This is a genomic window from Muricoccus vinaceus, from assembly GCF_042433125.1.
In the GTDB taxonomy this organism is placed as follows: domain Bacteria; phylum Pseudomonadota; class Alphaproteobacteria; order Acetobacterales; family Acetobacteraceae; genus Roseomonas; species Roseomonas vinacea.
Window position 1 is genome coordinate 57,672 of the sequence record NZ_JBHLVZ010000084.1, and the last position, 57,337, is coordinate 115,008.

At 70.8% G+C, this 57,337-nt stretch carries 48 protein-coding genes and 1 riboswitch (2 of these 49 only partly in view); of the genes, 17 read left to right on the plus strand and 31 right to left on the minus strand.

Annotation, left to right across the window (positions count from 1 at the left end; all coding sequences use genetic code 11):
- Together ACFFIC_RS23410 and mhpA (ACFFIC_RS23415) are read right to left on the minus strand one after the other, a co-directional pair.
- Positions 1-32 carry the beginning of an amidohydrolase family protein gene (locus tag ACFFIC_RS23410; RefSeq protein ID WP_377054902.1) on the minus strand. The gene continues 982 nt to the left of window position 1, outside the view, so the window shows 32 of its 1,014 coding nt (coding positions 1-32); the start codon lies at positions 30-32; its stop codon lies off the left edge, out of view.
- A 51-nt stretch (positions 33-83) separates the two neighbouring features.
- Positions 84-1,640, minus strand: coding sequence for a bifunctional 3-(3-hydroxy-phenyl)propionate/3-hydroxycinnamic acid hydroxylase MhpA (mhpA, locus tag ACFFIC_RS23415; RefSeq protein WP_377054904.1), 1,557 nt, complete (start codon positions 1,638-1,640; stop codon positions 84-86).
- Between the two features lie 133 nt (positions 1,641-1,773).
- On the opposite strand from mhpA (ACFFIC_RS23415), the gene ACFFIC_RS23420 reads away from it, so the two are divergent.
- A complete protein-coding gene (locus tag ACFFIC_RS23420) occupies positions 1,774-2,262 on the plus strand; it encodes a MarR family winged helix-turn-helix transcriptional regulator (protein WP_377054906.1) in 489 nt (162 codons plus the stop codon).
- Between the two features lie 115 nt (positions 2,263-2,377).
- Complete coding sequence (gene uxuA, locus ACFFIC_RS23425; RefSeq protein ID WP_377054908.1) at positions 2,378-3,574, plus strand: mannonate dehydratase; 1,197 nt, start codon at positions 2,378-2,380, stop codon at positions 3,572-3,574.
- A gap of 52 nt (positions 3,575-3,626) precedes the next feature.
- Here uxuA and ACFFIC_RS23430 read toward each other — a convergent pair whose 3' ends face one another.
- A complete protein-coding gene (locus tag ACFFIC_RS23430; protein ID WP_377054910.1) occupies positions 3,627-4,421 on the minus strand; it encodes an IclR family transcriptional regulator in 795 nt (264 codons plus the stop codon).
- A 100-nt stretch (positions 4,422-4,521) separates the two neighbouring features.
- Between ACFFIC_RS23430 and ACFFIC_RS23435 the strand changes: the two genes are divergently transcribed.
- From ACFFIC_RS23435 to ACFFIC_RS23460, 6 genes are all read left to right on the plus strand, one after another.
- Positions 4,522-5,286: an SDR family NAD(P)-dependent oxidoreductase gene (locus ACFFIC_RS23435; protein WP_377054912.1), complete on the plus strand. Its 765-nt coding sequence runs from the start codon at positions 4,522-4,524 to the stop codon at positions 5,284-5,286.
- On the plus strand, positions 5,279-6,058 hold the full coding sequence (locus ACFFIC_RS23440; protein ID WP_377054914.1) for an SDR family NAD(P)-dependent oxidoreductase: 780 nt from the start codon (positions 5,279-5,281) through the stop codon (positions 6,056-6,058). The genes ACFFIC_RS23435 and ACFFIC_RS23440 overlap by 8 nt, the downstream gene beginning before the upstream one ends.
- A 26-nt stretch (positions 6,059-6,084) precedes the next feature.
- Positions 6,085-6,915, plus strand: coding sequence for a polysaccharide deacetylase family protein (locus ACFFIC_RS23445; RefSeq protein ID WP_377054916.1), 831 nt, complete (start codon positions 6,085-6,087; stop codon positions 6,913-6,915).
- On the plus strand, positions 6,902-8,326 hold the full coding sequence (locus ACFFIC_RS23450) for an amidase family protein (protein WP_377054918.1): 1,425 nt from the start codon (positions 6,902-6,904) through the stop codon (positions 8,324-8,326). The genes ACFFIC_RS23445 and ACFFIC_RS23450 overlap by 14 nt, the downstream gene beginning before the upstream one ends.
- Positions 8,326-9,492, plus strand: coding sequence for an LLM class flavin-dependent oxidoreductase (locus ACFFIC_RS23455; protein ID WP_377054920.1), 1,167 nt, complete (start codon positions 8,326-8,328; stop codon positions 9,490-9,492). Before ACFFIC_RS23450 ends, ACFFIC_RS23455 begins: the two co-directional genes overlap by 1 nt.
- A gap of 77 nt (positions 9,493-9,569) precedes the next feature.
- The gene (locus tag ACFFIC_RS23460; protein WP_377054922.1) at positions 9,570-11,171 is read left to right on the plus strand and encodes an ABC transporter substrate-binding protein; all 1,602 of its coding nucleotides are present in this window, start codon (positions 9,570-9,572) and stop codon (positions 11,169-11,171) included.
- A gap of 66 nt (positions 11,172-11,237) precedes the next feature.
- On the opposite strand, the gene hisD is transcribed toward ACFFIC_RS23460, so the two are convergent.
- On the minus strand, positions 11,238-12,542 hold the full coding sequence (hisD, locus tag ACFFIC_RS23465) for a histidinol dehydrogenase (protein ID WP_377054924.1): 1,305 nt from the start codon (positions 12,540-12,542) through the stop codon (positions 11,238-11,240).
- Between the two features lie 175 nt (positions 12,543-12,717).
- Between hisD and ACFFIC_RS23470 the strand changes: the two genes are divergently transcribed.
- The 4 genes from ACFFIC_RS23470 (at position 12,718) to ACFFIC_RS23485 (ending at position 17,851) form a co-directional block, all read left to right on the plus strand.
- A complete protein-coding gene (locus ACFFIC_RS23470; protein ID WP_377054926.1) occupies positions 12,718-13,266 on the plus strand; it encodes a cupin domain-containing protein in 549 nt (182 codons plus the stop codon).
- Between the two features lie 91 nt (positions 13,267-13,357).
- Positions 13,358-14,848 (plus strand): M81 family metallopeptidase, encoded by a 1,491-nt coding sequence (locus tag ACFFIC_RS23475; protein ID WP_377054928.1) that lies wholly within the window; start codon positions 13,358-13,360, stop codon positions 14,846-14,848.
- 141 nt (positions 14,849-14,989) lie between these two features.
- On the plus strand, positions 14,990-16,570 hold the full coding sequence (locus ACFFIC_RS23480; RefSeq protein WP_377054930.1) for an ABC transporter substrate-binding protein: 1,581 nt from the start codon (positions 14,990-14,992) through the stop codon (positions 16,568-16,570).
- 258 nt (positions 16,571-16,828) lie between these two features.
- Positions 16,829-17,851, plus strand: coding sequence for an LLM class flavin-dependent oxidoreductase (locus ACFFIC_RS23485; protein WP_377054932.1), 1,023 nt, complete (start codon positions 16,829-16,831; stop codon positions 17,849-17,851).
- Between the two features lie 476 nt (positions 17,852-18,327).
- Here ACFFIC_RS23485 and ACFFIC_RS23490 read toward each other — a convergent pair whose 3' ends face one another.
- On the minus strand, positions 18,328-19,443 hold the full coding sequence (locus ACFFIC_RS23490; protein ID WP_377054934.1) for an FAD binding domain-containing protein: 1,116 nt from the start codon (positions 19,441-19,443) through the stop codon (positions 18,328-18,330).
- Complete coding sequence (locus ACFFIC_RS23495; RefSeq protein ID WP_377054936.1) at positions 19,440-20,678, minus strand: MFS transporter; 1,239 nt, start codon at positions 20,676-20,678, stop codon at positions 19,440-19,442. Before ACFFIC_RS23495 ends, ACFFIC_RS23490 begins: the two co-directional genes overlap by 4 nt.
- A 94-nt stretch (positions 20,679-20,772) precedes the next feature.
- Here ACFFIC_RS23495 and ACFFIC_RS23500 point away from each other — a divergent pair, with 94 nt between their 5' ends.
- Positions 20,773-21,654 carry a LysR family transcriptional regulator gene (locus ACFFIC_RS23500; RefSeq protein WP_377054938.1) on the plus strand — a complete coding sequence of 294 codons (882 nt, stop codon included), beginning with the start codon at positions 20,773-20,775 and terminating at the stop codon, positions 21,652-21,654.
- Positions 21,655-21,792: 138 nt separating this feature from the next.
- Here ACFFIC_RS23500 and ACFFIC_RS23505 read toward each other — a convergent pair whose 3' ends face one another.
- From ACFFIC_RS23505 to ACFFIC_RS23515, 3 genes are all read right to left on the minus strand, one after another.
- A complete protein-coding gene (locus ACFFIC_RS23505; RefSeq protein ID WP_377054940.1) occupies positions 21,793-22,188 on the minus strand; it encodes a (R)-mandelonitrile lyase in 396 nt (131 codons plus the stop codon).
- A gap of 599 nt (positions 22,189-22,787) precedes the next feature.
- Complete coding sequence (locus ACFFIC_RS23510; protein WP_377054942.1) at positions 22,788-25,958, minus strand: efflux RND transporter permease subunit; 3,171 nt, start codon at positions 25,956-25,958, stop codon at positions 22,788-22,790.
- A gap of 12 nt (positions 25,959-25,970) precedes the next feature.
- Complete coding sequence (locus tag ACFFIC_RS23515; RefSeq protein WP_377054944.1) at positions 25,971-27,098, minus strand: efflux RND transporter periplasmic adaptor subunit; 1,128 nt, start codon at positions 27,096-27,098, stop codon at positions 25,971-25,973.
- Positions 27,099-27,212: 114 nt separating this feature from the next.
- Between ACFFIC_RS23515 and ACFFIC_RS23520 the strand changes: the two genes are divergently transcribed.
- Positions 27,213-27,809 (plus strand): TetR/AcrR family transcriptional regulator, encoded by a 597-nt coding sequence (locus tag ACFFIC_RS23520; RefSeq protein WP_377054946.1) that lies wholly within the window; start codon positions 27,213-27,215, stop codon positions 27,807-27,809.
- Positions 27,810-28,358: 549 nt separating this feature from the next.
- On the opposite strand, the gene metE is transcribed toward ACFFIC_RS23520, so the two are convergent.
- Positions 28,359-30,677, minus strand: coding sequence for a 5-methyltetrahydropteroyltriglutamate--homocysteine S-methyltransferase (gene metE, locus ACFFIC_RS23525; protein WP_377054948.1), 2,319 nt, complete (start codon positions 30,675-30,677; stop codon positions 28,359-28,361).
- A gap of 118 nt (positions 30,678-30,795) precedes the next feature.
- Positions 30,796-31,025, minus strand: a riboswitch (cobalamin riboswitch).
- 896 nt (positions 31,026-31,921) lie between these two features.
- Here metE and ACFFIC_RS23530 point away from each other — a divergent pair.
- Positions 31,922-32,869, plus strand: a complete 948-nt coding sequence (locus tag ACFFIC_RS23530; RefSeq protein ID WP_377054950.1) for an acetamidase/formamidase family protein — start codon at positions 31,922-31,924, stop codon at positions 32,867-32,869.
- A 58-nt stretch (positions 32,870-32,927) separates the two neighbouring features.
- Here the strand turns inward: ACFFIC_RS23530 and ACFFIC_RS23535 are convergent, their stop codons facing one another.
- Positions 32,928-33,632, minus strand: coding sequence for a hypothetical protein (locus tag ACFFIC_RS23535; RefSeq protein WP_377054952.1), 705 nt, complete (start codon positions 33,630-33,632; stop codon positions 32,928-32,930).
- 331 nt (positions 33,633-33,963) lie between these two features.
- Between ACFFIC_RS23535 and ACFFIC_RS23540 the strand changes: the two genes are divergently transcribed.
- Positions 33,964-34,326 carry a hypothetical protein gene (locus ACFFIC_RS23540; protein WP_377054954.1) on the plus strand — a complete coding sequence of 121 codons (363 nt, stop codon included), beginning with the start codon at positions 33,964-33,966 and terminating at the stop codon, positions 34,324-34,326.
- Positions 34,327-34,669: 343 nt separating this feature from the next.
- On the opposite strand, the gene ACFFIC_RS23545 is transcribed toward ACFFIC_RS23540, so the two are convergent.
- The 20 genes from ACFFIC_RS23545 to ACFFIC_RS23640 all read right to left on the minus strand — a co-directional run bounded on the left by ACFFIC_RS23545 (position 34,670) and on the right by ACFFIC_RS23640 (position 56,869).
- Positions 34,670-35,629, minus strand: coding sequence for a tripartite tricarboxylate transporter substrate binding protein (locus ACFFIC_RS23545; protein WP_377054956.1), 960 nt, complete (start codon positions 35,627-35,629; stop codon positions 34,670-34,672).
- A 44-nt stretch (positions 35,630-35,673) separates the two neighbouring features.
- On the minus strand, positions 35,674-36,621 hold the full coding sequence (locus ACFFIC_RS23550; RefSeq protein ID WP_377054958.1) for a tripartite tricarboxylate transporter substrate binding protein: 948 nt from the start codon (positions 36,619-36,621) through the stop codon (positions 35,674-35,676).
- 34 nt (positions 36,622-36,655) lie between these two features.
- Complete coding sequence (locus tag ACFFIC_RS23555) at positions 36,656-37,639, minus strand: VOC family protein (RefSeq protein WP_377054960.1); 984 nt, start codon at positions 37,637-37,639, stop codon at positions 36,656-36,658.
- Positions 37,636-37,800, minus strand: coding sequence for a hypothetical protein (locus ACFFIC_RS23560; RefSeq protein ID WP_377054962.1), 165 nt, complete (start codon positions 37,798-37,800; stop codon positions 37,636-37,638). The genes ACFFIC_RS23555 and ACFFIC_RS23560 overlap by 4 nt, the downstream gene beginning before the upstream one ends.
- Positions 37,801-37,824: 24 nt before the next feature.
- Positions 37,825-39,300 carry a bifunctional 3-(3-hydroxy-phenyl)propionate/3-hydroxycinnamic acid hydroxylase MhpA gene (gene mhpA / locus ACFFIC_RS23565; protein WP_377054964.1) on the minus strand — a complete coding sequence of 492 codons (1,476 nt, stop codon included), beginning with the start codon at positions 39,298-39,300 and terminating at the stop codon, positions 37,825-37,827.
- Entirely contained in the window at positions 39,297-39,929 is a 633-nt protein-coding gene (locus tag ACFFIC_RS23570) for a nuclear transport factor 2 family protein (protein WP_377054966.1), read from the minus strand. The genes mhpA (ACFFIC_RS23565) and ACFFIC_RS23570 overlap by 4 nt, the downstream gene beginning before the upstream one ends.
- Positions 39,926-40,915 (minus strand): Bug family tripartite tricarboxylate transporter substrate binding protein, encoded by a 990-nt coding sequence (locus ACFFIC_RS23575; protein ID WP_377054968.1) that lies wholly within the window; start codon positions 40,913-40,915, stop codon positions 39,926-39,928. Before ACFFIC_RS23575 ends, ACFFIC_RS23570 begins: the two co-directional genes overlap by 4 nt.
- Positions 40,916-41,011: 96 nt before the next feature.
- Positions 41,012-41,785 carry a helix-turn-helix domain-containing protein gene (locus ACFFIC_RS23580; protein ID WP_377054970.1) on the minus strand — a complete coding sequence of 258 codons (774 nt, stop codon included), beginning with the start codon at positions 41,783-41,785 and terminating at the stop codon, positions 41,012-41,014.
- A 164-nt stretch (positions 41,786-41,949) separates the two neighbouring features.
- Positions 41,950-43,572, minus strand: coding sequence for an MBL fold metallo-hydrolase RNA specificity domain-containing protein (locus tag ACFFIC_RS23585; RefSeq protein ID WP_377054972.1), 1,623 nt, complete (start codon positions 43,570-43,572; stop codon positions 41,950-41,952).
- 564 nt (positions 43,573-44,136) lie between these two features.
- Complete coding sequence (locus ACFFIC_RS23590) at positions 44,137-45,102, minus strand: Bug family tripartite tricarboxylate transporter substrate binding protein (RefSeq protein WP_377054974.1); 966 nt, start codon at positions 45,100-45,102, stop codon at positions 44,137-44,139.
- Positions 45,103-45,106: 4 nt separating this feature from the next.
- The gene (locus tag ACFFIC_RS23595) at positions 45,107-46,078 is read right to left on the minus strand and encodes a Bug family tripartite tricarboxylate transporter substrate binding protein (RefSeq protein ID WP_377054976.1); all 972 of its coding nucleotides are present in this window, start codon (positions 46,076-46,078) and stop codon (positions 45,107-45,109) included.
- Positions 46,079-46,258: 180 nt separating this feature from the next.
- Entirely contained in the window at positions 46,259-47,239 is a 981-nt protein-coding gene (locus ACFFIC_RS23600; RefSeq protein ID WP_377055720.1) for a substrate-binding domain-containing protein, read from the minus strand.
- 2 nt (positions 47,240-47,241) lie between these two features.
- On the minus strand, positions 47,242-48,516 hold the full coding sequence (locus ACFFIC_RS23605; RefSeq protein ID WP_377054978.1) for an amidase: 1,275 nt from the start codon (positions 48,514-48,516) through the stop codon (positions 47,242-47,244).
- The gene (locus ACFFIC_RS23610) at positions 48,513-50,870 is read right to left on the minus strand and encodes a xanthine dehydrogenase family protein molybdopterin-binding subunit (RefSeq protein WP_377054980.1); all 2,358 of its coding nucleotides are present in this window, start codon (positions 50,868-50,870) and stop codon (positions 48,513-48,515) included. Before ACFFIC_RS23610 ends, ACFFIC_RS23605 begins: the two co-directional genes overlap by 4 nt.
- On the minus strand, positions 50,867-51,352 hold the full coding sequence (locus ACFFIC_RS23615; protein WP_377054982.1) for a (2Fe-2S)-binding protein: 486 nt from the start codon (positions 51,350-51,352) through the stop codon (positions 50,867-50,869). The genes ACFFIC_RS23610 and ACFFIC_RS23615 overlap by 4 nt, the downstream gene beginning before the upstream one ends.
- Positions 51,349-52,215, minus strand: a complete 867-nt coding sequence (locus ACFFIC_RS23620) for an FAD binding domain-containing protein (protein WP_377054984.1) — start codon at positions 52,213-52,215, stop codon at positions 51,349-51,351. Before ACFFIC_RS23620 ends, ACFFIC_RS23615 begins: the two co-directional genes overlap by 4 nt.
- Positions 52,212-54,557, minus strand: coding sequence for a xanthine dehydrogenase family protein molybdopterin-binding subunit (locus ACFFIC_RS23625; RefSeq protein ID WP_377054986.1), 2,346 nt, complete (start codon positions 54,555-54,557; stop codon positions 52,212-52,214). The genes ACFFIC_RS23620 and ACFFIC_RS23625 overlap by 4 nt, the downstream gene beginning before the upstream one ends.
- On the minus strand, positions 54,557-55,057 hold the full coding sequence (locus ACFFIC_RS23630; protein WP_377054988.1) for a (2Fe-2S)-binding protein: 501 nt from the start codon (positions 55,055-55,057) through the stop codon (positions 54,557-54,559). The genes ACFFIC_RS23625 and ACFFIC_RS23630 overlap by 1 nt, the downstream gene beginning before the upstream one ends.
- Positions 55,054-55,908 carry an FAD binding domain-containing protein gene (locus tag ACFFIC_RS23635; RefSeq protein ID WP_377054990.1) on the minus strand — a complete coding sequence of 285 codons (855 nt, stop codon included), beginning with the start codon at positions 55,906-55,908 and terminating at the stop codon, positions 55,054-55,056. The genes ACFFIC_RS23630 and ACFFIC_RS23635 overlap by 4 nt, the downstream gene beginning before the upstream one ends.
- 130 nt (positions 55,909-56,038) lie before the next feature.
- On the minus strand, positions 56,039-56,869 hold the full coding sequence (locus tag ACFFIC_RS23640; RefSeq protein ID WP_377054992.1) for a GntR family transcriptional regulator: 831 nt from the start codon (positions 56,867-56,869) through the stop codon (positions 56,039-56,041).
- Positions 56,870-57,053: 184 nt separating this feature from the next.
- On the opposite strand from ACFFIC_RS23640, the gene ACFFIC_RS23645 reads away from it, so the two are divergent.
- Positions 57,054-57,337: the start of a class I adenylate-forming enzyme family protein gene (locus tag ACFFIC_RS23645; RefSeq protein ID WP_377054994.1), read on the plus strand. Its footprint extends 1,363 nt past the window's final position; the window shows 284 of its 1,647 coding nt (coding positions 1-284); the start codon lies at positions 57,054-57,056; the stop codon falls past the right edge of the window.

The window sequence follows — 57,337 nt, forward strand, 5'->3', positions numbered from 1 at the left end:
AAGTGTTCCTCCAGCGCGACCTTGCCCTGCATTTCTCTTTTCCTTCGTCTTGGTGGCGTCGATGATGCGTGCCGCGGCCGCGGTCACGAGGGAACGAGCACGTCACGCCCTTCCAGCGCCCGCGAAAGCCGGCCCAGAAGCGCCGTCAGCCCACCCCCGTCCGTCGCGGTGCCGAAGACATACCAGTCCGGCCGCACCACGGCGGCAGCGGCGCCATGGGCGGCGAACCATTCGGCATAGGTGCCGGAAAGATCCTCCAGCGCGCCCGGCACAGACACGTCCGGCGAAGAAGGCGACACCACAGCGACACGTCCGCCGATCCGCTCCCAGGCGGCGCGTTGCATGGGCGTCAGGAGGTCCAGCACCCCGGGCGTGGCCGCCACGATGCACCACCCGGCGCCCACCACATCGTCGAACAGGCCCGACCCGCTCTTGGCCCGCACCGCTGCCTGCGGAAACAGCCCGCCCCCGTTCACCACCAGGCCCCCGCTCAAGGGCGGGAAGCGCAGCTTCTCGGGTGCCTGGCTCCCCCGGCGCTGCGCCAGCAGCCTTGCGTCGCGCTCCCGGGCCCTGGCCGGATCGCGCATGGTCTGCACCCGCCCCAGCTCGATCGCCCGCTCCGTGATGAAGCGCACATGCGGCTCGCGCTCCTGCTGGTAGGTGTCGAGAATATCCGGATGAGCCTGTCCGGTGAGCACGAGGTCGAGCTTCCAGGCGATGTTGTGGCTGTCGCGGATGCCCGAGCACATGCCCTGCGCGAGAAAGGGCGGCATCTCATGTGCCGCGTCTCCGGCCAGCAGCACGCGGCCCTGGCGCCAGCGGCCGGCGATGCGCGAGCGGAACACATAGTTCACCGCGCGGATCAGCTCGGCATCGGCCGGGGTCAGATAGCGCGCCACCCTGTCCCAGACGCGCCCGGGACGCGTCGCCTCCTCCCGCGTTTCGCCGGGGTTCAGCATGAAGGAGAAGCGGTGGTGGTGCGGGCCGATCCGGACGATGGAGGTGGGCTGCGCGGGGTCGCAGACCTGCCGGAACATCGGCAATCCCGCGACGGCGCGGTGCATCCGGAAGTCGCAGACGAGCCAGTTCTCCTGGAAGCCGTAATCCTCCACCGCTTCGGACACGACGCGGCGGGCGAAGCCGCTGCCACCATCGGCCCCCACCACGAAGGCCGCGCGCACCGATATATCCCCCCCACCCTCGCTCGTGCCGCGCAACGTCACCCCGGCATCGTCCTGGATCAGCGCCGTGACGGTGACTCCCTGCCGCACGGAAACGGTCGGGAGAGCCTTGTCATGCCGGTCGAGCACGTCCTCCACATGCGGCTGGAACATCATGTAGAGCTGGGCCCAGCCGCATGGCGCAGGGTCGGCGTAGGTCAGCTCCACCAGCGTCTCGCCGTCGGCGTTGATCCAGTCGTAGTCGCGTTGCACCACCGCGCCCCGTCCGATCTCCTCGGACAAGCCCAGCTTCTGGAAGGTGCGCATGACCTCGTCATCGAAACACGCGGCGCGAGGAAGGTTGTAGAGGCCGGTATAACGCTCCAGCACCAGCACGCGGTGGCCGCGCTGGCCAAGCAGCGCGGCAAGGGTCATGCCCGTCGGCCCGTAGCCAATGACGGCAACGTCGTACTCTTCCATGGCGTTCCTCCCGCCCGGCCGGTCTTGGTTCCGGCACCGTTGAGGTCATCATGGCCGCCGCAGGTCACATTTGCAAATGAAAGAGTTGCATCAGCAAGTTTTTTCGGCTGCACCACCCCGCCGAGAGGATCTCATGGACGACTACCAGCTCACCAAGGCATTTCCCTACCTTCTGAACCGCGTGGGTGTCCGGATGGGGGAACTCTTCTCCCGCCACCTTGCACCCCATGGGCTTACCCTGCCGATGTACCGCGTCATGGCGGCGCTGCGGGAATGCACCGCCATGGGCCTGGGCGAGCTGGCCGCGACCACCACCGTCGAGCTGTCCACGCTGTCACGCCTCGTCGGCACGATGTCGCGTCAAGGGTTGGTCTCGCGCCAGAGGGTACCGGGGAATGCGCGGACGGTGGACATCAGCCTGACACCTTCGGGCCGTCGTCTCCTGGAGACGTTGATCCCCGTTGCGGTGATGCACGAGGACGAGGCGCTGCGCGGCTTTGCCGCAGAGGACGCGGCCCGGCTTCGCGGCGCCCTGTTGCGCGTCCACGAGAACCTCTCGGCCATGGCCGCCGACCCGGCCAGCGAAAGAACACCGGCACGCCCGGCGAGGCGAACACGGTGAGGTCTCATGCCTCCGGGTGCTGCGGTGCCCTCCGCCGCGGCGCGATCATCGTGGGGCAGCGCGCCCACACCCACGCCATCATGGGTGCCGACCCATTATTCAAGGATCCCTCTTGATGGAAGAAACCTGGCGCTGGTTCGGCCCCGACGATGCGGTCCGTCTCGACCACATCAGGCAGGCGGGTGCGCGCGGCATCGTCACCTCCCTTCACCAGGTCCCCTATGGCGAGGTCTGGACGGTGGAGGAGATCGAGCGGCGCAAGGCGGCCCTCGCGCGCGATCCCGCGCTGGGGCTGCAGTGGCGCGTGGTGGAAAGCCTGCCGGTGCACGAGAAGATCCGGCGCGGCGACGCCGACTGCGCCCCGCTCTTCGCCAGCTACCGCCAATCCATGCGCAACCTCGCGGCCTGCGGCGTGACGAACATCTGCTACAACTTCATGCCCGTTCTGGACTGGACGCGAACCGAGCTGCGCCACCCCCTCCCGGGCGGCGGCACCGCGCTCCGCTTCAACGCGCACGAGTATGTCGGCTTCGACGTCTTCATCCTCGGGCGCCCCGGCGCGGAGGAGGGCGTGTCACCCGGGCTGCTCGCCCGCGCCAGGGCCTGGGCCGAGGGCGCCAGCGAGCAGCAGAAGGAAACCCTGCTTGCCTCCATCATGGCCGGCCTGCCCGGTGCCTTCGAACGCTACGACGTCGCGGGCCTCCGCCGCATCCTCGCGGCCTATGGCGGGATGACCGCACAGGATCTGAAGAACAACCTGCGCCGCTTCCTGGCGGAGGTGATCCCCACCGCCGAGGAACTCGGCGTCAGCATGGGCATGCACCCCGACGATCCACCGCGCCCCCTCTTCGGCCTGCCCCGCATCGTCTCGACGGAGCAGGACATCGCCGACCTCCTCGCGATGGCCGACAGCCCCGCCAACGGGCTGACCCTCTGCACGGGCTCGCTCGGCGCGCATCCGGCCAACGACCTGCCGCGCATCGCCGCGCGCTTCGCCGACCGCATCCATTTCGCGCATCTGCGGAACGTCGCGAAGGAACCCGACGGCTCCTTCATGGAGGCCGACCATCTCGGCGGGGACACCGACATGGTGGCGGTGGTGGAGGCGCTGCTGACGGAGCAGAAGCGCCGCCTCGACGCCGGCCGGCCGGACTGGCGCATCCCCTTCCGGCCCGACCACGGGCATGAACTGGCGGACGACATCGGAAAGCCGACATTTCCCGGCTATCCCTTGATCGGCCGCCTGCGCGGCCTAGCGGAATTGCGCGGGGTCATGACCGCCGTCGCCCGGATCAAGGGCCTGCCGATCTAGGCCAAAACCTCATCCCGGCACTTCCGGTGGCGGCCTGCCCCAGGCAGGCCGCTCAGCCGCTCAGGGCACGCGCGGCTTCCATCGCCAGCGGCGCCATGCGTCGCCGGAACGGCTCCTCCTCCCATTCCGAAAGCGACGCGGCGATATGCACCGCGGCGACCGGCCGGCCTTCGGCGTCGGTCACCGCGGCCGCGAGCACGATCTCCCCCAGGAACCATTCTTCCAGCGCGAGCGCGTAGCCCAGCGCCCTCGCCTCGGCGATCCTGGCGCGGAGGCCGGGCAGGTCCGTCACCGTGCGGGGCGTCATGGGGCGCCGATCGGAGCGACGGAACACATCCTCGATCGCGTCGTCGCTCAACTGGGCCAGCATCGCGCGCCCGCCGGAGGAGCAGAAGGCGGGAAGGCGCCGCCCGACCAGCGTGGCCGCGAAGGTCTCCCGCTTGCTCTGCAGGCGCACGGCGTAAACGATCGAGAGATCGTCGAGCAGGCTCAGATCCACCCGCTCCTGCGTGGTCCGGCGCAGGTCCATCAGCGGTGTCGTGGCGCGCTGCACGAGGGGGTGCATGCGCAGGAAGTCGTAGGAGCGATCCATCAGCCGCAAGCCCGGAACATGGCCTCGCCCGTGTTCATCCAGCGCCAGGTAGCCGAGGCAGCGCAGCGTGTAGCACATCCGCTGCGCGCCGCTCTTGTCCAGCCCCGAGGCCTCGGCGATCTCCGCCAGGGAGAGCGGCCGCTGAAGCGAGCCGAAGACCTCCAGCACCCGGAACGCCTTCTCCACGGCCTGGACGTAGAGCCGCGGATCCACGTCGTCGCGCGTGGGCAACGAAGGCTGCTTTGCCTTTGACATGCGGCGCGATCCCTCCTTACCATCACTCTACAATTCGTTCGTATCGCTAGACAATACTCTCGCTTTCGTGGAGGGTCGATGTTCGGGCGCAGTGATCCACATGCGGGCTGACCGCTTCACCGGCCGCGTCGCCGTGGTAACGGGGGCAGCCTCCGGCCTGGGGCGCGCCACCGCACAGGGCCTCTCACGCGAAGGCGCGCGCGTCCTCCTGTTCGACCGGAACGCGGAGGGACTTGCCGTAACCCTGCGTGCCTGCCCTGGCGCCGTCGCGGTTCAGGGCGACGTGACCAGCGCGGCTGACCAGGCGCGCCTGGCGAGCGAGGCGCGCCGCATGGGACCAGTGACGCTGCTGGCCACCTCGGCCGGCACCATAGGCTCCACGGTGCCGCTGACCGAACTCGCGGAGGAGGACTGGGACCGCCTCTTCGACATCAACGTGAAGGGCACCTGGCTGACCCTTCGCGCGATCCTGCCACTGCTGAGGGAGGCAGGCGGCGGCGCCGTCGTCACCTTCGCCTCCGCCGCCGGCCTCACCGGCTCCCCCGCCCTGCCCGCCTATTCCGCCAGCAAGGCCGCCGTTGTCATGATGACCCGCAGCCTCGCGCGCGTTCATGCCGGCGAGGCCATCCGCCTGAACTGCGTCTGCCCGGGCTCCATCGACACGCCGATGCTGGAGGAAACCTTCGCATCCGCCACCAGCCCGGAGGCGCGCCTGCAGCGGGAGGCCGAGTTCCGCGCGCGCCACCCGCTGGGCCGCTTCGGCGAGGCGGGCGAGGTGGCCGCCTCCGTGCTTTTCCTTCTCAGCGACGATGCGGCCTTCACCACCGGCGTCGCCCTTCCCGTGGACGGAGGACGCCTTGCCTGACCCGCGACGTCTGGGAGGCCGCGTGGCCATCGTCACCGGCGCGGCGCGCGGCATCGGGGCGGCCACGGCGCGCCGCCTCGCCGCGGAGGGGGCGCAGGTCCTGCTCGCGGACCGCAGCCCGGACGTCACCGCCACGGCCCGAAGCCTCGGCGCCCGGTCGATGGAACTGGACATCACGTCCGGGAATGCGGGCACGGCGCTGGCCCGCACCGCGATGGACGTCTTCGGCCGCATCGACATCCTCGTGAACAATGCCGGCATCGGCGGCTCCAGGCCGCTCGCGGAATCGGACGACGATCTGATCGACCGCTTCATCGACACCAACCTGAAAGCCGTCCTGCGCGTGACCCGCGACGTGGCGCCGCACCTGTCGCGGCCAGGCGGGCGGGTCGTGAACGTCTCCTCCACCCTCGCCCTGGCGGGCTATCCCGGCACCACGGCCTACGCGGTCGCCAAGGCCGGCGTGGCGCAGTTCACGCGCCAGCTCGCATCCGAACTGGGGCCAGAGGGCATCCTGGTGAATGCCGTGGCGCCCGGCGTGATCGAGACGGCCATGACCGAGAAGCACCTGCTGAACGACTACTACCTCAAGGCGATTGTCGAGCCGACACCGCTGCGCCGGGCCGGCCGCCCGGAGGAGGTCGCCGCCGTGATCGCCTTCCTGGCTTCCGCCGACGCTTCCTTCGTGGCGGGACAGGTGATCGCCGTGGATGGCGGCTGGACAACCGCGCGCAACCCGCCGCGCGCACCCGGGCAGGCAACAACGGGATGACGGGCCGGGGGATGAAGGATCGAGGAATGATCGACAAGAGCGTGAACTGGCCCGGCGGCGCGCGCATCGCCGTGATGCTGACCTTCGACTTCGATGCCGAGACGCTGTGGACCTCGCGCGACCCAGGCAATGCCCGCCGGCCGGGCATCCTCAGCCAGGGCGTGTACGGCGCCAAGGTGGGCGTGCCGAAGATCCTGGAGACGCTGGAGGAGGAGGAGCTGAAGGCCACCTTCTTCGTCCCCGGCTGGACCGCGGAGCACCACCCTCAGCGCACCGAGATGATCGTCGCCGGCGGTCACGAGGTGGCCCACCACAGCTATTCGCACAACTGGATCGACCCCGACTTCCCGGACAAGGAAGTGGAGGAGATGGAGAAGGGGCTGGATGCGCTGAAGCGCGTGGTCGGCGTCGTGCCGCGCGGCTACCGCTCCCCCGCCGGGGAGTCGAGCGACAGCATGATCAGGCTGCTGCACCAGCACGGCTTTCTTTACGACAGTTCCCTGTTGGACGACGTGGTGCCCTACCGCCTCACGCTGCCCGGCGGCGGCAAGGGGCCGATCGAGCTGCCCTGGCACTGGAGCACGGACGACGCGCCGCACGCGCTCTTCTCCGTCAAGTCGCCCCGGCCGATCTTTCCCAACAGCCACATGCTGGAAATCTTCCAGGACGAGTTCCGCGAGATCTATCGCTGGGGCGGGCTGTTCAACCTGGTCATGCACCCGCAGGTGACGGGACGGCCGAGCCGCATCGCCCTGTTGCGGGACATGATCGCCTTCATCAAGTCCTTTCCCAATGTCTGGTTCGCCACCGGCACCGAAGTCGCCGAAGCCTGGATCGCCGCCCATGACGCCGCCTGACGCCAACCACGCCGCGCCGCCGCCCAACGGTTACGATCCCGCGGGCTTCAGGCCGCTTACCTTCCACGACGCCGTGCCCGCCTTCCACGCTGGCACGGACACGCCCCGTGCCTATCTGGAGCGCTGCCTGGAGGTGATCGCGGCGCGCGAGCCGGTGGTGCGGGCCTGGGTGACGCTGAACGAGGCCGGGGCGCGGGAGGCGGCCGATGCCGCGACCGCCCGCTACAAGGCCGGGCGCGTGCTCTCCACCATCGACGGCATGCCCATCGGCATCAAGGACATGCTACAAACCAAGGACATGCCGACCGAACAGGGAACCCCCCTGTTCAAGGGCGTGCAGACCAGGACCGACAGCGCGAGCGTGCTGGCGCTGCGCCAGGCCGGCGCGGTCATCCTCGGCAAGACCGTGACAACGGAACTGGGCATGTCCCATCCCGGCCCCACCACCAATCCGTTCAACCCCGACCACACGCCCGGCGGCTCATCCTCGGGCTCGGCTGCGGCGATCGGCGCGGCCATGGTGCCGGCCGCGCTGGGCACGCAGGTGGTCGGCTCCATCATCCGCCCGGCCGGCTTCTGCGCGAACACCGCCATCAAGCCAAGCTTCGGCGCCATCCATCGCGGGGAGCGCCTGGCCTTCAGCCAGAGCCATATCGGCGTGCATGCCGGCTGCCTCGCGGACATGTGGAGTGTCGCCTTCGAGATGGCGCAGCGCGCCGGCGGCGACCCCGGCCATCCCGGCCTCTACGGGGAGACGGCCCCGCGCCCACCGGCCCGGCCCACGCGCCTCATCGTCATGGAAAGCGAGGGCTGGTCGATGACGGACCAGGCGACCGCGGGCGCCTTCGACAAGCTTCTCGGGCAGCTCAGCGACGCCGGCGTGACCATCCTGCGGCGCCGCGACAGCCCCCTGATCGAGAACTTCGAGCGGGCCATCGCGCAAAGCCTGGCCATCTGCCGCGACGTGTGCGGCTACGAGCTGCGCTGGACGCTCGAGAACCTGATCGAGCGATTCCCGGTCGGGCTGAGCGAGAGCATGATGTCCCGGCTCGACCTCGCGCGCGGCATGTCCATCGAGGACTACCGCCTGGTCCTCCTGGAACGGGAGGCCGCGCGCCGGGCCTTCGCCGCGCTGGCACCGCTGGCGGATGGCCTGATCAGCCTCAGTTCCGTGGGCCCTGCCCCGCTTTTGGAGAACAAGGCCAAGGACTCCGGCGTGACCCACACGACGGGCCTCCCCGCCTTCAACGCCGCCACCTCCGTCCTCGGCTCGCCCGCCATCACGCTGCCGCTTCTCTCGGTTGGCGGCATGCCCGTGGGCGTGCAGGTGATCGGGCAGATGCATGGCGACGCCGCGCTGACGGGCCTCGCGCGCTGGGTGGTGGACAGCACCGTGCCGGTTCTCGCCTGATGTCCGGTGCGGCACCTTCCGATGCCATCCGGCGGCGCAATCCGCTGCTCGGCCCCAACAGGATGAAGCTCGGGATCTTTGGGACCAACGGGAAGGGCGCCGCCCAGACGCTGGTGCCGGAGGCCTACCGGCCGAGCTGGAAGAACTCGGTGGAGACCGCGCGCCAGGCCGATGATCTGGGCTTTGAGGCCGTGCTCGCCTATGCGCGATGGAAGGGCTACCTCAAGGGAGAGCCGTCCCATCCCAGCGGCGTGACGCTCGATCCCTTCACCTGGTGCGCGGGCATCGCCCAGGCGACGCGCCACATGACGGTGATCGCCACCTCCCACGCGCCCACCCTTCATCCCATCACGGCTGCCAAGCAGTGCGCGACGATCGACATCATCGCGGATGGCCGCTTCGCCCTGAACGTGGTGGGCGGCTGGAACAAGCCGGAGCTGGAGATGTTCGGCGCCGCCATGGCCGAGCACGACCGCCGCTACGACCATCTGGAGGAATGGCTCCGCATCATCCAGCGCCTGTGGCACGAGGAGGCGGAGTTCGACCACGAGGGCGAGTTCTTCCGCGTCCTCCGCGGCTCCTCCATGCCCAAGCCGTTGCAGCGGCCCGGACCGCCCATCGTCAACGCGGGCGGGTCGGACCGCGGCCAGCGCTTCGCCTGCGAGTTCGCCGATGTCTGCTTCCTGATCCTGCGATCGGAGGACACGGCCGAGATCGCCGCCCAGATCGCCGCCTACAAGGACATGGCCCGCCGGGACTACGGCCGGGAGGTGCAGGTCTGGACCTACGCCTATTGCGTGCAGCGGGCGACGCGCACCGAGGCCGCGGATTACCTCGAGCACTTCGCCGTGCGGCACGAGGACGGGCCGAGCCTGGACGCATGGAGCGCGGGCGTCGGCTCGCAGACCAAGATCATGCAATCCCCGGAGGCCGTCCGTTCCTTCCGCAAGCGTTTCGCGGCGGGCGCCGGCGGCTCCGGCCTCGTGGGCACCGCCGGGGACATCGCCGCGCGCCTCGACGAGCTTTCCGAGGCCGGGCTGGACGGGGTTCTTCTCACCTGGGTGGACTTCGCCGACGGCCTCCGCCGCTTCCAGGAGGTCATGCCCCTTCTCGAAACCCGCGGGATGCGGGCGCCGCACCCCCAGGCCGCCACCGCTTCCGCTTGAGAAGGACGCCCGGGCGCTGACCCGGCCGCCACGCACGCCAGAGAACACACGGTGCCTCCAGAAGAAGGACCACGCCGATGGGACTTGGAACCAGACTGAGGAAGACCCTCGCTGCCACCCTGCTGGCCGCCGCGCCGCTCGCGGTGCCCGCGGCGCAGGCGCAGGACCGGCCGTTGCGCCTGGTGCTGAATGTCGGGCTACAGACGCTGGACCCGATCGCGGGCCCTTCCTTCGTGACCCGCAACTTCTCCTACATGGTCTTCGACACGCTGATCGCGATGGACGGCAAGGGCGAATACCGCCCGCAGATGCTGGACAACTGGCGGATCAGCGATGACGGTCTGACCTACACCTTCACCCTGCGCGAAGGGCTGGAATTCAGCGACGGCGCGCCGGTGACCGCCGAGGACTGTGTTGCCTCCATCCGGCGCTGGGGCGCCCGCGACTCCCTGGGCCGCCGCCTGATCGCCGCGACGAAGGACCTCCGCACCGTCGATGCCCGGACCTTCGTGCTGGAGCTCGGGCGGCCTTTCGGCCTGGTGATCGAGGCGCTGGGCAAGCCGAGCGTGCAGGTTCCCTTCATCATGCCGGCACGCCTGGCCGCCACCACGCCGCCGACAACGCCCGTGTCCGAAGTCGTCGGATCCGGTCCCTTCCTGTTCCTCAGGGACCAATGGATACCCGGGGAGCGCACCGTCTTCGCCCGCAACCCGCGCTACCGCCCTCGCAGCGAGCCGGCCGACGGCCTCGCTGGCGGCAAGGTCGCCAAGGTGGAGCGCGTCGAGTTCGTCAACATGGGAGACCCCGGCCTGCGCGCGGCGGCGGTCCAGCGCGGCGAGGTCGATTACCTGGAATACGCGCCGATCGACTACATCCGGAACATGCAGCGCGACCGGAACCTGGTGCTCGCGCGGGCGCGCGGCTATGCCGAGATCGTGGGCGGGATCAGCATCAATCACCACCAGCCGCCTTTCGACAACGTGCTCGTCCGCCGCGCCGTGCAGCAGATCATGGACCGGCAGGAGCTTATCGCCGCTGAAGGGGTGCCGACCGACCTGGCCCGGCCCGAATGCCTTTCGCTCTATGCGTGCGGCACCTTCTACGAGAGCGCCGCCGGAACGGAGCAGACGCGCGATACCAGCATCGCCCGCGCCCGCGAGCTCCTGCGGCAGGCAGGTTACCGCAACGAGCGGGTCGTCTTCCTGCAGCCCGCCGACTCCGCCCTGATCAACCCGATCGGCCTGGTGATGCTGGACCGCCTCAAGCAGGCCGGCGTCAACCTCGACGTGCAGACCTCCGACTGGTCGTCCCACGCGCAGCGCTGGATCCAGCGTCAGCCGCTCGACCAGGGCGGCTGGAGCCTGCTGCCTGTGGTCTATACGGGCTTCGATCTGGCCAACCCGCTCAGCAATCCGGGAATTGGCTACAACTGCACCAACAACCAGCCCTGGGGCTACTGCGACCCCGCCATGACCCCGGTGATCGAGCGCTTCGAGGCGGAGCCCGACGCGGCCAGGCGGCGGGAGATCGCCGGCGAACTCCAGCGGCTCTCCCTCCAACAGGCCAACTTCCCGCTCGCCGGGCAGTTCGCGAGCCCTGCGGTCTGGAGGGCGGAGCTGAAGGGGGTGATCGACTTCGGCTTTCCCATCCTCTGGAACATCGAGCGGAGCGCCCGCTGAGCGGGGCGCCACGCGCCGGGCACGACGCCCGGCAATGCCACGCCAGCCACGTCACGCTGGCCGCGATCACCCGTGCCGCATGGGTGCGGCGCGGTTATGGCCCGTGCGGAAGGCCGCGGCCCTGCGGTGGCCCTCCAGCCCCTCGCGCGCACTCTGCCGGATGGCGGGTGGCGCGACCGCGGCCACGCCCCGCGGGTCCAGCCACTGGTGCGTGCAGACCTTGAGGTACGAGCCGACCCAGAGCCCGCCCGTGTAGCGGCCCGCGCCCAGCGTCGGCAGGGTGTGGTTCGTGCCGCAGCACTTGTCGGAATAAACAACGCTCGCCAGCTTGCCGATGAAGAGCGATCCATAGTTGCGCAGGCGGCGCGCGGTGGCGTGGGGGTCCGCGGTGTGGACCTGCAGGTGCTCCGCCGCGATCCGGTCGGAATAGCCGATCATGGCCGCCTCGTCGGCACAGAGCACGACCTCGCCATAGTCGCGCCAGGCCGGGCCCGCGACGTCCGCCGTCGGCAGGTCGGCAAGCTGGCGCTCCACCTCGGCCACGGTTGCCTCGGCCAGCGCGCGGTCGGTGGTGATGAGGCCGACGCGCGTCATCACGTCGTGCTCGGCCTGCGCCAGAAGGTCGGTCGCGATCATCTCGGGGTCGCCGGTCGCGTCCGCCACCACATAGATTTCGCTGGGGCCGGCAAGCTGGTCGATCCCGACCCTGCCGAACACCTGCCGCTTCGCCTCGTTCACATAGGCATTGCCCGGACCGAAGATCTTGTCCACGGCGGGAACGCTCTCCGTGCCGAAGGCCATGGCGGCGATCGCCTGGGCGCCGCCGATGCGGAAGATGCGGTCCGCGCCGGAAAGATGGCAGACGGCGATCATGTCGGGATGCGCGCCGGGCGGCAGGCAGGCCACCACCTCGTCGCACCCGGCAACCCGGGCGGGCACGATGGTCATCACCGGCGCCGAGAGCAGCGGATAGCGGCCGCCGGGCACATAGGCACCGACGCGCTGGATGGGGATCACCCGGTGGCCGAGATGCAGGCCGGGCAGCGGCTCCACCTCCAGCGGCAGCATCGTGCCGAGCTGGCGGGAGGCGAAGTCCCTGACGCGGCCGATGGCGAATTCGGCGTCCGCGCGTGCCGCAGGGTCCAGCCGCGCGACCGTTGCGGCCCTCTCGGCCGCATCCACCTCGAACCGCTCCAACTCGACCTTGTCGAACGCCGCGGCATAGTCGCGCACCGCGGCATCCCCCCTGGTCCGGACGCCGTCGAGCACGCCCTTCACCGTGGCACCGAGCGCGTCGTTGTCCTGGAAGGAATCGCGCCGGACCGCCTTGATAAAGGTCAGGCCGTCATCGGGGTCGTGGAGGGAGGACATTCGGGTTTCCGTTGCCGGACTGGGCGGAAGAGGGAGGCAGGCCACCCGCGAAAGCGACCGGCCTGCCTCCGGAGGGTGGCCCAGGCTTTCCCCATCAAGAAAGTGGGCATCGGACGGGCTGTCCATTATCCTCACCGGAGGGGTCGGATCACCCGGTGGGGAGGGGAAAGCGCGGATGGCGGTTGTCGGTGCCAAACTGAAGGCGATGAGAACCCGGCGGGGCCTCGGCATGCGCGAGCTTGCGACTCGCTCCGGCGTCTCGCACTCCGCCATCTCGCTGATCGAGCGGGAACGGATGAGCCCCTCGGTGGACACCCTCGGCGCCATCCTGGCAGCCTTGGGCACCACGCTTTCCTCTTTCTTCGCGGACCTGGAGAGCGGCCTGCCGAGCCAGCCTTTCTACCGCGCCGAGGCACTGGTGGAGATCGGGCGCCCGGATCGTGTCTCGTACCGCCTGATCGGCATGGACTACCCGAACCGGCGCATGCTGATGCTGGCCGAGCGCTACGCGCCGGGCGCGGCGACGGAGACCAGCATCGCGCACCGGGCGGAAGAGGCAGGCTTCGTGACGCGCGGCGCGGTGGAGGTGACCGTGGGCGACCGCACGGCGGTGCTGCGCCAGGGCGACGGCTACTACTTCGACAGCCAGCAGCCGCACCGCTTCCGCAACGTCGACCCGGGCGTCAGCGAGATCGTCAGCGCCATCACCCCGCCGACATACTGAACCGGCGAGTATTCTGCCCACCCCCGGCGGAACGCTTGCGCCACGGACCTTCGGCGGGCTGTGCTTCCGGGCGGACATCGGAAGACGGACAATGGGAAAGAAGCGAATTCTCGCCGGCGGCATCGCGCAGGAATCTCACAGCTTCAACCCCGTGCCCACCGACCGGTCCCGCTTCAACATCCGCGCCGGCATGGAAGCGGTGCGGACCGCGCGTGGAAGCAACTCCCTGCTTGGCGGCATCGTGGATGCCGCGGCCGAGCGGGACGTCGAGGTGATCGTGCCGACGATGTTCCGCGCCCAGTCCGGCGGCCCCGTGGAGGAGGCGGTGTTCACGGAGATGCGCGACATCCTCTGCGATGCGGCACGCCGCGGGGATTTCGACGCCATCGTGCTCCCGCTGCACGGCGGCATGCTGACACCCGGCCTTCACGACCCCGAAGGAGCCTTGATGGCGGCGCTGCGCGCCATCGTCGGACCGGCGCTCCCGATGACGGCAGCCTTCGACCTGCACGCCCATGTCACGCCGGAGATCCTGGAACGCTGCGACCTGCTCGCGGGCTATCACACCAACCCGCACGGCGACCAGGGAAGCACGGGGCGGCGCGCCTTTCTCGCGGCGATGGACATGCTGGATGGGCGGCTGCGCCCTGTTCTGTCGGCCGTGCACCTCCCCATGCTGACGCTCGGAAACGACCGCACGGACGAGGACCCGCTGCGTGCCCTGCACGCCCGGGCCCGCGCGGCCGTTGAGGCCGGCGCCGCCTATGACGTGTCGATCTTCAACGCGCAGCAGTTCCTGGACGTGCCCGGGCTCGGCCAGTGGGTCCTGGCTTACGGCAACGGCGCGGGGCCTGACGCCCTGGCCCTGGAACTGGCGCAGAAGCTCTGGGACGAGCGGCACGCGCTGATCGGCAGCTACCCGTCGCTGGAGAGCTGCCTCGACCGTGCCGCGCGCGGTACGGACCGTCCGCTGATCCTGGGCGACCAGGGGGATCGCGTGGCCGGGGGCAGCCCCGGTGACGGCACCTACGTTCTTCGCGCCCTGATGGCGCGCGGCGACCTTCCGCCCTCCGCCGTGCCCATCGCGGATGCCGCGGCGGTGCAGGCCTGCCTGGCGGCCGGGCTTGGCGCGACGGTGACACTGAGCGTTGGCGGACGTCACTCGACCGTGGCACCACCCGCGGCCGTGACCGGTCAGATCGTGGCACTCGGCTCCTCGGCGCAGGTCACCTATGACGGACCGGCCGATGCCGGCTACACCGCCGCGCTGGGGGCCTATGCGGTGCTGCGCACCGGCGCCGTCCATGTGGTGCTCACCGACCAGCCCTATTCGTACCTGGACCCCGACTACTTCCGGGCCATGGGCGTCGATCCCGCCGCGCTCGGGATCGTGATCACGCGCTCAGGCTATCACTACACGCTGAACTACGCGCCGATCGGAGAATGCATCACGGTGGACACGCCGGGCATGACCTCCTACCGCGTGCAGGACCTTCCCTTCACCGTTGCGCGGCCCTTCTTTCCGCTCGACGATTTCGCGTTCCTGCCGCGCCTGCACCAGCGCGGCAGCGGCACACCGTGACCGGCTTCCGCCCATGCTGGCGTGAACCTTGCTGAATGCTTTGCTGCGCGCCTTGCTGAATGGCGGGCCTGATGCCTTGCTGAACGTCTGGAACCATCCTGCCCACCGGGCGGATTTCCAACCCATGAAGGAGGAGGACCGATGCTCCGTCGCTCGTTGCTGAAGGGGGCCGCCGCGTCAGGCGCGGTTCTTTCCGCCCCCGCCTTCGCGCAAGGCCAGGCCCGGACCCTGCGCTTCATCCCGCAGATCGACCTGGCCTTCCTGGATCCTCACTGGACCACGGCGAACGTCACCCGCAACCACGGCTACATGGTGTTCGACACCCTGTATGGTCTGGACGCGAACGACGTTCCGCATCCGCAGATGGCCGAGGGGCACACCGTGGAGGAGGGCGGCCGGCGCTGGTCGATCCGGCTGCGCGAGGGATTGCTGTTCCACGACGGCACGCCCGTGCTCGCGCGCGACTGCGTGGCGAGCATCCGCCGCTGGGGCGCGCGGGACGCCTTCGGAGGCGCCCTGATGCGCACGACGGACGAGCTTTCCGCGCCCGACGACCGCACCATCGTGTTCCGGCTGAAGAAGCCCTTCCCCCTCCTTCCGGACGCCCTGGCCAAGACCACTGCGATGATGCCGGCCATGATGCCCGAGCGGGTGGCACGGACCGACCCGGGCACGCAGATCACCGAGATCATCGGAAGCGGCCCGTTCCGCTACGTCACGGACGAACGGTTGCAGGGTTCCCGGAACGTTTATGCGCGGTTCGAGCGCTATCGCCCGCGCGAGGGCGGGCCCGCGGTCGGCAGCGCGGGACCCAAGGTGGTGAACTACGACCGCGTCGTCTGGACCACCATCCCCGACGCATCCACCGCCGCCGGCGCGCTGGTGGCGGGTGAGCAGGACTGGTGGGAGCAGGTGGCGCACGACCTGAAGCCGATGGTCGCCCGTGGCCGGGGCATCCAGCTGCGGGTGCAGGAGGAGGCCGGCACCATCGGCATGCTGCGGCCCAACTGCACACAAGCGCCCTTCGACAACCCGGCCATCCGGCGCGCCGTGATGGGGGCGATCGACCAGGCCTCCTACATGCAGGCCATCGTCGGCGACGACGCCGCCTCGTACCAGGTGCCCACCGGCTTCTTCTGCCCGGGAACGCCAATGGCCAGCGAAGTGGGGCTCGATCCCCTGCGCAAGCCGCGCGACGACGCGGCGGTGAAGCGCGACCTCATCGCCGCCGGCTACAAGGGCGAGAAGGTCGTGCTGCTGGTCCCGACGGACTACGTGACGATCAAGGCGCTGGGCGACGTCGCGGCCGACATGCTCCGCCGCATCGGCGTGAACGTGGATTACGTGGCCACCGACTGGGGCACGATGCTCCAGCGCCGCAACAACCGCGGCCCCGTGGAATCCGGCGGGTGGAGCCTGTTCGCCACGAGCTGGACAGGCACGGACTGGCTCAACCCGGCCACGCATGTCGGGATCCGCGGAAACGGCGCGGCGGGCTATGCCGGGTGGTACGAGAGCGCGCGGCTGGAGAACCTCTACAACGCATGGTTCGACGCACCGGACCTGGCGGGGCGGCAGGCTATCTGCCGGGACATCCAGATGGCCTGCATGGAGGAGGTCCCCTACTATCCCCTCGGGCAGTTCAAGCAGCAAACCGCGCTCCGCGGCATCAAGGGGCTGCAATCCGGCTTCACCAAGTTCTGGGGCATCGCCCCGGCCTGACGGAAGAACCAGTGCCAGGCACCGGCCCGCCGCTCCGCGGCGCCGGTGACCTTCGGGCGACCTTGAGCGCGGGAACCGGCAGGGAACATGCCCCCGCCGCAGGAAGGCTTGCGGGCATCACCATCATCGGATCTGGTGATGGGAAGGAAAGCACCGCAGGCCCCATCTTCCGGGGCAACGGAGGCCCCGTGGATCACGCCGGGGGCTTCTCCATTTCCCCCGGCGGATCGCACCCCGCCCTTCTGGACTTCGCTCACCATGAAGAAGATCGGCTTCCTTTCCTTCGGCCATTGGACGCCCTCGTCCCATTCCGCCACCCGCTCGGCCGGCGACGCCCTGCGGCAATCGATCGACCTCGCCGTCGCCGCGGAGGAGCTGGGCGCGGACGGCGCCTATGTCCGCGTCCACCACTTCGCCCGCCAGCTCGCCTCTCCCTTTCCCCTGCTCGCGGCCATGGGCGCGAAGACCAGCCGCATCGAGCTCGGAACCGCCGTCATCGACATGCGCTACGAGAACCCGCTCTACATGGCCGAGGACGCCGGTGCCGCCGACCTCATCAGCGGCGGCCGTCTCCAGCTCGGTCTGAGCCGAGGCTCGCCCGAGCAGGTGATCGATGGATGGCGGCATTTCGGCTATGCGCCAGCCGGGGGCGAGACGGACGCGGACATGGGCCGCCGCCATGCCGAAGCGTTTCTGGAAGCGCTGCGGGGGGAAGGCTTCGCCCAACCGAACCCCCGCCCGATGTTCCCCAACCCACCGGGCCTGCTGCGGCTCGAGCCCTATTCGGAAGGCCTGCACGACCGCGTCTGGTGGGGCTCGGGCTCCAACGCCACCGCCGTCTGGGCGGCGCGGCAGGGGATGAACCTGCAGAGCTCGACCCTCAAGGACGACGAGACCGGCGAGCCCTTTCACATCCAGCAGGCTGCCCAGATCCGCACCTACCGCGCTGCCTGGACGGAAGCCGGCCACGCCCGCACCCCCCGTGTCTCGGTCAGCCGCAGCATCTTCCCGCTGCTCGGAGACCGTGATCGCGCCTATTTCGGCCGGGGCGGCAAGGAGCAGGACCAGGTTGGGTTCATCGACGAGAAGACCCGCGCCATCTTCGGCCGCAGCTATGCCGCCGAGCCCGACATGCTGGTCGAGCAACTCCGCGCCGACGAGGCCATCGCCGAGGCAGACACGCTCCTTCTGACCGTTCCGAACCAGCTTGGCGTCGATTACTGCGCGCATGTGATCGGTGGCATCCTGAAGCACGTCGCCCCGGCCCTGGGTTGGCGCTGACCGCTGCCGCCGACGTGCTGGCGCACCGGCTGCGCGAGGGGCCGGTGCACGTCCTCCCGGCACCATGACGCTCGTCATGGTGCCGTTCCACCTTCTCCCGCAAACGACCGGGGCGGGCCGCCCACCTAGTTTCTCTTGAGCATGCATGGTGGAGCGAGGGTCGCGATCCGCGCTGTGCAGGCAATGGCCTGCGAGAATCCGGCCCGGTTCCCGGTGCCCCGCGCCGCAGGCCTTCCTGCGCCGTATCCGGCCACGGCGCGGCGGTCTTTGCCGTGCGCGCCGCGCTCCCGGCGGCATCCGGGCGGGGCTGAAGGCGAACGCAACGCATCCACGCGCGGGATCGCGCCCGCGCCCGGCACATGGCCGCGCCCGGTTCGGGTGGCTCGCCCCGCGCCCAGCGGACGGACCGGATCCACCCCCGGGCGCCCGACCACTCCGGGACGCCCCGCATGCCTGGGCGCGCCCCCAGCCACGCTTCAGCCCAGCTCGGCGCCGAGCCGCCGTCCATAGGCGGCGATCGCCGACCCCACTGGCATGCGCTCGCGCTCATAGGCGCGCAGGGCATCATCCGTGGAAAGGCGAGAGAGATGGGCCCGCAGGGCCATCGCGTCGCCAGCCGCCTTGGCCACGCCCATGGCCGTGTGGGGCCGCACCACGAAGGCGGCATCGCCCAGCAGCGCCATGCGGCCGGACACCATCCGCGGCGCCTCGTAGTCGAAGATGGCCTGCACGAAGGGCGTCGGCTCCGCCGCCACGGCAGCAGCAAAGGGCGGCGGGAGCATTGTCATCGCGTCGGACCGGAGTGTGGCCACCTGGGCCTGGGGAAGCTGGCCCGGCGCGAGTGAAAAAGGATGCGCGCGCCCGAAGGCGTCGGCCAGTGTGCTGCCAAGCCGCGTCGGGGTGACACGGCGGTACCAGACCCAGTTGTAGCGCCGGCTTCCAGGCGTCATCTCGCCACCCGGGCCGGTGACCGAATAGCCGAGAACCTGCGAGCCGGGCATCATGGCAAAAGCGAAGCGGTCGAGCAGCACCCTCGCCGCGTCGTCCGGCAGCCCTCCTTCCGGCACCAGGCCGCGCCAGGCGACATAGCCGGCATACGCGTTGCGCGAGGGCACACCGGTCACGGCCTCGCGCAGCACGGACCCGATGCCATCGGCGCCGAGCACCAGGTCGGCGGCCTCGCTGCCGCCATCCGTGAAATGCAGCACGGCCCCGGTGCCGGACTGCGTGGCACGCTCCACGCTACGGCCCAGGCGGTAGTCGGAATCCGCGAGCCGGGCCCGGACCGCGCTGTACAGGTGATCCCAGGACACCTGCATCTGCGGCGTGGCCTGCCGGTGGGCGATGCCGCCGGCCGCGTCCAGGACGATGCGGTCGCGCGCCACCACCCCAACCTTCAACACCTCCTCGGCGCCTACCTGCCGCAGCACGTCGAACACCTCGCGCTGCGGCACCAGCCCGGCGCCCCGGCCTTCCAGCCCGCCCGCCGAACGCTCGAACACGCGCACCTCGTGCCCGTCCTGCCGCAGCAGAATGGCGGCGAAGAGGCCCGCAAGGGAGCCTCCCGCCACGGCAATGCGCAACGCCCTCACCGCACGGCTCCCCTGCCGCGCCGGGCGATGGCCTCCACCACAAGGGCGAGGGCGCCCAGGGCCGCACCGAAGCCGCAGACCGCGCCCCAGCCACCGAGGGCCCAGGCTGTCATGGCGCCCGCCGAACCGGCCGCGCCGCCCAGGAACATGCCGGTCATGAAGATGGTGTTGATCCGGCTGCGGGCATCCGGCTGCAGGGCGTAGATCACGTGCTGGTTGGAGACGAGCGCGCTCTGCACGCCGAAGTCGAGGATGATCACGCCCAGCACCAGCCCACCCAGCGACGGCCAGGCGCCGAACACCGCCCAGGCGGCAAGGGTGAGCAAGGCGCCCAGCCCGATCACCAGCTCCGGGCCGCGCCGATCGGCCAGCCGCCCCGCCAGCGGTGCCGCAGCGATGCCCACGGCCCCGACCACGCCGAACAGCCCGGCCACTTCCGCGCCCAGCGCGAAAGGAGGCCCCTCCAGCCGCAGGGCGAGCACCGTCCAGAAGGCGGAGAAGGAACCGAACAGCGCGGCCTGCATCAGCGTCGCCCGCCGCAGGGCCGGCTGCCTGCGCCAGAGATGCACAAGCGAGCGGAGTGCCTCGCCATAGCCGATCGAGGCAGCGGCGGGGCGGACCGGCAGGATGGCCGCCATCAGCGCCGCCGCGCCGAGCGCCATGGGCACGGCGAGCCAGAACATCGCGCGCCAGCCGCCATGGGCGGAAACGAAGCCGCCCAACGTCCGGCTGAGCAGGATGCCCGCCAGGATCCCGCCGGTCACGACACCCACGGTTGCACCACGCCGCGCCGGCGGTGCCAGATGCGCCGCGAAGGGCACGATCTGCTGCGCCACGGTGGCGGACATGCCGACGACGAGGGAGGCGAGAACAAGAACCGGGGCGCTGGGTGCCAGCGCCGCCAGGGCCAGCGCCGCGGCGAGCACCACGAACTGGACGACGATCAACCGCTTCTGGTCAAGGAGGTCGCCCAGGGGCAGCAGCAGGAACAGGCTGGCGGCGTAGCCGAGCTGGGTAGCCGTCGGGATCAGCGCGGTGGCACCCGAGCCCGGGAAATCCTGCCCGATGATCCCGAGCATCGGCTGGTTGTAATAGATGTTCGCGACAGCGGTCCCCGCCGCGGCGGCCATGGCGAAGGTGAGGCCGAACCCGAGCCGTGGAGGAGGATGGCTGCCACCTTCCGGCACCGGCGGGGCGGACAGGAGGGGCGGGTGCGGGATGGAGACGTCCGGCATGGACCTGATCCTGATCTGCTGCCCCGCAAACTCGGCTCATAACACCCGGCGCTGTAGATCTCCGTTCTGTTCGGGCAGTATAACGCAAACAGTTATGATCAACCTCACCAACCTCCTCGTGCTGGTCGAGGCGGTCCAGGCAGGAAGCCTTGCCGCCGCGGCGCGCCGCCTGCGCATCACGCCCATGCTCGCGTCGCGCCGTCTGGCCGAGCTGGAGGAGGAGGTCGGCTCCCGGCTGATGCACCGTACCACGCGATCGCTGTCGCTCACGGCCGAAGGGGAGGCCTTCCTCCCCCATGCCCGCGCGCTTCTCGAGGAAGAGGCAATGGCGCGCGCCTCCGTCCGGCCGGGTCCGGACGGGGCGACGGGGATGCTGCGGCTGACGGCCTCGGTGCCCTTCGGCCGCAAGGTGGTGGCGCCGCTGGTGCCCGCCTTCCTGCATGAGCATCCCGGGCTGCAGGTGGACCTGCTGCTGAGCGATGGCATCATCGACATCGTCGCGCAGGGGCTCGACCTGGCGATCCGGATCGCTCCGCTGCGCGAGAACGCGCTGGTCGCGCGGCGGCTCGCGGACAATCCGCGCGGGCTTTACGCCGCACCCGCTTACCTGGCGGAGCACGGCGCGCCGGAGACGCCCGCGGACCTGGCCCGCCACAGCTGCCTGGCCCTGACCGGGGTGAGCCACTGGACCTTCCTTTCGGGCGGCAGGACCCTGCGCCAGCGCATCTCGGGCCCGTTCACCTCCAGCTCGGTCGAGGCGCTGCATCAGGCCTGCCTCGGTGGCCTCGGCATCACCATGCTGTCCGCCTGGGACGTTCGGGAGGAGGTGTCGGTCGGACATCTTCTCCCGGTCCCGACCGGCCTGTGGGTGCCGGAGCCGCTGGCGGTCTGGGCCGTCTACCCCACGGCACGGCTGGTGCCCCCAAAGGTGCGGCTCTTCATCGCGGCACTGGAGGGGCGTCTCCGGCAGGCTTGAGGAGGGCCCGCAGGCCCGAACCCTTTCCCGCGCCCTGACCGGTCCGCTCCGTCATGGCGGAGCTCAGGGCAGCCTTCGGCATCGCGGAGGCCGGTTGATGCTGCTCCGGAGAAGAAAGCACCGGCCTTCAGCGGGAGCTCACGGCCGGTACTGATCGTCGGTGACCTGCTCCATCCAATCCACGGGCGATCCATTCAGCTTCTCCTGAATCGCGATGTGGCTCATGGCCGTGGTCGGCGTGGCGCCGTGCCAGTGCTTCTCGCCGGGCGGGAACCAGACGACGTCGCCTGGCCGGATCTCTTCGATCGGTCCGCCTTCGCGCTGGGCCCAGCCGAGGCCGGTGGTCACGATCAGGGTCTGGCCGAGCGGATGCGTGTGCCAGGCCGTGCGGGCGCCGGGCTCGAAGGTCACCAAGGCACCCGCCACACGCGCCGGCTCGGGCGGGCCGAACAAAGGATCGACCCGCACCGCGCCGGTGAACCAGTCCGCCGGCCCCTCGCCGGAGGGCTGCGAGCCCGCACGCTTGATCTCCATCGCTCGTCTCCCGTGTTCCTGGAACACCCCGGCCACCTTGCGGCGGCCGTTCTGTCACCAACCCGGATGTAGTCGACGTGACCACGCGGGAGTAGGCGGCATGATCGGAATAGCCCCCGAGCCGCCTCGTCCTGGTGCCGCGGGTGGCTCCGAAGGGCTGGCGATCTGCCGCACATCCCCGATCCGCTCGGGCGATGGCATGTCCGCTGCACCACGGCGCCGTGCGATCGCGACATGAGCGTGGTGAAAATAAAAGGGGGAAGGCGGTCCCGTCTTAAAACAGCCGCAAGGGGGGCCTCACCGCCCACCCATCAACGGGTAGATCCGCCAAGGGCCGCCCTCCCCTCTTCTTCCGCCCCCGCGCGCGCCCGGCTTGCCGCCCGGTGAAGGCCGGATCCTGCGCATCCGCAGCAAATCAAGCCTTGTCTCGTCGGCCTGGCGGCACCCCGGGCCAGGCGAGGGTCAGAAACAGCCCCTCACCCGGACGACGGGGGGCTTTCACCCCGCCGCCTCAGCTTGGCCTCTGAGGACTCAGCTGGCGGGAAAGCGCGACCTGAACCCGTCGTCCAGCGCAGCCTTACCGGAGAACAACCAAGCCCTCATGGCGTCGCCACCTCCAAGGCACGCGAATCACGCTCGCGTCGCGCCATCGCCCGGGCCACCACGTAGAAGACCGGGGTGAAGACCAGGCCGAAGGCCGTGACGCCCAGCATGCCCGCGAAGACGGCCGTGCCCAGGCTCTGCCGCATCTCCGCGCCCGCCCCTGTGGCGACGGCCAGCGGCAGCACACCGAGGATGAAGGCAAGCGAGGTCATCAGGATGGGCCGAAGGCGGGTCCGGGCGGCGGCCTCGGCCGCTTCCCAGCGCGACTGCCCCTCCGCCTCGGCGTGACGGGCGAACTCCACGATCAGGATGGCGTTCTTGGCCGCCAGCCCGATCAGCACCACAAGCCCGACCTGCACCAGGACGTTGTTGTCGAGCCCGCGCCAGACGACGCCGCTCAACGCCGCCAGCACCGACATCGGCGCGATCAGCACCACAGCCAGCGGCAGCAGCCAGCTCTCGTAAAGCGCCGCCAGCAGCAGGATAACGAAGACAACGGCGAGGCCGAAGGCGATGGGCGCCGTGTTGCCCTGCGTTGTCTCCTGCAAGGCGATCTCCGTCCACTCGTACCCGAACCCCTGCGGCAGTTCCTCGCGCAGCATCGCCTCCATGGCCGCGATCGCCTGTCCCGTGGAAACGCCCGGCCGCGCCGCGCCCTGCACCTCGGCCGCAGGATAAAGGTTGTAGCGAGGCACGCGGTAGGCGCCGCTATCCGGCTCCAGCGTCGCCAGCGCGCCGATCGGCACCATCGCGCCATCCTGGTTGCGCGTGCGCAGCAGGGCCACGTCGCGCGGTGTGAGCCGCTGAGTCTCCTCCGCCTGTGCGGTCACCCGGTAGGTGCGGCCAAGAATGTTGAAGTCGTTCACGAAGGCTGAGCCGAGGTAAACCGACAGGGCCTCCGACACGCGGGACAGCGGAACGCCCAGCATCTCCGCCTTGCTCCGGTCCACCTCGGCCCGCAAGGTCGGGGTCTTGGTGTTGAACAGGGTAAAGGCCATGGCGATCTCCGGCCGCTGGTTGGCCGCGCCGACGATGCGGTTCGTCACCTCCTCCAGCGCGCGGGAACCACGGTCCCCGCGATCCTGGATGTAGAGCTTGAAGCCCCCGCCAGTGCCGATGCCGGGCACGGAAGGCGGAGGGATCACCAGCGCCAGCGCCTCCCGCTGCTGCATCAGCCGCGCCTGCACGGCGCCGGTGATGCCCGGAAAGGTCAGGTGTTCCGCCTCGCGCTCCTCGAAGGACTTCAGGGTGACGAAGATCACGCCCGAGTTCGGCGCATTGGTGAAGGTCGCCCCGTCGAAGCCCGTGAAGGCCACGGCATGCGCCACGCCCGGCACCTCCAGCACGTCCTTCGCCGCCTGCCGGACCACCTCGTCCGTGCGCGACAGCGCGGCGCCCGGCGGAAGCTGGAAGGCCGCGATGAGGTAGCCGCGGTCCAAGGGGGGGATCAGCCCTGTCGGCGTCCGGTTCACGGTGAAGCCGGTGAAGGCGAGCAGACCGGCATAAAGGATGAGCAGCACGGCCGAGAGCCGCACCAGCCGGCGCGTCATCGCGCCGTAGCCGATCGACAGCAGGTCGAACAGCCGGTTGAAGCCACGGAAGAAGAGGCCGAACGGCGCCCCCACCCAGGCCCGCCAGCCCTTCGCACGCTCATGCGAGTGCGGCCGCAGCAGCAGCGCCGCCAGCGCCGGGGACAGGGTGAGCGAGACGAGTGCCGAGAGAAGGGTCGCCACCGCGATGGTCACCGCGAACTGCCGGTAGAAGGCGCCGGATATCCCCTCGATGAAGGCCGTCGGCACGAACACCGCGCAGAGCACGAGCGCGATCGCCATCAGTGCGAATCCCACCTCGTCCATGGTGCGGCGCGTGGCGGCGACGGAATCCATCCCCTCGGCCATGTGCCGCTCCACGTTCTCCACCACCACGATGGCGTCGTCGACTACGATGCCGATGGCGAGGATGAGGCCGAACATCGAAAGGTTGTTCAGCGAGATGCCGAGCGCCGACATGAAGGCGAGCGTGCCGATGATGGAGACGGGAATCGCCGCAAGCGGGATGATGGAGGCACGCCAGGATTGCAGGAACAGGATCACCACCAGCACGACGAGGATGATCGCCTCGACGAAGGTATGCACCACGGCCTCCATCGACTGCTCGATGAACCGGGTGGTGTCGTAGACCGTGTGGTAGTCCAGCCCCGGCGGGAAGTCGCGCTTCAGTTCCTCCAGCGTGGCGCGCAGCGCGGCGGCGGTCGCCAGTGCGTTGGAGCCGGGACGCTGGAACACCGGTATGGCCACCGCCTTGTCGGCGTCCAGGTAGGCGTTCAGCGTGTAGTCCTGGGCACCCAGCTCAACCCGCGCCAGGTCGCGCAGGCGCAGCGGCACGCCAGCCTCGTTGGTCGCCACAACGATGTCCGAGAATTCCTCCACGCTGCGCAGGCGCCCCAGCGCCTGGATGTTCAGCTGAAAGGCGCCGCTCGAGGCCCCGGTCGGCGGCTGGTTCAGGCCGCCGGCCGCAACCTGCACATTGGCACGCCGCAGGGCCTCCAGCACCTCGCCGGGCGTCAGGCCGCGGGCGGCGACCTTCGCAGGGTCCAGCCAGATGCGCATGGCGTAGTCGCGCGCCCCGAAGACCTGCACGTCGCCCACGCCGTCCAGCCGGGCGATGCGGTCCTTCACGTTCAGCATGGCGTAGTTGGAGATGTACTGCTCGTCGCGCGAACCGTCGGGCGAGGTCAGGTGGATCACCATCATGATGTCCGGCGAGGCCTTGCGGACGGTGATGCCGAGCCTCCGCACGTCCTCCGGCAGCCGCGCCTCGGCCACGGCCATGCGGTTCTGAACGAGCACCTGCGCCTGGTCCACGTCCACGCCCTGCCGGAAGACCACGTTGACGCTCAGCCGCCCGTCCCCGGTCGCCTGGGAGGAGACGTAGAGCATGCCCTCGACGCCGTTGATCTCCTGCTCGATCGGGGATGCGACGGTCTCGGCGATGACGGAGGCGGAAGCGCCGGGATAGCTGGCGGCGATGGTCACCGTCGGCGGCGCGATCTCGGGATACTCGCTGATCGGCAGCCGCAGCCCCGCGATCGCGCCGATCAGCACGATCGCGATCGAGATCACCGAGGCGAACACCGGCCGCGAGATGAAGAACTGGGCGAAGCGCATGTCCGCGGCCCCTTAGCGCGCGTCGGCCAGGCGCGGGGGCGCGGCGGGCCGCAGATCCGCCGTCACCCGGGTGCCGGGGCGCGCCAGGTGCATCCCGGCCACGATCACATGGTCCTCCGCCGAAAGCCCGCCCCGCACGATGCGCAGCCCGTCCACCACGGGGCCCAGCACGACGGGCTTGGCAACCACCGTGCCGTCGGCGGCCACCGTCATCACCACCCGGGCGGCCTGGTCCGCCGCGATGGCCGCATCGGGCACGAGCAGCACATCCCCCTCACCCGCCCGGAGCCGAAGGCGCGCGAAGGTCCCGGGAGTCAGAAAGAGATCCGGGTTCGTCAGCGTCGCCCGCGCCCGAATGGTGCCGGAGCGTCCGTCCAGCGCCGTATCCAGGAAATCCAGCCGGCCCTGGCGGTTCCACTCCGCTTCGTCGGCAAGCCGCAGCCGCACCGGCTCGGCCGCGTCGCCCTCTGCCCGCGCGCCGCGCCGGGCGAAGCGGAGGTAATCCGCCTCGCTCAGGTCGAAGGTGGCGTAGATCGGGTCCAGCGCGACGATGGTGGTCAGAAGCGTCCCCCCGGCCTGCACCAGGTTGCCGGCATCAACCCGCCGGTCCGAGACCCGGCCGGATTGCGGTGCCCGCACCTCGGTCCAGCTCCGCTCCAGCTCCGCCTGGCGCAACTTCGCGCGGGCATCGGTGATCCCGGCCTCGGCGTCGCGCTGGGCAGCCCGCCGCGTGTCCAGCTGGGCCTGGGGCGCGAAGCGGTCGCGCACCAGAGACGAGGTGCGGTCGATCTCCTGCCGCGCCAGCTCCAGCTTTGCTTCCGCCCGCGCCAGCTCGGCCCGCGCGCTCTCCACGGCGATGTCGAACGGCGCGCGGTCGATGGTGAACAACACCTCGCCGGCCCGGACCACCTGCCCGTCCCGGAAATGCACCCGCTCCACCTGTCCGGAGACGCGGGGGCGCAGCTCGACCTTCGCGGAGGGCTCCAGCCGCGCGATGTGCTCCTCCCATTCGGTCACGTTGCGCCGGAGGGGCTCGGAAACGGTGACGCTGGGCAAGGCCGGCTGGGCTGCGAGCGGGAGGATGGGAAGGGCAAGGGCGAGCGCCAGTGGGGCCAGGCCCTTGCGAATGGGGGTCGACATGACCAATCTCCGGGGCCGGATGATACCGACCGGTTCGTTCATATGGATACGAACCGGTCGGTCACATTACAACCCCCGCCTCGTCAAGCGGGTCCGGCAGACGGAGAGGTGATCGTGAGCGAAGCGTCAGGGATCCCCCAGCGCCGGACGGCCGCACAGCGGCTGCGGGAGGTGGCTCGGGACCTGTTCTACCGGCAGGGCATCCGCGCCACGGGCGTCGAGGAGCTGTGCCGGGTCGCTGGCACCACGAAGATCAGCCTCTACCGTGCCTTCCCGTCGAAGGATGAGCTGGTCGCCTGCATCCTCCGCGACGATTGCGAGCAGGAATCGGCCTGGTACCGCGAGGCGCTCAGCCCGGACCTTCCTGCGCGCGAGCGTCCGGCGGCCTTTCTGGCAGCGGCCGTTGCCGAACTGCGCCAGCCCGGCTTCCGCGGCTGCTCGCTCGGCCTTGCGATCGCCGAATTTCCGGACGCCGAGCATCCGGCCCGCAAGGTCGCCGATGCCTACAAGCGCAGGATGCGCGATACGCTCCGCCAGGTCTGCGCCGACGCTGGTGCCGCCGACCCGAACATGCTGGGCGATGCCCTGATGATGCTGACGGAGGGGGCGTTTTCCTCCGCCGCTTACCTCGGCACCGTGGAGGCCGCGGCCGCCCTTGAGCGCGCCGGCCAGCAACTGCTGAGTTCCGCGCTGCCCCCTGAGGGAGACTAGCTGCCGCCTGAGCCGCCAGCCCAGGAGGGGTTGGTGTGTGTAGATGGGATGCATTGGCTCCATGGGCCTGGCGCTCCAGCACCCCATCGGCTTGTGCTTCCCTGACGGCAGAACGGAGCACCCTGCCACGGCTGGAGACCGGCACGAGGGGCACGGCGCGTCCGCCAGCCAAGCAGCGCGCCAACTCGCACGGACAGGTCCTCTTTCCGAAAAGAAGCCGTACTCGCCCGGAGCGCGACGATGTGCTGGACGCCCGCCCTCCGGTAGCTGCGCGTGACCTGCGTCCACCTCGGGCCAACACGGGCCAAGCGTGCGACGCCGGGCTGTTGCTCCAGCACCTCCGTTCTCGGTGGCACGAACACCGAGGGAAGCGAAGGCAGCGGAAGCCCTGCCCCACGGGCCGGCCAAGGACCGGTCCATTTGCCGGATGGCCGGCGCCGCAGGGTCGGCGCCAGGCTGGCTACACCTTCCGTGACGCCGCCCCTTCAACATGCGGCGGCCATGCGACCCACGGGGCGGGGCCGCGACGCTGCGCGGCCCCTTGATCGGTCAGGCGGGTTCCCGCACCCGCTTCGCCGCGGCCACCATGTTCACCAGGGCCGCGCGGGTTTCCGGCCATTTGCGCGTCTTCAGCCCGCAGTCCGGATTCACCCAGAGCTGCTCCGGCGCCAGATGCGACAGGGCGGCCCGCAGCAGCCGCGTCATTTCCTCCACCGCCGGCACGCGCGGGGAGTGGATGTCGTACACTCCGGGTCCGATCTCCGCCGGGTAGCGATACCCGGCGAAGGCCTCCAGCAGCTCCATCTTGGACCGGGCCGTCTCGATGGAGATCACGTCCGCATCCATCCCGGCGATGGCCACGATGATGTCGTTGAATTCCGAGTAGCACATGTGGGTGTGGATCTGCGTTGCATCCGCCACGCCGGCCGAGGCGACGCGGAAGCACTCCACAGCCCAGTCGAGATAGCGCTGCCAATCCCCGCGCCGCAGCGGCAGCCCTTCGCGCAGGGCGGCCTCGTCGATCTGGATGATCTTCGCGCCAGCCGCCTCCAGGTCCGCCACCTCGTCCCGGATGGCCAGCGCGATCTGACGGCAGGCCAGCGCCCGCGGCACGTCGTCGCGCACGAAGGACCAGTTGAGGATGGTCACCGGCCCCGTCAGCATGCCCTTCATCGGCCGTGCAGTCAGGCCTTGGGCGTATTCCCACCACTTCACCGTCATCGGCTGCGGGCGCGAGACGTCACCGAACAGGATGGGTGGGCGCACGCAGCGGGAGCCATAAGACTGGACCCAGCCGTGCTTCGTGAAGACGAAGCCCGAAAGCTGCTCCCCGAAGTACTGCACCATGTCGTTGCGCTCGAACTCGCCGTGCACAAGCACGTCGAGCCCGATTTCCGCCTGCCAGCGCACGGCGCGGGCGGTTTCCTCGCGCAGGAAGGCCTCATACTCCGCATCGTTGATCGTGCCCCTGGCGTGGGCGGCGCGTGCCTTCCGGACCTCCTCGGTCTGAGGGAAGGAGCCAATGGTGGTCGTGGGAAAGGCAGGAAGGCCCAGCCTCTCCACCTGCAGCTTGCGGCGCGCGGCAAAGGGAGTGCCGCGGCGGTCGAGGGCAGCGTCCTTCGCCTCCATGCGCGCGGCCACGGCAGCGTCGTGGATCTTGGGCGAGGTCTTCCGCGCCCTGGCCGCTGCGGATGAGCTGGACAGAACATCCGCCACGCAGTCGCGCCCCTCGTTCAGGGCACTGGCAAGGATCGCCAGTTCCTCGATCTTCTGCACGGCGAAGGCCAGCCAGCTCCGGACGTCCTCGTCGAGCGCCGTCTCCAGCGCCAGGTCGATCGGCGTGTGCAGCAAAGAGCAGGAAGGTGCGAGAACGAGGTCGCGGCCTTTCGCCACCGGCTCCAGCCGCGCCAGGATGGCCTCGAGATCGGCACGCCAGACGTTGCGGCCGTCGATCACGCCGAGTGACAGCAGCAGCTCCGGCCGTGCCCCGGCCAGCACCGTGTCGAGTTGCTCCGGCGCGCGGATCAGGTCGATGTGCAGCCCAGCCACGGGCAAGGCCAGCGCCGTCTCCAGGTTTTCACCCAGCCCGCCGAAATAGCTTGTCAGCATGAGCCGGATGCCCGGTGCGGCTTCTGCAAGCGCCACATAGGCCGTGCGCAGCGCGGCCTGGTCCTCCACCGTCAGGTCGAGAACAAGGCAGGGCTCGTCGATTTGCACCCAGTCCGCACCTGCGGCCGCGAGGCGGCACAGCACGTCCGCGTAGACGGGCAGGATGGCGCGCAGCAAATCCTCCAGGCGCGGCCTGCCTGCCTGGCTCTTGCCGAGTTTCAGGTACGTGACCGGACCAAGCAGCACCGGCCGGGTGTGCACCCCCTGTTCCTTCGCCTCCAGGAACTCGTCCACCACCTTCAGGGAGGAAAGCGCGAAGGCCTGTTCCGCGGGGAACTCGGGAACGAGATAGTGGTAGTTCGTGTCGAACCACTTTGTCATCTCGGCGGCAGGCACATCCGCCGCCTCGTGGGTGCAGCCGTGGCTGCATCCGGCGCGCGCCTCGCCCTGGGAGCCGCGTGCCATGGCGAAGTAGGTGTCCAGGTCTGGCGGCCCACCCGTCCAGCCATAGAGCGCGGGAATGGCGCCGACCATGGCGCTGGTGTCGAGCACGTGGTCGTAGAGGGAAAAATCGTTGCTCGGCACGTGGTCGACGCCGAGACCCTTCTGCCGCGCCCAGGCTTCTGCCCGCAGCGCTGCGGCAGCGGACAGCAGCGCACCCCGGTCGGACTTGCCCGACCAGTAGCGCTCCAGGGCGGTCTTCAACTCGCGGCGCGGGCCGATACGGGGAAAGCCGAGCGATGCAACGGTGACGGACATGGACCTCGCCTGTGCTGGTTCTGGCGAGGAGACCAGGCGCGAGCCGGCACGCGGCAGCCCTTCCGGAAAGAAGGCAGCGGCCGTGCGGGACCTGCGACCTGACCGGACACCCCGCCGGAGGACGTTATGTGCCGGGGCAGGTCTCCTGGCTCGCGGGTCGTCGCCTCGGTCCGGCCTTCCCGGCGCCAGGGCATGAACCCTGGGCGCCAGTGACACGTCATGGACCTCAGCTCGCCGCTCACAGTTGCGGGGGCAGCTCCGGCCTCGGCGCTTGCCGCGCCTGCACCGGATTCCCTCTTAGCCCCGACACATAGCGCGCGCCGGGGAACCTCGACACGGACATTTGGCCAACGAGCGCAAGCGGAGTCAAGAGACATAAAGATATGCTTATGAGTTGACAAAGTGAGCTCGCCTGCCAGGAGGGCACTCCGCAAATGCGGTGACCCGGCGCGAATGGCTTGGCTCTGGTGAGGGCTTTTCAGCGGAGCTTCCCAAGCTGGATGAGAGAACTTGCACCAGGACGCCAACTTGCGCTTGGCAATTTCAAAGGCGCCCTCACGGCGCAGCGCCGCCACATGCGGTCCAACCCGCATGGCATCCGCCACGAGAGTTGCGTAGCTACGCAGAGCGGCTCGACCCAGCCAATGCGCGCATCGAACGCGCCGGTGTACTCGCCAGCATGGAAGCCTTGATAGACCCAGCCTGACACGCTGAAGCAGGCTCTCAGCACAAGCAGCACCGAAGCCCTGGTCACCAGGACGAAAGCGGCCAGATCTTCTCCCCCCAATAATGGATCGGGTACCGACCTCGCCGACCAGCCGAAAGCCTCTACGCTCTACCCAGACCCAAGGCCCCGAACGGAAACGGCAAGGGAGGGCTAATACCCGTGTTCACGCGGTCGAGCGAACGCCTCCAGGAACCCACTGGGCAGCATACCAGCAACGCGGCAGCGTCGGTTCCACCACAACCACCAACATCAGGGCCGCCTACCGGCTCTCGGCCTATGTACGCTGCGACCGGATCGCGGCAGCCTTTCAAGTTCGGCAAGAGGGGCAGCGCTTGTCGCTGCGCGCTGATTCACCCGGCTGACTGCTATCTCCCCGCTCCTTGATCGTCAGTGGAACCCACGGTTTCCAGCCAGCGTTGACCATCCCTGGACGGGTTCATACCGTGCAGTATTGGGCTGCACGCATGGACGCATCAGGCAACGTGCCCTGCACCAACGTGATCTCCCGGAGAGCCTGATGGCCACGCATCGCTTTCATCCCACCCAGTACTTCAACGTGATCGGCACCGCCGACCCGTGTCTTCGCGTCGCCAGCGGCGACACCGTGATCGCCGATACGATCGACGCGTCGGGACTAGACGCCCGTGAGATGGCGGTCGGTAGCCGGCCGAACCCGATGACAGGGCCTTTCTTTGTCGAAGGTGCGGAGCCGGGAGACACGCTGGCTGTCCACATCAACCGGCTGACGCCAAGCCGGACAACCGGTTGGACCTATTCGCCCCTCGCCTCCACTGTTCTGGACCCCGCTGTCCTCGCCGACCGGCCGCCGCAGCAGCGCCACGTATGGGAGATCGACCGCGAGGCCGGGACCGTGCGGCTGCAGGAACCGGCAAAGGGACTGGAGACGTTCTCACCTTCGCTTCAACCCATGATCGGCTGCTTCGGGGTGGCACCGGCCGGAGGGCAGGCGCTGTCCACCGCGACAAGCGCCCCGAACGGCGGCAACATGGATTACCGCCTGTTCGCACCGGGTACGACGGCTTGGTTCCCCGTGTCCGTGCCGGGCGCGCTTTTCTATCTTGGCGATGGACACGCTTGTCAGGGCGACGGTGAGATCGTCGGCACAGGGATCGAGACCTCCTTCGAGATGGAGGTCACGCTCCGTGTCCTGAAGCGAACGATCGCCTGGCCCCGTGGCGAGACGTCCGATGACGTATTCACCATCGGCAACGCCCGGCCGCTTGATCAGGCGCTGCAGCACGCAACCACGGAGATGTTGCGCTGGCTCGGTGAGGATTACGGGCTCGACGCCCGAGCGGCCAGCCATCTCATGGGCCAGGTCGTCCGCTACGACGTCGGCAACGTCTTCAATCCCGCCTACACAGTCGCATGCCGGATTCCAAAGCGCTTTCTCACGCAGGTGCGCGGAGAAGCCGGGCCACTTCCTCCCGGAGCCAGCCGCTAGCGCGATCACCAAGACGCTTGTTCAAACGGAACCATTGCACGCGGCCGCCGGGCGCGCACTATGCGAATCGGTTGCTAGCCAACTGCCCACTCGTTTCGGAGGTGATCATGGCTAAACGTCCAGGCAACAAGGCTCCCCCCAGCAAGACACGCCCGGAGGCGGCCCGGCCCGGCCGCCGTCCATCAGCATCCACGGCACGCAGCAAGCCTGCGGCCGCCGGCGGAAAAGCCGCCTCCTCCACCGCCGCACGAAGTGCCCGTGGCGCCACCACTCCCACGAGGGGCAAGGCAGGCACGGCGGCTCCGTCGCGCGCGGGCAAGGCTGCTGCGCCCAAGACGACAACGGCTCGCAAGGTGGCGGTGCAGACGCCCGCCCGCGGCGCACGCCCGGCAAAGGCCGAGCGCAAGCCAGCTTCCTCCGCGGCCGGCAAGAAGGCTGCCCCCGCCACCAGCCGGCGCAGCGCGGCACCGCGCACGGCAGCAGCCGGCAAGGTCGCCGCACGCGGGACCCGCGCCACCAAGCCGGCAAGCAAGCCAGCCGCCGCGGCGGCGCGGCGGGCTGCCCCGGCCACCAGCAGCACCAGGCCAAAGGCAAAGGCAAGCGCCCGGCCTGCCACGGCCAAGGCCAAGGCGCCGTCCGGCGCCGCCTCCAGGGCCAAGGGGACAACCAAGACCGCCGCCCGCAGCCCTCGCGCGGCAGCAGCACCCGCGCGGCAGCCCGCCAAGCCTGCAGCCGCCACCAGCAGGCGCGCGTCCTCGACCACGGGATCCGGCCGGGCAACGCAGTCCCCTGCACCGCGAGGCGCCGCGGCAAAGTCCAAACGCCAGGACCGGGCCTCCCCAGCAGCCAAGAGCAAGGCGACACCTGCCAGCACCCGCACGTCGCGGCCCTCTCCCGCTCCGGTGAAATCCCCGGCTCGGCGCACCCCCAGGACCACCCCCGTCGTCCGGGACGAGTCGTCCGACACGGGGAGTTCGAGGCCGGCGCCGTCCAAACGGTCTACCCCGACCCGGGGTGCGGCGGCGACCACGGATCGCCGTCCACAGCGCGCACGCTCCGCACCCAAGAACCGCCAGGGAAGCGGTGACGAAGGCGTGGGGAACGCCCCGGATACCGCCGCGCCGCCGCCTGAAGGCACCGGGCAGCAGGCCGAGGCGGCGATGTCTCTCCCCGCTGCGATGGCCGGTGCGGGCGCCGCCATGATGGCAACAATGGCCGCGCCCGTTGCCGCGGCCGTCGGAACGGCGATGGCCGCCACCGCCATGGCGACGGGCCTCAACGCCGTTGCGGGCTTCTCGCAGAGCCTGACCGAAGCCCGCTCGCCCGCTGACGCCGATGCCGATGCCGATGCCGATGGCGATGCGACAGGCGGAGACGATGCGACAGGCGGGGACGAGCCAGCGGCGCGGGAGCCGGACACAACACCCCTGCCCGCCGGCTCGAACGACCTCGCCTGACCACCGGCAGAGCGCGGAGGCAGCCCTGGCTCACCCGGGCGCTGCCTCCGTAACCGCGTGGCATCAGGCGGTGCGGCGGCCTTGTTCCCTCGGGGTGTGGCGCGCGAGCCTCCATGGCGTGACCCGGCTCCGCAGTCCGGAACGCGAGGGCCCGGCGCACCATCGCCGAGGCGTGCGGTACGGGAGGGGCGCGGGCAAGTTGTTGAACGCCGGCCCTCGTCCGCGCTCCCCGTGATCAAGGTGACGCAGGGGCTCAGCCAATCCGCGGGGATCGGGACAGTTCCACCGCGATAACCCACCTCGCCCCCCAGCTGCCCTGAAACCGGCAAGTTGCCCAAGCCGGCTACCGGGCCAGGCCGATCTCCCGCAGGAAGGTGGCCGCGCTCCGGTGCTCGTCCTCCAACCGCGTGCCGAAGGCGGCTGCGCCGAGTGGCGGCGCGATCTGGCCTGTCCGGGCCGCCATCTCGCGGTAGCCGTCGCTTCGGACCGCGGTCAGGCAAGCGCCTTCCAGCCTGTGCAGAAGGGCAGCCGGGGTGCCGCGGGGTGCCATGATGCCGCCGAAGCCGCGCCATTCCACGGGCTGCCCGAGTTCCTTCAGCGTCGGTACCTCCGGCAGCGCGTGCTGCCGCTCGTCGGCGACCACCGCCAGCACGCGCAGATCCGTGCCCCGCACCGTGGCGAAGGTGGACATGGAGAACGCGAGGGCACCCGACTGGGTGTCGAGGATCATCTGTGGCGAGTTGCGGTAGGGCACGGGCGTCATGCGGACCCCGTTGCGACGCGCCAGTTCAAGTGCGACGAGATTGCCGACCGTGCCAGGGCCGGCATCGCCCCAGGACAGCGCCTCCGGGCGCGCCTTGGCGTCGGCCAGCAGTTCAGTGAGCGTTCGGTAGGGCGAGTTCGCCGGCACGGCCACGACGAAGATGTTCTCGAAGGTTTGGCAGACCGGGTCCAGGGCACCCCAGGCATAGGGCAGGCCGCGCACAAGGAAGGGCAGCGTCGTCAGCATGCCGGACGGGCCAAAGTAGAGTGTCGTGCCGTCCGGCTTCGCCGCCGCCGCAGTGGCCGCGCCCACGGCGCCGCCGCCGCCGTCCCGGTTCAGCACGACCACGGCGGTGCCTCCGCCCAGGGACGCGCGCAGCGCCTCCGCGAAGGGGCGGGCCATGATGTCCACCACGCTGCCAGCGGAGAAGGGCACGACAAGGGTGACGGTCCGCGGCACGCCCTCCTGCGCCCGGGCAGGGCCCGGGGCGGCAAGAACAGCGGCGAGCGTGGCGGTGCCCAGGATCCTGCGGGTGATCATGCTCGTTTCCCTTCCGCGCCCCTTTCGCGGGGCATGTTCTTCGGTCAGCGGGCCGGCTCTATGGCTCGCAGGAGTTCCGCCTTCTCCGCCACGTCGCGTGCCAGGCGGCCGGCGAAGGCGGCGGCGCCGGTGTGAAAGGCCGCGGGCTGGAGCGCCCGGCGGGCGGCGGCGCGGTACACCTCGCCGCCCGCCACCTCCGCGCATGCGGCCTCCAGCAGGGCGATCCGCTCTGGCGGCGTGCCGGAGGGCGCCATCAACCCGCCGAAGCTCGTCGGCGCTACGTCGAAGCCCTGCTCCGCCGCGGTCGGAACCTCGGGAAAGGCGGGGTTGCGCGCCGTATCGAAGACGGCGAGCAGGCGCATGTCCGTGCGGCCCGAGGCCGAGCCGAGCACGATGGCAGCGAAGTCGATCCGCCCGGCCAGCGCGTCCGTCATCACCGCACCGTCGCCACGGTAGGGCACATGCGTCATCTCGATGCCCGCCGCGCGTGCCCATTGCAGGATCGCGAGGTGCGGGATGGAGGCGATGCCGAGCGACCCGTAGGTCACGGCCCCTGGCGACGCCTTCGCCGCCGCGACAAGGTCCGCGAGGGTCCGCAGCGGCGAGTCCGTCCGCACCGCGATGGCCTGGGCGTTGGCGAACATCTGGCAGACCGGCCGCAGGGCATCGGCCCGCAATCCCGAATTCGGCTGCGTGACAGGCAGGACGGAGAGCACCAGGGAAGGCACGAAGGCCAGGGTGTGGCCATCCGCCGCCGCGCGCGCGACGCCGAGCGTGCCGACCGCGCCTGCCGCGCCGTCGCGGTTCACCACCACCACGGGCTGGCCGAGGCGCTGCTGAAGCCCCGTGGCCATGGCGCGCGCCATGAGGTCGGTGGCACCGCCGGCGGGATAAGGATTCACCACCTGGATCGGGCGGGACGGGAAGGCTTCCTCCGCCCAAGCAAGGCCCGGCAGCGCCATGATCGCGGCGAGGCTTCGTCTTCCGATCACCCTCCTTCTCCCCCCGCCACGTCGCCGCGCCGCGTCATTCCTGTGCCACCACCGCATCCGCCCAGGCACAGCCCGAGGTGAAGGGGCCGGGATTCGGGTCCGGCGCGCGCACGCCGCGGCGCGCCGCGTCCATGGCGATGTGGCGCATGCGGGCCCGCCCTTCCTCCGGCATGTGGAAGCGCTCGTGCCCCCAGAGCGTCGGTCCGTCGAAGGTCTCGTGCGGCTGCCAGGTCGCCGGGTCGATCACGCGCGCGCCCCAGCCGTACTCCACGAAGAAGCCGGAAGGCGTGTTGGCGTAGAAGGAGGTCATGTGGTCGTTGGTGTGGCGCCCGAGCCCGAAGGCAAGCCGCCCCTCCTCCGTGCGCGCGATGTCGTGGCCCTGCCCCACGTCGTCCAGCGCGCCCAGTTCCACCATGAAATGGTGAAGCCCGGAGCGGCCGGAGCCCACCATCGCGAAGGAGTGGTGCCGCCCGTTCATGTGGAAGAAGTAGAGCGGATAGGGATGACGCGACCAATCCGTGACGGAGAAGCCGAGCAGGTCGCGATAGAAGGGGATCAGCGCGTCCGCATCCGCCACGTGCAGCACCGCATGGCCCATGCCGAGCGGCCCCGTCCGGAAGCCGGCGATGGCGCGGCCCGGCACAAAGGGACTGTCCGCCCGCACGGCACCGTGGAAGGCCTCGAGCCGCGTGCCTTGCGGGTCCTCGAAGGCGATGAGGTCCATCACCTGCCGCTCGGCCGCCAGCGCGCGCGATCCACGCCTGACAGCAGTGCCCGCGGCCTCCAGGCGCGCCGCCAGCGCCTCCAGCGCCGCGGCATCGGCCACCTCCCACCCGACCGTCGCCGGGGCTGCGCGGCCGGAGACGAGGAGGCGCTGGCTGCGGTCGTCCATCCGGAAGGCCCGCATGCCGCCGCCCCGGTCCACCGCCTGCATCCCCAGCAGGCGCGTCGCGAACTCGTCCCAATCCGCCAGCCGGTCCGAGCCGATCACCATATACCCAAGCGACTGGATACTCATCGCCCTTCCTCCCGAACCACGGGGTTGCGCAGGATGCCGATGCCGGAGGCGCACAGCCCCACGGCGCGCCCGGCGAAGGCCGTGGTGAGGTCGGCGACGGTGTCGCCATCCACGGAGCCGAAACCCCGGGCTCCGTCCGCCTCGAGCAACACCCGTCTCATGTTGTCCTTCCCGTCGTCACCGCGTCACAGCGCCTCGGCCAGCACGCGCATCTCCGCCGCGTCGCGCGCGGCCCCGAACACGTGGCGGTCGGGACGCAGCAGCACCGCCTCCGCCCCGGCCTCGTCCAGCATCGCGCCCACTGCCGGCGCGGCATCGGCCACCAGCACGGCGCCGCGCGCCGAGAGGCGGTCCAGCATCTCGTTCGGCAGGGCGGCGGCGAGGCGCGGCCGCATCACGGCCGCGAAACGCAGACCCACCCGGTCATCCAGAAGCGTTCCGTCCGACAGGCGCGGCTGGGAAAGGAGGCGCCCGGCCGGCCCGGCCCAACCGGCGGAAAGGCCGGGGCCAAGGGCGGGGCGCACCGGCACCAGGCGCGCCGCCTCCCCACCGCGCAGCACGTCGGAGGAGACCACGGCCTCCATCGCCTTCGTGTTGATCAGCCCGCCGATCCGCACGGCCTCGCGGATATAGCCCTCCACATGCGGCGCGCGCTCGCTGCCGTAGCTGTCCAGCAGCGCCTCGGGCGCGGAGCCCTGCAGCACGCGGGCGAGCTTCCAGGCGAGGTTCGCGGCATCGCGCAGGCCCGCGCACATGCCCTGGCCAAGGAAGGGCGGCGTCTGGTGGGCGGAATCGCCGGCCAGCAGGAGCCGTCCCTCGCGCCAGCGCCGGGCGACCGTGCTGTGGAAGGTGTAGATGGCGGAGCGCTCGATCGTCGCGTCCTCCGGCGTGATCCATCGCGACAGCAGCGGCCAGGCGCCCTCCGGCTGCGCGAGGGGCGTGAGGTCGTCCTCGGGCCGCAGCGCGATCTCCCACCGGCGCCGGTTCCCGGTGCCCCGCACATAGGTTGCGGGGCGGTTCGGGTCACAGTGCTGCACCGTGTGGTCGCCGAGGTCCGGGCGCGGGCGGCGGAGCATCGCGTCCAGCACCAGCCAGCGCTCGTGAAAGCCGAGATCCTCCATCGGCTCGCCGATCCAGCGCCGGACAAGGGAGCGGGCGCCGTCGCAGCCCACCACGTAGCGCGCCGAAACCCGGCCGATACGGCCGTTCGAGAGATCCTCGAAGCGCAGCCCGACCGCGTCCGCGCCCGGCTCCAGCGCGAAGACCTCCGCCCGGCTCCGGAGGGTCACGGAGGGCCAGCGCTCCACGCCCCGGCGCAGCACCGCCTCCAGCTCCGGCTGGTGGAAGCGGTAGGAAACGTTCCAACCCTGCGGGCCGACATCCGGGGAGCGCGACCAGTCCAGCAGCAACCGCCCCCGCCCGTCCACGAAATGCGTCCCGGGCGAAACATGGGTGACCGGCAGCATCGCCTCGGCCAGCCCCATGGACTGAAAGATCCGCATCACCTCGTCGTCGAAGTGGACGGCGCGCGGCAGGTGGTAGGCGGCGCCCTCCCGCTCCAGCACCAGCGTGCGGACGCCCCCCGCGCCGAGCAGGTTGGCCAGCGCCGCGCCCACCGGCCCGTAGCCGACAATGGCGACGTCCCACATCTCCTCGCTCATGGCGCGGCCTCCAGCCAGGTCCGGCCTCCGGCGCGCAGGGCGGCCTCACCCTCGCTCCCCGGTCCGGGCAGGTCCGCCGGCACTGTCCGGCCGGCACGGCGCAGGCGCCAGGCGAGGAAGCGGTGCCCCGGCGCGTCGCCGGCATCGGGCAGCGCCGGCGCGACGCCGGGGACAGCCGGCACCATCCAGTCGTGGTCGTAGATCGCGTCGCGGCGCAGGACGCGCCAGGCGCCGTCCCCCCTGCGCTCCACCCGGTCGAGGAAGCGCATGCAGGTCTGGCCGATCATCTCGACGCCATCGACCGGGCCGCGCATGCAGAGCAGCACGTCGGTCTCCGCCAGGGCGCGGCGGCCGTTCAGCATCACCCGGCTGCCGCACATCACGTGCTTGGAGAAGGACACGCTGCGCCTCGCGCGGCAGGTCTCCACGAACCCGGCGAAGGGGCCGTCGAACCAGCTCACAGCGATGCGGCCATCCGGCTGGAAGGTCGTGGCCAGGACGTCCCAGTCGCCGGAATCCCGCGCGAAGCCCCAGGCCTCGATCACGCGGCGGATGGCGGCGCGGTCCGCCTCCTCGGCTGCGGTGCCGGGTTGGCCAGGATGCGCCGTCGCGGAAACGGTCTCGCTCATTCGATCGGCACCTCCAACTCCCGCACCAGCCGCCCCAGGCTGGCGCGCTCCCGCTCCATCAGGGCGGCCAAGGCTGCGGGACCATCCGCGGAAACGATGGCACCGAACTCGTGCAGGAGACGGTCGCGAAGGTCCGGCACCGCCAGCACCCGCGCCGCATCGGCCGCGATCCTTTCGGCCAGGGCGGCGGGCATCCCGCCCGGACCGAGCAGAGCGAACCAGCCTCCCATCTCAAAGCCCGGCAGCGTCTCGGCCGCCGCCGGTACCGCCTCCAATCCCGGGAAGCGCGTCGCCGAGGTGATGGCAACCGGCGAGAGAAGCCCGGCGCGGAGCTGCGGCGTGATCAAGGGCGTGCCGTCGATCACCAGGTCGGTGCGGCCGGCGATGGTGTCCTGCAGGGCCTGCGGACTGACGCCGTAGGGCACGTTGGTCAGCCGGATGCCCAGGCCGCGTGCGAGTTGCTCCCCCGCGAAGCGCGGCAGGCTCGTCGCGCCGCCGGTGGCGAAGGTCAGGCCTCCCCGTGCCTCACGCGCCCATGCGGCCAGTTCGGCCAGGGAGCGCACGCCGAGGCCTGGCCGTGCGGCCAGCACGAAGGGCGTGCACATCAACAGCGTCACCGGGGTCAGGTCGCGGGCCGGGTCGAACGGCATGGACCGCGTCAGGTGCTGGTTGAGCACCAGCGGCGAAGCCTGCGAGAAGAGCAGGACGTGTCCGTCCGGCTCGGCCCGCGCCGCCGCCCCCGCGCCGACATTGCCGCTGCCGCCGCCGCGGTTGTCCACCACGACGGGCTTGCCCCAGAGCGCCGCAAGCCGGTCCGCCAGCAGGCGCATCGCCGTATCCGGCCCGCTACCCGCCCCGGCCGGCACGATCACGCGCACGGGACGCGAAGGGAATGGAGCCTGCGCGAGGGTCTGCCGGGACCGCATGCCGCCGCCTGCCGCCAACCCCGCCGTCGCGGCGAGCCAACGGCGACGCACCGTCAACATCGTGTTCCTCCCTCGGCTCTGCGGCCTTGGGGAACGGTATAGCCAGGCCATGCGGGGCGACGAGCGCGATGCTGGAACTGTCCGCCTGGTGAACAGCTACCCCTCGCCGGCAGCCAGGCGTTCCTCGATAAGGCCCGCGGTTTCCAGCAGGGGTTCGAGGCACTGGCGAATGCCCTCGTCCCGCCCGATCACCCGCGCCATCCAGATCACGTTGATGCAGCCCAGCACGCGGCCGCCGTGCCGGATCGGCACGCCGATGGAGCCGGTGTGCGGCCAAGGCGCCCCGCCCTGCCGCACCGCATAGCCCCGGCGGCGCGTGGCGGCGAGCAGGCGGGCGATGCGGGCGGGGTCGCGCGCGGGGGCATCCGCCGGATCATCGGATTCCGCCAGGAGGCGGAGGATGCCGTCCCGCTCGGCATCCGGCACATGGGCGAGGTAGGCCAGCCCCACGCTGCTGGCGAGGGGCGGCAGGCGGCGCCCGACCATGCCGTGGTCGATCGAGAGCGGCGCGATGCGGTGAGTGGTGTCGCGAATGATCATGCGCGTGCCCTCCAGCGTCGCAACATCCGAAGGCCAGAGGATGCGCGCGGTCAGGGCCATCAGGGCGGGCTTGGCAACGGTGGAGATCCACTGCTCGTCCTCGAACCCCTCCGAAAGCTCCCGGACCCGGAGGCGCAGCAGAAAGCGGTCCTCCGATGCGCCGCGGGCCACGAAGCCGTCGTCCAGCAGCGTCTGCATGATGCGGTACACCGTCGCGCGGGAAAGACCCGTCTCGCGCGCCAGCGCCACGACACTGGATGGGCCCAGGCGGTTGAGCGCCGTGAGAACCTCAAGGCCCCGCGACAGGGCGCGGACTGGCTTTGGCTGCACCTGGCGTCCGGCTCAGCCGGGAGCCGCGGGAAACAACGAGAACCGGCATGCCCCATCGCGCCCCGCGCAGGAAGCGACGGCCAGGCCGGGCGTCAGGTTGCGACCGATCGGGGCAGGCCCCTGCCCGCAGGTCCCGCGGCGCCTTGGCCTGCTGCAGGCACCCTTCATCGGGGACGGCCGCGCCGGTCGTCAGGCGAGGGCATCGCGTGCCGCAGGCGCGCCAGGATCTCAAGCCTCGCCGCGTCGTCCGGCGCCTCGTCCAGTGCCGCTTCCATCTCGAGCAGGAGCGCCGCCCTGGCGTTGTGCCAGTCCGGCTGGCCGACAAGGCCAGGACGGCTCCGCCGGCTGCGCGATGCCGCCTCGTCCCGCAGGGGAGGCCCGCCGGCTGGCAAGGCGAAGGCCTCGTCGAGCACCGGGCGGACCAGCCGCTCTTCCGGCACCACGCCGCGACCGATCACCCGCATGGCAAGGCCCTCGATGGCGTCCGGCTCCCCGTGAACAAGAAAAACACCGCCGCGGACCGGCCCTCGTGCCGCGATCCAGCGGCCGAGTTCCGGGCCGTCGGCATGGGCGGAGTAGCCCTCGATCCGCGCGACCTTCGCCGCCACCGCATAGGTGTCCCCCTGGATCCGGACACGGCGAGCGCCGTCCTGGAGCAGCCGCCCCAGCGTGCCGGTTGCCTGGTAGCCGACGAGGGCGACGACCGTTCCAGCTTCCCCAAGCCTGGCCTTCAGGTGCTCGCGGATCCGGCCCGCCTCGCACATGCCGCTGCCGGCAAGGACCACCTGGAAACCATCCAGCTCCGTCACGCGCCGGCTCTCGGCGACGTCGGCGACGTAGCGCAGGCGCGGCGAGGCGAGCGCAGCCCGCACCGCCGCGCCGTCCTCCAGCGCGGCCGCGTGGCGGGCGAAGACGCGACTGGCGCGCGTGGCGAGCGGCGAGTCGAGGTGGATCGTCGTCGGCGGGATCGCGCCCTCGTCCATCAGGTGCACGAGGTCGAGCACCACCTCCTGCGCCCGCTCCACCGCGAAGGTCGGAACCAGAAGGGCGCCACCACCCTTCGCCGTGGCGCAGGCAAGGCGCGCGAGTTCGCCCCGGCGTGCTCCGAGGGCAATCGGAGGGCGATCCTCGTCGCCGTAGGTCGACTCGACGATAACGTGATCCACGCCCTCCGACGGGCCCTCCGGCCGCGGCTGCATCGTCCCGACGTCCGGCCCGAGGTCGCCCGAGACGAGGACGCGGACCGTCTCGCGGCCATCCGCGATCTCCAGCTCGATGGAGGCGGAGCCGAGCATGTGGCCCGCATTCCACCACCGCGCCCGGACGCCCTCGGCCGGTGTGGTCCAACGGCCGTACTCTGTGGTGTCCAGCAGTGCGAGCGTCCGCTCCGCGTCGTCCGCCGTGTAGATCGGCTCCAGCGGGTCCCTGCCGCGCCGGCGGTTACGCCTGTTGAGGCCCTCGACCTCGCTCTCCTGGATGTGGCCTGCATCCGGGAGCATACAGGAGAGCAGATCGCCCGTGGCCGGCGTCGCGTGGATGGCGCGCCGGAAGCCTTCCTTCCAGAGCTTCGGCAGCAGCCCGCTGTGGTCGATGTGGGCATGGGTCAGGAGCACCGCGCCGAGGCGGGCGACGTCGAAGGGAAACGGCTCGTAGTTCAGCGACTTGAGGGTCTTCGGGCCCTGGAACATGCCGCAGTCCACAAGGAAGCGTGCCCGCTCCGTCTCGAAATGCAGGCACGAGCCCGTCACCGTCCGGGCCGCGCCGCAGAACCGCACCTTCACTGTCATGCCATCCTCCCGGGAGCGGCTCCGCGCGGTGCGAGGTGGTTACGTTGGATCCACCCTCGGTGCCTTGATTTATGACAATGCACGCCAGCCGGCTATCGCGGTGCCCGGGTCCGAACCCGGCCGGGGCATGGGAAGTTGTCCCGGTGCACCGCCAGGCGCTCATCGGCTGGGTTGCCGGAATGCCCGCCGCGGGGCTGGCCTGGACGGCGGCAACCCTCCTCCGCGCCACCGCCGGCCGCCGCAGCCTTCATTGTGGCCAATCGGGTCCGCGAAGGCGCCCCAGGCCGTGCGGCCCCCGAGGCCGCTCGGGGGGCGAGCGGATGGCGCTGCCCTCCCGCGACCGGACTGCCACAGCGGCAACGGGCGGCCGCGCGCTGCCGCCGGACCCAGCCGGGACCCACGGTCCCTCTCGGGCAAAAATCGAGGCCGAGTGATGCGAGGCAAGGCTGGCCGCTGCCGCCGAAGCGGGCGACCTCGCCCTCCTCATGGACCGGGTGGATGGCGCACCCAAAACGGTGGGGGCGCGATCCGGTCCAGGCACACCGCCGCGCGCGCTGTCGCCCCTCAGGAGAGCCTGATGCCCGCCGCGCGGATGAGCGTGCCGAGACGGGCGCTCTCGGCCGTGATGAAGGCCGTGAACTCCGCCGGCGTGCTGCCGATGCTCTCGGTTTCCTGGCTACGCAGGCGCGCCTGCACCTCCGGCATCCGCAGGGCGGCCACGACCGCCTGCTGCAGCCGCGACACGCGGTCGGGCGGCGTGGCGGCGGGTGCGAAAAGCCCGCAGATGTCGCTCAACACGAAATCGCCGATGCCGCACTCGCTGCCGGTGGGTACATCGGGCAGGCTCGGAATGCGGTGGGCGGTCACGGCGACCAGAGGGCGGGCGCCGGCAGCAAGCGCCGGCGCCACCGTGCCGACGGAATTGAAGGACGCCTCGATCACGCCACCGGCCAGGTCGCGCGCAGCTTCGGAGCCGCCGCGGTAAGGAACGTGCTCCAGTCGGATGCCGGTGCGGAGCTGCAGCAGCTCGCCCGCCATGTGCTGGGCGGTGGCATTGCCAGGCGTTCCGTAGATCACCGGCTCCGGCCGCGACCGCGCCAGGGCAAGGAACTCTGCCATATCCCGTGCTGGAAAATCCTTCCTCACCGCGAGGATGGTGGGGAAAAGTACGGCCTGCGTGATGGGGGCGAAGGCCGCGGCATAATCGAAGGCCAAGCCTGTGAAAAGATGCGGGTTGGACGCGTGGGTGAGTGTTGAAAGAAGGATCGTGTGACCGTCGGCGGCTGCGGCGGCCACCGCACCGGCGGCGTTGGTGCCGCTCGCGCCGGAGCGGTTCTCCACCACCACGGTCTGGCCGAGGGCGGCGCCCATTCCAGGCGCGAGGAGGCGCGCCACGGTGTCGGCGGCGCCTCCCGGCGCGAAGCCGACGAGAAGACGGATGGGGCGGACAGGAAAGGCGCGGGCGAGGCCTGGCGCGGCGATCAGAGCGCCGCCGGCAAGAAGGCCGCGGCGGTGCGTGGTGATCTTCATCGTGTCAGACCGAGATCTTCGCGTCCGTGATGAGCTTGCGCCAGGTGTCATACTCCGAGCGCAGGATCGCAGCGGCCTCGGAAACCGTGGTGCCCCGCGCCTCCGCGCCGACGCGCTCCAGGTTGGCGGCCGTATCGGGACGGCGGATCACCTCCATGGTGGCAGCGTGCATGCGCGCGACAACCGCATCCGGCGTTCCGGCCGGCACAAGGAGGGCAAGCCAGAGGTCGACCACGAACCCGTCCATGCCGGCTTCCTGCATCGTCGGCAGATCCGGGAAAGCGCCGCTGCGCCGCGCGCCGGTGGTGGCCAGGGCGCGGAGCTTGCCGTCGTTCACCAGGCTGCGGGCGCCGGCGATGCTGCTGAACGAAAACTGCACGGCGCCCGTCATCATGTCGGCGAAGCCGGCCGCGATGCCACGATAGGGCACATGCGTCGCCTCGCATCCCGTGCGCATCGCGAACATCTCGCCCGCCAGATGCGGCGTGGTGCCGACGCCGGCGGAGGCGTAGCTGTAGCGGCTCCTGTTGGCCTTCGCGAGCGCGACGAACTCGGCGACGCTGCGCACGGGCAGGTCTGGCGAAACGACGAGCACGAGCGGCGAGCTGGTGAGGATGGAGACCGGCCGGAAATCGCGGAACACGTCGTAGGGCACCCTCGCCTGGAGCGAAGGGTTGATGACCAGGGCTGGGTCGATGACAAGCTGGGTGTAGCCGTCCGGCGCTGCCTTGGCGACGAAGTCGGCGCCGACGACACCGCCTGCGCCGGCACGGTTCTCCGTGACAACGGACTGGCGAAGGCCCTCGGTCAGGCTCTGTGCGAAGACCCGGCCGACAAAATCCACCGCGCCGCCCGGAGCATAGGGCAGCACGAGACGGATCGGGCGATCCGGGAAGTCCTGCGCGCGCGCCGTGCGACCACCCGTTGCCGCGAGGGCTGTGGCGCCCAGGAAGGTGCGCCTCTTCAACTTCAGCATCAGTGTTCTACCCGCTCGGAGATGTCGCCGACCGTGTCACCGCGTTCCCGTGGCCTTGTGTCGCGGAGGCTCTTCCGGCCACCCGCCTCGCCTGCCCCTCCCGGGACACGGCCCGACAGCCGCCATGGATCCGAGCATCCCAGGGATCGTAATGTCAAGACATTACCTCGCCGACCGGCGTCAGACCTTTGCCAGGTCGACCACGGAGTTCGGGAACAGCTCCTCCACCGCCAGGCGGCGCGACGTCAGGCCCTGCGTCGCCGCGTAATGCGTCATGCGTTCGAGCACATGCGCGTTGGCCGCGGCGCCATAAGGCCAGAAGTCGTCACCCATGAGGGCGCGGGTGCGTTCCAGCTCGTCCACGGCCCAGGGTAGCGTCGTGTAGAGATGGCCGATCTTGGCGTTGTCGATGAGGCAGAGGCGCTTGGCCTCCTCGAAGGCGGAGAAGATGTTCACGGGAAGCCAGGGAAACCGCTCCACAAGGGAGCGACGGATCCCGACGAGGTGCATGATCGGAAAAATGCGTGTTGTGCGGAAGTACGCTTCCTCTGCCGCGCGGTAGTCCGGGAAAAGACGCGTGACGTCGGGCACGCGGCCGAAGCAGGACGGTGCGCGGGCGGAGAGCAGGGCGTCGATCGTGCCCGAGGCGAGGGCGCGGGAGAGCGTCTCGCCCTCGGGAAGCGGGCGCAGCTCCACTTCGGCGGGCAGGTTGAGCGACACCACGTTGCCGCGCCCCGCCTCCTCCAGCCCACCGCTCCGCCAGCGAATATCGGAGGGCTGGACGCCGTGCTGGTCCGCCAGGATGCCGCGCATCCAGAGGGCAACGGTCATCTGGTACTCGGGCACGCCGACGGTCCTGCCGCGCAGGTCCTCCGGCCCCGCGATGCCGCGGTCGCTGCGGATGTAGATGGAGGAATGGCGGAAGAGGCGTGAGGGGAAGACGGGTATGCCGACATAAGGGCAGCGGCCTTCGGCGAGCTGGACCATGTAGCTGGACATCGACAGCTCGGTGACGTCGAACTCCTGGTGGCGGAAGTTCCGGTGAAACGCTTCCTCCGGCGACATGGCCACCGGGTAGAGCTCGGCACCCGCAACCGTCACGCGCCCATCGAAGAGCGCGCGGGTGCGGTCATAGGCGACACAGGAGAGACTGAGCGGCACTTTCAAGCGAAGGGGCTCCCGAGGCGATCCATGGCCCAGCGGGCGACGGCGAGAAGGCGCCGGTCCGCGTGGCGCGGGGCGACAAGCTGCACGCCGACGGGCAGGCCCTTGGGGCCGCGATGCGTCGGCAGGCCGATGGCCGGGCCGTGCAGCAGGGTCCAGAGGCCTTGGAAGCGGGAATCGCCGGTCGAGGCCAGCCCCTCCGGCGCCTCGCCAGCGGCGCCCAGGGTCAGGAGCGCGTCGCAGCCCGCCATTGCGTCCGGGAAGCGGGCGCGGGCGAACTCGGCGGCTCCCTGCGCGGCGGCATAGGCGGTGCGGGGGATGGCGCGGCCCTTCTCCACCGTGGCGGCAAGGCGCTCGCTCAGGCCTTCGCGATGGTTCGTCCATTCATCGGCGAGGGCCCGGGCGATCTCGTGGTCGTTGATCGTCACGCGGGCCTCGGTCAGGCCAGCGAAGTCGGGCGGCAGGCTCACGTCGCGCAGGGTGGCCCCGGCAGCTTCCAGGCGGCGCGCCGCATCCTCCACCGCCTCGCGCGCGGCCGGCTGCGCCAACTCCCAGAGAGCGGTGCGGCAAAGACCGATCCGGGGTGCGGGGATGTCCGGCAGCGGCTCGGGCGGGTCGGCGGTGAGGACCGCGAGGAAGAGGGCCGCGTCCTCCACAGTGCGTGCCATGAGGCCGATCGTATCGAGGCTGTCCGCCATCAGCTTCATGCCGGGGCGGGGAATGGCGCCAAAGCTCGGCTTGAGGCCGACCACGCCGCAGAAGGAAGCGGGGCGCAGCACGGAACCGCCGGTCTGGGTGCCCAGCGCCAGCGGGACCATGCCGGCCGCGACAGCCGCCGCGGAGCCCGAGGAGGAGCCGCCGGGCGTGTGCGCGGCGTCGTGCGGGTTGGTGGTGGCGCCGGGCGAGACATAGGCGAGCTCCGCCGTCACGGTCTTGCCGAGCATCACGCCGCCCGCCGCCCGGGACAGCGCGACGCAAGCGGCGTCGACCCGGGGCCGGTGGCCGTTCCAGATGGAGGACCCCATCCCGGTCGGCAGGTCCGCGGTGTCGATCACGTCCTTCACGGCGAAGGGGATTCCGTGCAGCGGCCCTCGCGCCGGGCCGGCATCGAGGCCGCGGGCGGAACGCAGCGTGGCCCCGGTGTCGATGGCGGCGAAGGCCCGCACCGCCGGCTCCCGCGCCGCCACGTGGTCAAGGCAGGCGCGGAGATAGGCCTCGGCGGTGAGGTCACCGTCCGCGATCCGCCGGGCGGCTTCGGTCGCGGTCGGGATCACCCGGCCGCCGCCGGGTCGATGAGGGCGACGATGTCCACGGGGGAGAGCGGCACCTTCGTGACATGCACGCCGAAGGGCGAGAGCGCGTCCTCGATCGCGGAAGCGATGGCGGCCGGAACGGGGATGACCCCCGCCTCGCCCACGCCCTTGATGCCCAGCGGATTCAGCGGCGTCGGGCTGTGCATGTGCAGGATGCGCACGGGCGGCATCTCGGTCGCGGTGACGAGCAGGTAGTCCGCCAGGGTGGTGGAGGTTGGCTGCGCTTCCTCGTCGAAGCGCATGTGCTCGAACAGCGCGTTGCCGATGCCGTGCGCGATGCCACCCATGAGTTGCCCGTCCACGATGCGCGGGTGGAGCGCGTTGCCGCAATCATGGGAAAAGGTGAGCGCGAGGACGCGCGCATCGCCCGTCTCGGCATCCACCTCCACCTCCGCCACGGCGGTGCCGTTGGCATAGGCCATGGCGTCGATCACCACCTCCTCGCTGGCGGCCAGACCGGGGCCCCGGCCGCCGGGAATGGCGAAGCCGGGCGTGCCCGCCACCGCGCGGGCCACGGCGGCGAGCGTCACCTTCATCTCCGGGACGCCCTTCACCCGCACGGCGTCGCCCTCGATCTCCAGGTCGCCCTCGGCGGCCTCCAGCAGCGTGGAGGCGATGTGCAGCACCTTCTCCCGCACGCGCAGCGCCGCGACATGGGCGGAACTGCCGGCGAGGACGGCCTGGCGGCTGTTGGAGCCGCCGATGCCCATGGGTGCCGCCGCCGTGTCCCCGGCGATGACATGCACGCGGGCCATGTCGCCGCCGAGCTGCTCCGCGACAAGCTGGGCGAGCATGGTGTGGGTGGATTGCCCCATGGCGGCCGCGCCCGTCGCCACGACGATCCGCCCCGAAGGCTCGATGCGGACGGAAACGTGCTCGAAGGGGCCCCGGCCCGTGCCCTCGACGTAATTCGCCACGCCGATGCCGAGGTGGCGGCCGGAGGCGCGGGCGGCGTGCTGCCGGCCGGGGAAGCCGGCCCAGCCGGCGGCGTCCAGGGCCATCTGCATGCAGCGCGGGTAGTCGCCGGAATCCAGCACCACCTGCATCCCGCCACGGGTCTTCAGCGGCGTGGCATAGGGCATGCGGTCGCCCGGCACGAGGTTGCGGCGGCGGATCTCGGCACGGTCGATGCCGAGCGTGCGCGCGGCCTGATCCAGCAGGCGCTCCATGGCGAACACGCCCTGCGGCTGGCCGGCGCCGCGCACGGGGGTGGTGGGCACCTTGTTCGTCACCGCGGCCCGGATCGCCATGCGGTAGGCCGGCACGACATAGGCGAGCGGCATGGCGGAGACGGCGCCCTGCGGGATGTTCACTCCGCGTGCCGTCCAGGCACCGTGGTCGTGCACCAGCGCGCCGCGCACGCCGAGGATGCGGCCCTCACCGTCCGTGGCCAGTTCCACGTCCCAGACCTGGTCGCGCTCCTGGGTGGTCGCGACGAAGTGCTCGCCGCGGTCCTCGATCCACTTCACGGGGCGGCCGAGCAGGCGGGCGGCAAGGGCGATCACCACCTCCTCCGGATAGGAGATGAGCTTCGGCCCGAAGCCGCCGCCAACATCCGGCGTGACCACGCGCAGCGCCCTGTCCTCCAGGCCGAGGAGGTCGCAAAGGAGGCGGTGGGCGGCGTGCGGCGTCTGGGTGCTGATCCAGACCGTCAGGCGGTCCTCCAGCGCGTCGTGGCGGGCGACGACGCCGCGGCATTCCATGGAATGGCTGCCGCCACGATGGATCGAGAGCTGTTCGGAAAAGCGGTGCGGGGCCGCGGAGAAGGCGGCATCCACCGCGCCGTATTCGAGCACCATCTCGGCCGCCAGGTTCGAGGGGGCGCCGCGATGCGCGGGCGGCGCGCCGGGTGCCAGGGCGGCGACGCAGTCGCCCACCGGCGGAAGGGGATCGTAGTCCACCTCCACCAGGGCGGCCGCATCCTCCGCAAGGTGGCGGCTGTTCGCGATGACCACGGCCACGGCCTCGCCGACATGAACCACCTCGGACTGCGCCAGCACGGGGCGGTGCAGCTCCAACCTGTAGGCTGGGCTGGGAAGGGCGACGACGAGGCGCGTGTCCGTCAGGTGCGGAGCAAGGTCCGCGAGGGTGAGCACCGCCTGCACCCCCGGCAGGGCACGGGCGGCGGCGGTGTCGATGCGGGCGATGGCCGCATGGGCGTGGGGGGATCGGAGGAAGGCGGCGTGCAGCAGGCCGGGGGGCGCGATGTCGTCCACGAAGCGGCCGCGGCCGCGGATCAGCGCGGCGTCCTCCACGCGCGGCACGTCGCGGCCGACCAAGCGCTGCGCGGAGGCGGCGGGCGGCACCGCCGTCACGCGCCCGCGCCCCGCATCGCGCGCGCGGCTTCCATCGTGGCGGCGATGATGCTGTCATATCCCGTGCAGCGACAAAGATTGCCGGAGATGGCCACGCGCACGTCCTCCTCCGTGGGGTCCGGATGGACCTGCAGGAACTCGGCCAGGGTGGTCAGCATCCCCGGCGTGCAGAAGCCGCATTGCAGCCCATGATGGGCGCAGAAGGCGGCCTGGAGCGGGTGCAGCGCCTCATCCGTGCCCAGTCCCTCGATCGTGGTCACCGCGCATCCGTCGGCCTGCACGGCGAGCATGAGGCAGGCGCGCACGGCACGGCCGTCCACGAGCACGGTGCAGGCACCGCAGACGCCATGCTCGCAGCCGAGATGCGTGCCGGTCAGGCCCAGAGTGCCGCGCAGGAAATCGGCGAGATGCTCGCGGACCGGCGTTTCGGCCTCGTGTTGCACGCCGTTCACCGCGAGGGCGATGCGCCGGGAGTCGCTCATGCCGCTCCTCCCGCCCGGGCCAGGGCCGTTTCCAGCGCGCGCCGCACCAGCGTGGTGGCGAGGCGGCGGCGGTACCAGGCCGGAGCCTGGGGGTCCGACATGGCCTCGATCTCCTGGCAGCGTGCCGCGGCGCCGCGGAGCACCTCCTCCGAAGGCACGGCACCCAGCAGCGCCGCCTCCGCCTCCCGCAGCCGCATCGGCCCGGCCGCCACCCCGCCCAAGGTAAGGGAGGCCCGGGTCACGCGGCCGCCTTCGACCATCAGCAGGGCGGCGGCGGAGACGATGGCATAATCGCCGTGGCGCCGCGCGAACTCGGCGAAGCAATGACCATGGCCCGCCGGCCAGAAAGGAAAGCGGATGGCGGTCACCATCTCCTCCGGCGCCAGGGCTGGGGTCATGAACCCTTCGGGAAACGCATGGATGGACAGGTCCCGCGCACCGGCCGGGCCGCGCACCTCCAGCACGGCGTCGAGCGCGGCGGCGACGGCCACCAGCTCCGCCGAGGGGTCCAGGTTGCAGAGCGAGCCCCCGACCGTGCCGCGGTTCCGCGTCTGCCAGTGCCCGACAAAGGACAGCGCCTCCGCCATCACCGGCAGGCGGGCGCGGACGAGCGGGTGCTCCTCGACGTCGCGCTGGCGGGTCATGGCGCCGATGCGCAGCGCGCCGTCCCGCTCCGTGACGCCGTCCAGCCCCTCGACGCGATTGAGGTCGATGACATGGTCGGGGAAGGCGACGCGCATGTTCAGCATGGGCATGAGCGACTGCCCGCCGGCAAGGAGGCGCGGGTTCTCCAGCGTGGCAAGCAGGTGCAGCACCTCCTCCACATTGCGCGGGTCGTGATAGGCGAAAGGGGCCGCCTTCACGCGAGGCCGCCCAGCAGGCGGTGAACCGTCGCGGGCACCACCGGAAGCGCCGTGATGGCACCCGGCCGGCGCAGCGCGTCGTCCACCGCGGCGGCGATGGCCGCTCCGGCGCCGTTCGTTCCTCCCTCCCCCGCCCCCTTCACGCCCAGCGGGTTCAGCGGGCTCGGCGCGTCCTCGGCGATCAGCACGTCCACCACGGGCATCTCGGCGATCGTGGGGATCAGGTAGTCGGCGAAGGTCGTGGAAAGCGGCTGGCCGCTCGGATCGTAGCGGAACTCCTCGTACAAAGCGCCGCCCAGCCCCTGGGCGAGCCCGCCGACGATCTGCCCCTCCACCAGCATCGGGTTGATGGCGCGCCCGACGTCGTTGGCGACGAGGTAGCGCTCCGCCACCACCCGCCCCGTCCCGCGATCGATGCGCACCAGAGCCAGATGGATCCCATAGGGATAGGCCATGTGGTCGGACCAGAACCACCGCTCGGCGGTGAGGCCGGGCGTGTGGCCATGCATCGCCCGGGAATTCGGCCCCATCCCGCGCGCGATCTCGGCGAGGGTGACAGTCGGCCCGGCAAGGCCGTCCTCGCGCATCACCACGCCGTCGCGGATGGTCAGCCCGGACGAGGGCAGCTGGAGAAGCCGGGCGGCGCAATCCAGCGCCATCTCGCGCACGGCGAGCGCGGCCTTCCAGGTCGCGGAACCGGACATCACCGTCACGCGCGAGGCATGGGCGCCGTTCCCGAACTCGATGCGGTCCGTGCGGCCGCGCACCACCCGGACGCGGGCGTAATCCACGCCCAGCGCCTCCGCGCAGATCTGGGCGAGAACCGTCTCAACCCCCTGCCCCACCGAGGCCGCGCCGCTCACCAGCTCCACCGCGCCGGTCGCGTCCACCGCGACGCGGACACCGTCCGAGGGCCCGAGGCCACTCTTCTCGACAAAGAAGGCAAGGCCGGCGCCGACGCACTCCCCTGATGCGCGGCGCGCGGCGAGTTCCCCCTGCAGCGCGTCCCAGCCGAAGCGGGAAAGCGCCTTGTCGAGCAGACCCCCGTAGTCACCGGAATCGAGCACGACGTCCACACCGAGCGTATCCAGCGGCCGCGCATGCGGCATCTCGGCGGCGGTGACGAGGTTGCGGCGGCGGACCTCGATCCGGTCGAGCCCCAGGCGCGCGGCGATGGCGTCCATCACCCGCTCGCGCACGAAGGTGGTCTCGAAGCGGCCAGGGGCGCGGTAGGTGGCGGAGGGCGTCTTGTTGGTGAGCCGGAAATGCCCGGCAACGCGAAAGGCGGGCAGGCGGTAGGGCCCGGGCAGCATGCCGGCGGCGAGGTCCACCACGCGCGCGCCATGGGTGCGGACATAGGCGCCCTGGTCGTGGAAGAACACGTCGTCGATGCCGAGCAGCCGGCCATCCGCGTCCACGGCGGCGCGGATGCGGTGGTGCTGCTCGCGGGAATGGTTGGTGGCGACCAGGTGCTCGCGCCGGTCCTCGATCCACTTGACCGGCCGGCGGAGCCGCAGCGCGGCGGCGCAGACCAGCAGATCCTCCGGGTAGAGCTCGCCCCGCACGCCGAAGCCGCCGCCCACATGGCCCTCGAACAGGTGCACACCCTGTGGTGGCCGGCCAAGCAGGCGGGCGATCTCGTCCCGGTTCCAGTGCTGCTTCTTGGCGGTGCCATGCAGCTCCAGCACGTCGCGGGCAGCGTCGTAGCGGGCGATGGCGCCGCGCGTCTCCAGCGGCACGCCGGAATGGCGGCCGACCGAGAGCTCCAGCTCCACCACCGCATGGGCAGCGCGGAAGGCGGCCTCGACCTCGCCATACTCCTTGCGGACAATGGTGGGCTCGGTGTGCAGGCCCGGCGCGAACTCGCCCGGAGCGGCGGTCGCATCAAGGAGGACCGCCAGCTCCTCGGCCTCCACCACCACCATCTCCGCCGCGTCCTCGGCGCGGTAGGCATCATCGGCGAAGACCACCGCGACGGGCTCGCCGACGTAGCGCATGCGGTCTCGCGCCAGAACAGGCTGACAGTAAGGCTCCAGGCCGCGCACCTTCGTGGCGCGGAACGGGATGAGGGGGATGTCGGCCACGTCCTCGGCCGTCCAGACGGCAACGACGCCGGGCATGGCCCGCGCCGCCTCCGTGCTCACCGACAGGATGCGCGCATGCGCGAGCTCCGCCCGCACCACGCGCATATGGAGCTGGCGGGTGAAGTTCACGTCGGCCGCGAAAAGACCCTCGCCCCGCACCAGGGGCGCGTCCTCGATGCGCGTCACGGACCGACCGACGAAGTCGCCGGGGCCGGCGGCCAGGGCGGGCCTCTCCTCCACGGGAATCAGCCCGTCCATCACGCCACCTCCGCGGCGGCCGTTTCCGCGCGCATGGCCGCCGCCGCGGCCCGGATCGCCTTCGCGATGTTGGCGTAACCGGTGCAGCGGCAGATGTTCGAGGACAGGGCGTCCACCAGCGCCTCGTCACCGATGGCCGGATCCTGCTCCAGGATGGCGGTGCCGAGCATCAGGAAGCCCGGCGTGCAGTAGCCGCATTGCAGCGCGTGGTTGTCGACGAAGGCCTGCTGCAAGGGCGAAAGCCGGCTGCCCTGCGCCAGGCCCTCCACCGTGCGGAGGGCGCGTCCCTGCGCCTGCACCGCGAAGACCAGGCAGGCGCGCACGGGCTGGTCGTCCATCAGCACGGTGCAGGCGCCGCAAACGCCGTGCTCGCAGCCCAGATGCGTGCCGGTCAGACCGCAATCCTCCCGGATCACGTCGGCCAGCGTCCGCCGGGCCTCCACGCGCACGGCGTGCCGCTCCCCGTTCACGGTGAGGACGATGTCGTGCAGGCCGCTCATTCCGGAACCCCCGTGGCAGCGGAAAGGGCGCGGCGGATCGCCGTCTCGGCCAGATCGAGGCGATAGGAGTCCTCGTCCATCGGCAGCAGCCCCGCGCGCGCCGCCGCGGCCGCTTCCCTGAACAGGGCGGCGGAGGGTGCCCTGCCCTCCAGCATCATCTCGGCCTCGGGCAACCGGCGCGGCCGGTCCTCCACCGCGCCGAGGCCCAGCCGCGGCGCCACGATGGCCCCGTGCCGCAGCTCCACCACCGCAAGCGCCGCCGCCTGGGCGAAATCGCCGGAGCGGCGGCTGAACTCGAAGAAGCCCGTCCGCACCGTCTCGGCCAGCAGGGGAAGCCGCACCTCCACCAGCATCTCGTCCGGCGCCAGCGCCGTCGTCATGAAGCCCTGGAAGAACGCCTCGCCGGCCACCTCCCGGCCGCCCCGCACGCTGCGGAGCAGCATGGACGAGCCAAGGGTCGCCGCCAGCAGGCACCATTCGGAGGCCGGGTCCGCATTCGCCAGGCTTCCGCAGAACGTACCGCGGGTGCGGATCGGCAGATGAGCGACGTGGCCGCGCATGGTCTCGAGCAAGGCGCCCAGTGGTCCCGGCACCGTGCCGGTCCCGAGCGCCGCATGGCGCACGCAGGGACGGATCCGCAGGATCCCGTCCTCCGAGGTGAGACGGTCGAAGCCCGGGACATTGCCGATGTCCACCAGATGCGCGGGCCGTGCGACGCGCAGCGCCATCGCGGGAATGAGGCTCTGCCCGCCAGCCAGGATGCGCCCCTCCTCGGGGGCGAGTTCGGCCAGGAGCGCCAGCGCCTCTCCCTCCGTTCCGGGAGCGTGGTAGTGAAAGGGCGCCGGCTTCATCGCGCGCGGCCGATCGCCCCGGCCTTCGCCAGCATCCGGATTGACATCACCTTTCCTCCGAATGGAAGGAGCGCATTCGCCCTAATGTCAGGACATTATTTGGCAGCCCGGCGGTTCGTCAAGCGCCGTCTCAGCCATGCGTCCCGGACTGGATCGGCGAATCGAGGGTGAACTGGAAGCGCTCGCCATGGAACCAGACGGTGCCGTGCAGCACGGGAGCGCCGGAAGCGGCGTAGTAGGTGTGCTCCGTGTGCAGCAGGGGCGTGCGGGAGGGCACGCCCAGCGCGCGGGCGATGCGCGCCTCCGTGGGAATGCAGCGGACGGTGTTGGTGATGCGCGCCGGCGATTGTCCCATGGCTTCCGTCAGCAGGGATATGATGGCCTTTGTGCTCAGCATGGCGGCCGTCACGTGCTCCGCGACGGGCAGTGGCAGGAAGCGCTGCTCGAAGGCGAAGACCTCGTCATCGAGGAAGCGCAGCCGCTCGATATGCTCCACCGCCTCCCCGACCGGCACGCCCAGGCGCTGGGCGACGGCGGCGGGGGCCGGCACGCGCGTCCGGCTCAGCACCTGGAAGCGCACCGTGCGGCGTGCCGCCCGCATCTCGTCCTCGAAGGCGAGGCTGACATCGTGGTTCAGCCGCTCCGGCGCCACGAAGGTGCCCCGGCCGCGACCCCGCGCCACCAGGCCCATGGAGACGAGCTGCGCCATGGCCTGCCGCACCGTCGGGCGGCTGACGCCGAAATAGGCCATGCATTCCAGCTCGGTCGGCAAGGCATGCCCGACCAGGGCCGCGTGGTCCGCCCGGATCGGGGCGGCCAGGCGCTCGGCCAGCTGCATGTACAGGGGCATCGCGCTCGTGGTGTCGAGCGGCTGCAGGCTTTCCAGTCCGAACGCGCCGGGGGCGTCGCGGCCAGGGAGCGCGCCGGGTGGAGGGTCGGCGCGGCTCACGGTCAGGGACATGGGAACACTCTCCGGACGTTTCCGCGGCATGACCGGCCAGTTTAAACCACGGATGGCGCCCACCGAAGGCCCGCCACCCGCCCTGCCGCTTGACAGGGGCCGCCCCCGAACCGGAATGTAAGGACATTAAGGCGGAGCATCAGAGCTGCGCCTTCCATCCCGGCAGCCCGGCAAGACGAGGCGCATGAGCAACACCCTTCTCACGACCCTCAGCCGCGAGCGCCTGCGCCAGGGTTACGAATCCGGCTTCTGGCAGGACCAGACGATCTACATGATCGCCGCCGCCCGCGCCCGCACCAGCCCGGATGCCCCCGCGATCCGCGACGCCCGCCGCCGCGTGACCATCGGTGCGCTGGTGGCCGCCGCCAACCGCCTGTCGGCCGATCTCCGCGCGGCAGGCCTGCGCCGCGGCCAGCGCGTGGCGGCCTGGCTGCCAAGCCGGGTGGAGGTGGCGGTCGCCCTTCTCGC

Bases quoted from the DNA above. Each gene is read 5' to 3' on its own strand.
- mhpA (WP_377054904.1), bottom strand. From the start codon at position 1,640: ATGGAAGAGTACGACGTTGCCGTCATTGGCTACGGGCCGACGGGCATG.
- ACFFIC_RS23420 (WP_377054906.1), top strand. From the start codon at position 1,774: ATGGACGACTACCAGCTCACCAAGGCATTTCCCTACCTTCTGAACCGC.
- uxuA (WP_377054908.1), top strand. From the start codon at position 2,378: ATGGAAGAAACCTGGCGCTGGTTCGGCCCCGACGATGCGGTCCGTCTC.
- ACFFIC_RS23430 (WP_377054910.1), bottom strand. From the start codon at position 4,421: ATGTCAAAGGCAAAGCAGCCTTCGTTGCCCACGCGCGACGACGTGGAT.
- ACFFIC_RS23435 (WP_377054912.1), top strand. From the start codon at position 4,522: ATGCGGGCTGACCGCTTCACCGGCCGCGTCGCCGTGGTAACGGGGGCA.
- ACFFIC_RS23445 (WP_377054916.1), top strand. From the start codon at position 6,085: ATGATCGACAAGAGCGTGAACTGGCCCGGCGGCGCGCGCATCGCCGTG.
- ACFFIC_RS23450 (WP_377054918.1), top strand. From the start codon at position 6,902: ATGACGCCGCCTGACGCCAACCACGCCGCGCCGCCGCCCAACGGTTAC.
- ACFFIC_RS23455 (WP_377054920.1), top strand. From the start codon at position 8,326: ATGTCCGGTGCGGCACCTTCCGATGCCATCCGGCGGCGCAATCCGCTG.
- ACFFIC_RS23460 (WP_377054922.1), top strand. From the start codon at position 9,570: ATGGGACTTGGAACCAGACTGAGGAAGACCCTCGCTGCCACCCTGCTG.
- hisD (WP_377054924.1), bottom strand. From the start codon at position 12,542: ATGTCCTCCCTCCACGACCCCGATGACGGCCTGACCTTTATCAAGGCG.
- ACFFIC_RS23470 (WP_377054926.1), top strand. From the start codon at position 12,718: ATGGCGGTTGTCGGTGCCAAACTGAAGGCGATGAGAACCCGGCGGGGC.
- ACFFIC_RS23475 (WP_377054928.1), top strand. From the start codon at position 13,358: ATGGGAAAGAAGCGAATTCTCGCCGGCGGCATCGCGCAGGAATCTCAC.
- ACFFIC_RS23480 (WP_377054930.1), top strand. From the start codon at position 14,990: ATGCTCCGTCGCTCGTTGCTGAAGGGGGCCGCCGCGTCAGGCGCGGTT.
- ACFFIC_RS23485 (WP_377054932.1), top strand. From the start codon at position 16,829: ATGAAGAAGATCGGCTTCCTTTCCTTCGGCCATTGGACGCCCTCGTCC.
- ACFFIC_RS23495 (WP_377054936.1), bottom strand. From the start codon at position 20,678: ATGCCGGACGTCTCCATCCCGCACCCGCCCCTCCTGTCCGCCCCGCCG.
- ACFFIC_RS23500 (WP_377054938.1), top strand. From the start codon at position 20,773: ATGATCAACCTCACCAACCTCCTCGTGCTGGTCGAGGCGGTCCAGGCA.
- ACFFIC_RS23505 (WP_377054940.1), bottom strand. From the start codon at position 22,188: ATGGAGATCAAGCGTGCGGGCTCGCAGCCCTCCGGCGAGGGGCCGGCG.
- ACFFIC_RS23510 (WP_377054942.1), bottom strand. From the start codon at position 25,958: ATGCGCTTCGCCCAGTTCTTCATCTCGCGGCCGGTGTTCGCCTCGGTG.
- ACFFIC_RS23515 (WP_377054944.1), bottom strand. From the start codon at position 27,098: ATGTCGACCCCCATTCGCAAGGGCCTGGCCCCACTGGCGCTCGCCCTT.
- metE (WP_377054948.1), bottom strand. From the start codon at position 30,677: ATGTCCGTCACCGTTGCATCGCTCGGCTTTCCCCGTATCGGCCCGCGC.
- ACFFIC_RS23530 (WP_377054950.1), top strand. From the start codon at position 31,922: ATGGCCACGCATCGCTTTCATCCCACCCAGTACTTCAACGTGATCGGC.
- ACFFIC_RS23545 (WP_377054956.1), bottom strand. From the start codon at position 35,629: ATGATCACCCGCAGGATCCTGGGCACCGCCACGCTCGCCGCTGTTCTT.
- ACFFIC_RS23555 (WP_377054960.1), bottom strand. From the start codon at position 37,639: ATGAGTATCCAGTCGCTTGGGTATATGGTGATCGGCTCGGACCGGCTG.
- ACFFIC_RS23560 (WP_377054962.1), bottom strand. From the start codon at position 37,800: ATGAGACGGGTGTTGCTCGAGGCGGACGGAGCCCGGGGTTTCGGCTCC.
- mhpA (WP_377054964.1), bottom strand. From the start codon at position 39,300: ATGAGCGAGGAGATGTGGGACGTCGCCATTGTCGGCTACGGGCCGGTG.
- ACFFIC_RS23570 (WP_377054966.1), bottom strand. From the start codon at position 39,929: ATGAGCGAGACCGTTTCCGCGACGGCGCATCCTGGCCAACCCGGCACC.
- ACFFIC_RS23575 (WP_377054968.1), bottom strand. From the start codon at position 40,915: ATGTTGACGGTGCGTCGCCGTTGGCTCGCCGCGACGGCGGGGTTGGCG.
- ACFFIC_RS23585 (WP_377054972.1), bottom strand. From the start codon at position 43,572: ATGACAGTGAAGGTGCGGTTCTGCGGCGCGGCCCGGACGGTGACGGGC.
- ACFFIC_RS23590 (WP_377054974.1), bottom strand. From the start codon at position 45,102: ATGAAGATCACCACGCACCGCCGCGGCCTTCTTGCCGGCGGCGCTCTG.
- ACFFIC_RS23595 (WP_377054976.1), bottom strand. From the start codon at position 46,078: ATGCTGAAGTTGAAGAGGCGCACCTTCCTGGGCGCCACAGCCCTCGCG.
- ACFFIC_RS23615 (WP_377054982.1), bottom strand. From the start codon at position 51,352: ATGAGCGACTCCCGGCGCATCGCCCTCGCGGTGAACGGCGTGCAACAC.
- ACFFIC_RS23625 (WP_377054986.1), bottom strand. From the start codon at position 54,557: ATGGACGGGCTGATTCCCGTGGAGGAGAGGCCCGCCCTGGCCGCCGGC.
- ACFFIC_RS23630 (WP_377054988.1), bottom strand. From the start codon at position 55,057: ATGAGCGGCCTGCACGACATCGTCCTCACCGTGAACGGGGAGCGGCAC.
- ACFFIC_RS23635 (WP_377054990.1), bottom strand. From the start codon at position 55,908: ATGAAGCCGGCGCCCTTTCACTACCACGCTCCCGGAACGGAGGGAGAG.
- ACFFIC_RS23640 (WP_377054992.1), bottom strand. From the start codon at position 56,869: ATGTCCCTGACCGTGAGCCGCGCCGACCCTCCACCCGGCGCGCTCCCT.